The organism is Mesorhizobium sp. B2-4-15, assembly GCF_006658505.1.
Classification (GTDB): domain Bacteria; phylum Pseudomonadota; class Alphaproteobacteria; order Rhizobiales; family Rhizobiaceae; genus Mesorhizobium.
This window is the reverse complement of record NZ_VFUZ01000033.1, coordinates 1-56,791: the sequence shown is the minus strand read 5'-3', so window position 1 is coordinate 56,791 and position 56,791 is coordinate 1. Positions and strand designations below refer to the sequence as shown.

Below are 56,791 nucleotides of genomic sequence, written 5' to 3'. Positions count from 1 at the left end.
TCGCCAGCGAGGCGCTAAGACGGATCGCCGAGCTCTACAAGATCGAAGACGCCATCCGCGGCCTATCGGCCGACAAGCGCCGTGCGATGCGTCAGGAGAGGAGCGCTTCACTTATTGCCGACCTCGAACCTTGGTTGCGCGAAAAGCTCGGCCTGATCAGCCAGAAGACAAAGCTCGCCGAGGCGATCCGCTACACGCTCTCGCGCTGGGAAGGCCTCTCGCGCTTCCTCGACGACGGACGCATCGAGATCGACAGCAACACGGTCGAACGTTCAATCCGTCCGATCGCGCTCAACCGCAAGAACGCGCTCTTCGCCGGCTCGGATGGCGGCGCCGAGCATTGGGCCGTCATCGCCTCGCTGATCGAAACCTGCAAGCTCAACGACGTCGAGCCCCTCGGCTACCTCGCCGAGATCCTCACTAGGATCGTCAACGGCCACCCAAACAGCCAGATCGACGATCTCCTGCCCTGGGCTTACATCCGCGCCTCTGAACTCAGGGCCGTGGCCTGAGAACATCGCTTACCATAGAGCTTCGAGACCACGTGGAAGAGCAACTGTCCGCCAGCCTGAGCGAAGGGCAGATACGGGCAGCAGAGCCTGGAGGTTTGACAGCTTCTTCTCGTAAACCATGACATATGGCTGGTCGAGCTTCACACGCATCTTGTCCTGATTGGTGATGGAATAGGGCGAGAGATAGCCGCGATCGAACTGCATGCCTTCGACGACCTCAAGCTCGAGTGTCCGTGATCCGATTCCCTGGGGCCGCAGCAAACGCAACCAGGTTCCAAGCGTGCGCCGCTGTCCAGGCCAGTCAGTTTTCGACTTCATCGAGCATGACTGTGGGTGCGCCTAACATGGCTCGACTGGTATGCCGTCAATGCGCCTTGGCAATGTGGCGGCCGATCCGAGTGACGGGCCTCGATGTTCAGAACTTGTAGGCTTTGCTGAACGGGCGTATTGTCTTATTTGAATTGCTATACATCAGAGAAGAGTAAAATAAGAATTTAGTAAATTTAGAAGGAAAGTCATTGGCCGGGGCGGGGGACAACCGAGCAGTATCGGTTGGCGTGAACTCGAAGTCTTGGAGGCCGGCGATGGCGAAGACGATCAACAACGGCTCGGGCGCTGGCCAGGCGGCGCCAGGACAGCCTTTCCTTGACACCACCGTCTACGGGTCGGGGCCGGACGACTCTGTTTCGGACGCGACCGAGAACGCCGCCATCACCCATCATGTGGCCACGCTGAACGGGATTTCCATTCCCTACACTGCCAAGGCCGGTCATCTCGTTTCGGTCGATCCGTCGAGTTCGAAGCCCGCGGGCAAGGTCTTCTACGTCGCCTTCACGGCTGACGGGGCGGACGCGACCACTCGCCCGGTGACCTTCTTCTACAATGGCGGTCCTGGCTCGTCGTCGGTCTTCCTGCTCCTCGGTTCCTTCGCGCCCAGACGTATTAAAACCAGCATGCCGGGCTTCACGCCGCCTCCGCCCTACGCCATGGAGGACAATCCCGACAGCCTGATCGACCGCAGTGACCTGGTCTACATAAACCCGGTGGGCACCGGCTATTCCGCGGCGATCGCGCCCTTCAAGAACCGCGACTTCTGGGGAGTCGATCAGGACGCCGTCTCGATCAAGCAGTTCATCAAGCGCTATCTCGGCGCATTCAACCGCTGGAACTCGCCGCGCTTCCTGCTCGGTGAATCCTACGGCACGGCACGCAGTTGCGTGCTGGCCTGGCTGCTGCACGAGGACGGCATCGACCTCAACGGCATCACGCTGCAGTCCAGCGTGCTCGACTATCCCGCCAACTTCTCCAACGCGGTCGGTCTGATGCCGACCTTTGCCGCGGATGCATGGTTTCACAAAAAGACCGGCATCGAGCCGCTGCCGGCGGACCTCGCTTCATACATGGGGACCGTCACTCAGTTCGCGCAGGGCCCCTATGCCGCAGCACTGAAGGCTTTCCCGAAGGCAGACCCCGCGGCGGTGGAGACGCTGAGCCGCTACCTCGGCCTTTCCGTCGGCGAACTCGGAGGCTGGCGGCTGAACGTGGAGGCTGCCGACCGGCTCGGCCATGCCGCTTTCCTGGTCGAGCTTCTGCAGGACCAAGGGCTGGCGCTGGGCGCCTATGACGGGCGCGTGACCGGCATCGACACGGGCATCTCCGCCATTGTCTCGCCCGATGGCGGCATGAACGACCCGACAATGGCGGCCGTGGGTGGCGTCTACACCACAATGTGGAACAGCTATCTCAACAACGACCTAAAATTCGCGGCAACCTCGAACTTCATCGACCTCAATGACCAGGCCTTCCAGTTTTGGGACTTCAGTCACACCGACCCGGCGGGCACGATGCAGAAACCGGACAGCCAGGGCAACCCGACGCTGTATACGGCTGGCGATCTCGCCGCCACGATGGCGGCCAATCCAGACCTGCTCGTGCTCTCGGCCAACGGCTACTACGATTCAGTGACGCCTTTCTTCCAGACCAGGCTGACGCTGGAGGCCATGCCGCTGAACGATGCCAGGGTCCGCGGCAATCTGACGATCAGGAACTACCCCTCGGGGCATATGATCTATCTCGACGGCGCTTCGCGAACGGCCATGAAAGCCGACCTCGCGGCCATGTACGACCGGGCCGTCGGCACGCGCCGCGCCCGCCTGCACGCCAGGGCGGCGTTGTCGCGCGCGGTGCCCAATATGATCCGGCCCTATTTCAAGCTCCCCGACATCGGCGACGTCGCTTTTCGTCCCGCCGTGGCCGGCGCCGAGCCTTGGAATGTGCCGGATCTGTGTCGAGCCTATTCCTGGCCAAGTGGCCTCGCCGGCGGCGGCACGATTGCGATTATCGAGTTCAGCGGGGGCTGGGTGCAGAAGGATATCGATGCTTATTTCCGCTCGACGGGCCTACCGGTACCGACCATCGTGGACGTGTCGATCGGGGCCGGCCGCAACGATCCGAACAAGCGCTCAGGCAGCCCAGCCACCGACCCTGACCGCGAGGTCGCGCTCGACATCGAAGTCGCCGCCGCGGCTTATTCCGCGGCCACGGGCGAGGCGGCAGGCATCCGTATCTACTGGGCGGACGCCAGTTACTGGGGCGCGATGGCGACTGCGATCACCGCAGCTGCTGCCGACGGCTGCGACGTCTGCTCGGTTTCCTGGGGCTCCGACGAGGCCAACTGGAAGGCGGCGGCTGCAATGGCAGGCATCGACTATCCCGGCAGGCTGAACAAGGCGGCGGAGGCCGCCAGCAGGGCCGGTATGATCGTGTTCGCCGCCTCTGGCGACAACAATTCGTCGGATGGAGGGGCGGACCCCGCCAATGTCGACTTGCCGTCGTCCAGCCCGTTCGTCGTTGGCTGCGGCGGCACCATGAAGCCCACGGCGCCAATGCGGAAGAGACTGTCTGGAACGACGACCCCGGCAACCCGAACGGCTCGGGGACGGGCGGGGGCTTCTCGGAACTGTTCCGCCCCATGCCGGCATGGCAGGCGGGGGCGCCGCACGGGCCGGGCCGCATGGTGCCCGATATCTCCGCCAATGCCGACCCCTATACCGGCTACAATGTCTTCGTGCACGGCCGGCAGGAAGTGATCGGGGGAACCAGCGCCGTGGCGCCGCTCTATGCCGGGCTATTTGCCGCATTCGGGCGCAAGCTCGGACTGGTGACGCCGCGACTCTGGCTCAACCAGACCTGCTTCAACGACATAACCAGCGGCGACAATGGCTATTTCCGCGCGCGCATCGGCCCCGACCCGTGCACCGGCATCGGCACTCCCATCGCGGACAAGTTGGGCACGCTGTTCGATGCACTTGGCAAGTCTCCGGCCGGAACGGTACCGCCAGCGCGTGGACGACGGCGGAATGCGAAGGCTGTTTGATCTGCAAGCATTCCCGATTGAATGGAGCGATGCGGGGCAATTCAGCTGCGTTACGGATCTTGCCGAGCACCGTCGCTTCCGTCAAATTGAAATCTGCCCTGATGACCGTCCTTGTCGATATCGGTAGTCCAGCGCTAGTCTAGATCAGTTTTACGCCCGCCGAACGATCGACATGCTACTGATCTCCGCGCCGAGCGATCTGGCTGGCCTATGTCGGCCGTAGGCAGACCGGCAAGCCCGCTCAGGTCAGATATTGGAGGCAGTGACCTATTCGCAGCGGATGATTTGAGCTCGATATGAACGACCGGTCGATAAGCGATGGACTTTAATGCGATCGGTACGACCCGCGGCCGTCGCGCAACATTTGCTGGCGGCCAGAGGGGTGGAGAGACCCAATCGACCATCACTGGGCACCAGACGGCTGCTACGTGCCACTAGGCAATCCTTGCTCGACTCGGCCGGCGAGAGCCCCCTCTCATTGGTCCTTGATCGGCCATGAGGCGTTCACCGGGCCCGTTCCGTTCGATTCAGGCGACACGTCAAGCCGATAGGGCGCTCTTGCCGGAACTGTCAGCCGTCACGACCGTTTTCACTCATATGCGGGCCAGGCTTGGAAAGCTAAAGAGAGGAGGATGAAAATTGACTGTCATTCTCATCGGTGCGCTACTCATCGTTGCTGGCATTGTCTACATGGCAGGCGCGGCACTCTCATACGGTCGGCTCAGCAATTTGGCACCGCTCGGCACTCCAGCCGACCGGTCGGCCTCAAGGCTGGCAACGCCTGGCCCAACTCTCGAGCCGCGACGGCGTGGGTTCGGGTTTCTCGGCTTCTCGCGCAACTGGCCAGGCCTGCTAATGATAGCGGTCGGCATCGTTCTGATGTTGACGAGCGCAGTGCCTTAGGCGCGGGTGCTAGGCGGCGCGACGGTCGCTTTCGTTACAAGTCCGAAACCCTAGCTGCTTCGCCCATAGGTTCGCCGGACCATACGAGGTCATACGAAGGATATGGGTTGGCTGACATCCGCTAAGCCATCGATTTTCCTTGATAGTCTCACACCCTCCGGGCCACCAAAATGCTTGGCCATCGCTCCCAATCAAGAGGCCGGTGACCTTACCGCCATCCCGGCGTTTGAAGAGAAAGTGCGAGGATCTTTGCCATCGCTAAGTTGGCGGTGAGTTGACGCATCGAGTTCGATGCCTCTCAGCATGGGCTCACGCTGATCGCAAATCCTGCAAAGGTCCGTCACTGGCCGGTTGGGACGTGCCGGTATAGGTTCGAGGCAGGTTAATCGATCCAGGCGTGGTCAAACCTTTGCATCATACTCCTTTGCCAAAGCCCGGACACGTTCAGCGGATTTGGCGAGCGCTTCACGTGAGATGTCACCGGTTTCAGCTGCTCGCGAGATCGCGTTTGCCACTTCATCCAGTTGGTTTCCTGTATCGGCAAGCAACAGAAAGTCACAACCGGCATTCAGGGCATCAAGAGCAACCTGGCAGACGCTGTCGCCTCGCATCGTGGCATGCGAGTCGAGATCGTCAGCCATCACAACACCCTTGAAACCGAGCGCTTCCTTCAACATTCCGACGATTTTACGGGACCGAAGGGCCGCGACCTTGTCGTCGATTGCGGATACGATGGCAGGGCCGACCATCATAATCTCGACCCCGGCTTCGATCGCCGCGCGGAAGGGCGGCAGGCCTGCCTCGATTTCGCCGCGCTGAAGCGAATTCACTGCCTGGTCGTCGATGGCAGGATCGCCAGAGACATCGCTGAAGCCAGGAAAGTGCTTGCCGGTGGCCGCAACCCGCCCGCGCTGGGCCCCGCGAATATATGCGGCGGACAACCGGCCGATCAAAGCCGGATCGGTAGACCATGTGCGTCCGCTCAGCCACGGGTTCCGCCCCTTCACGACGTCGAGAACAGGCGACAGAAAGCAGTTCACACCCAAGGAAGAAGCAATGAGGGCGACCTGGTAGGCGACGGCCTCGATGTCCTGCTCGGAGGCAAAGGGCAGGAGGTCCGGTGAAGGAAAGCTCGGCACCAGATCGTGCAGCCTGCATATGCCGGCCATCTCCTGGTCGACAGCCGCCAGCAGGAGACCGGAGCACTTTTTTGCATCCGCGGTGACCAGGCGAAAGGTTTCAGCCGACTCCGCGGCGCGGCGTTCCATGCTCATGCCGCGGGCAACATATTCGGCACGGCTTTCGCCAAGCAGGATTGACACCCCGCCTTCGTCAAGAAACCGCCGCGTCGTGTCGCTGAGTGCCGTTGCGTCGAATGCTGGCAAGAGGACCGCCTTTGCGTCTTGTGCGGGTGAAAAAGCCATGACCATCGAACCTTTCGCGCAATCCGTTAAGACGGTGTTTGATGATGCACGATTATGCACGTTTAAGCGGAGTGTCAAGCATTCTTAGCTAGCCGCGACCCTGCAGCCTCTCATCTCGTTGCTCCAGGCCTGCCGGTCTCCGTGAATTATCTTGCGCGTATTGGAAATAGTGCATAAACGTGCATGATTGCCTGCGAGAATGTCGGAGCAAGGTCCATGTATGAAGATCTGTTGTTGAAGGAGCGGTGGACGCTGATCCAGGAGCGGCTCAACAGCGAGGGGCGAATTATTGCGGCGGATCTGGCGCGCGAACTGGAGCTTTCGGAGGACACGATCCGCCGTGATCTGCGTGGTCTCGCGGCCCAGGGGCTCTGCGTCAAAGTCTATGGGGGCGCCCTGAAGGTTTCTCCGGCTTCGGGCAGCCTCACAGAGCGGACTGCCTCGGTACCGCACCGGAAGGCAGCACTGGCGCAAGCTGCTGTGGGGCTGGTTTCCGACGGCAGCACCATTTTCATCGATGGCGGTTCAACCAACCAGCTTGTCGCAAGGTTTCTGCCCGAGGCGATGAATCTTCGGGTCGTTACCAACGCGCCGGCAATCGCCATTGAACTTGGCAGCCGAACCAACATCGATATCATTCTTCTCGGAGGACGGTTTGACCCGCACACCGGGTCTTGCCTGGGCAGCAGGGCCGTGCACGAACTGGGGTTGTTGCGCCCCGATCTCACCTTTCTTGGGGCGTGCGGGTTGGACGCGGCCGCGGGCGTGACGGCGTTCAGCTTTGACGAGGCCGACTTCAAGCGCGGCCTCTGCCAGGTCAGCCGTGCGATCGTTGTTGCGGCGACGAGCGAAAAACTGGGAACGGCGGCACCGTTTGTCATCACCCAAGCGTCAGCACTTGCGGCGATTGTTGTCGAGGGCAGCGCCAGGCATGACCAGATTGCTCCCTACACCGATCTTGGGATCAGAATCTTGCGTGCTGGCAAAGATCAGCCATGACGATTGAGCGCATGTCGAGCGACTTGCTAACATCGGCATATGGCGTCCTGTTGCCGGTTACCAACGAAATTCAACCGAATGACGCGTTGCTCGCTTTTCTAGACCATGGTGGCAAGGCAATTTTGTTTGGCGAATATCCAGACGAATATGCAAGTGGCCAGATGCGACCCTCGCGGATTGTCGCCGAAACCGGCGAAGCCTGGCTCTCCTGCGTTGAAAACCTTCGATCTCGGTCCGGCGATCTGTTGATTGCGGCGGACGGCGACATTTCGGCGGTAAACCGGATGCACGTCCTTGCGCCACCACTGCCGACCTTGACGCGGGCACAACAAATGCCGATTCTGGAATTGGAGGACATCATCGCGGAATACGGCGTCGCGGTGTCGCGCCTTGGCGTAAACATGCTGCTCTCCCCGACCGCGGACGTCATCGCCGGACGCAATGATTGGCTTCGCGGCCGCGTTTTGGGCGAGGAGGTCGACACAGTGGACCGGCTTGTCGGCGCTTACGTCCGAGGTGCGAAGAGGGCGGGAATTCAGACGGCGCTGAAGCATTTCCCCGGAAACCCGACACTTACAGGCATCCCGGCACTGGAGGCGGCCATGGTGCTGGAAGATCTGGCCAGTCTGCGCATCTTGATGAAGCCTTTTTGGACCGGCATGGATGCCGGGGCTGAAGGCATGATGATGAGCCCGGCCATATTCGGCGCACTGACCCCGCCGGTAGCCGGCTCAATTTCGCCAACACTCATCGGGCTCCTTCGTGACGAGCTTGGGTTTCGCGGTCTCGTGATGACGTGTGATCTTGATCACAAGGCCACGCAACGTAATGCGACGATCGAAGAGACCTGTCTGCAGGCCTTGCTGGCCGGGGCGGATCTGCTTTTGTTGTCAGCCAGTGCTGCCCTGTCGATTCCGTCCATCGTTCTTGCAATCGTGACGGCGGTTGATTCTGGGCGGCTGCCGAAGGAGCGGCTTGAAGCGGCCGCCAGATCCACACGTGCGGCCGCGGCTAGGGGCCGCTCGTGAGCTTCTTCTTTATGTGGGGATCTGGCTCGCTGGAGAAGATGACCCGTGCCGGTTGGTGGAGACCATATTCACACGCTCACGGTATTCCCGGCATGAAAGGTGCGTCAGTTTGCTTCGGCCGACAGACCGTTGCGAAGTTGCCTTCAACGTCGCGTTGATGTCGCTTGCGCAGTGGCCGCCAGTGCTTTCGACCTTCCCAACAAAGCCATAGGTCGTGATCGACGGGTCAATCTCCGACCGCCTGGCCAGAACCCGCCGACAAGGATGGATGATGACCGACAGAGCTTCAGGAATTTCGGTTGGCGCACGCGATGGCCGTTTCAATTGCAGCCTTTTCTTCGTCGCCGCCGGCATCGGTATCGGATCCTGGGCGGCTTGTCTGCCTGTACTCAGCGCCCACAACCGCCTGGAGAAAGGTGAACTCGGGCTTGTGCTTCTTTGCTTCGCGCTAGGCGCCATCGCGACCATGATGAATGTCGGACGGCTTACGACGCGCTACAGTTGCAGCACGCTTAGCCTATGCGGGTCCCTGACGTTTGGCACCGCATTGCTCGTTGTTCCCCATGTGTCAGGCCCCGGATGGTTGGCATTTGCCGTTCTCGTCGCGGGGGCAGGCTTTGGAACGCTGGATGTATCGATGAACACGGAGGCCTCGGCGATTGAACGCCGCGCGGGGCGGCATTTGATGTCGTCGTTCCACGCGGTATTCAGCTTTGGCAATCTGGCTGGCGCCCTTGCGGTAGGCCAGATCCTCTCGCATGGCGGCGCTCTGGAGATCTGTCTGGCCGCAACGGGTCTCACAGTGGCGGCCCTCGCGATCACCGCCAGCCTTGGCGCGTCCAGAGCCGCCGAACGCGATGATCCACTTCAGACAGGGCTGACCTCCGGCAATGCGCTCGAGCGCACGCAGAAAGTATACATAGTCCTGCTTGGCATGATCGCCTTCCTCGCCTTGCTGGGCGAAGGCGGAATGATGGATTGGAGCGCCATCTACATCGTGACTGCCTTCGGAAAAACGGACAGTATCGGCGCTTATGGCTTCGCTGTCCTTGCAAGCACAATGGCGCTGGGGCGGCTGTTCGGTGACGCGATTGCCGCTCGTATCGGCTCTACGCGGCTAATGCTTTCCTGCGCTTTGGCTTGCGCGGCTTCGGTTGGACTATTGATCGTGGCGAGCAATCTCGGCCTTGTTTTTCTGTCCCTGGCAACGTGCGGCCTCGGTGTAGCCAATATCGTTCCCGCGGTATTCGCGGCTGCCGGTCGCGCCGGCGGTGCAGCCGCGGGCCGCGCCATGTCAATTGTAACGACAATGGGATATGCGGGCTTGCTTGTTGGCCCCGCCTTGCTCGGTTTCGTGGCTCAGCTCTCTTCGCTCGCTGTCAGCTTTGGTCTCATTGCGGTCGCCTTTGCGCTGATCGCGGTTTCAACGCGTTCGCTTCGCAAGGAATAGTATTGCGATTGCGGGGCCTTGGTGCCGGATATTATGAGTTGATGAGCGCCAATGCCGCCTGATGCAGATGCAGGCTCGCCGAAGCCAGGATGGCACCGCCGTTTTCGGCTGGTTCGCCGTCGAGATTGGTGACCACGCCTCCCGCCATTTCAATGATCGGAATGAGGGCGGCGATATCGTAGGGTTGCATGCTTTCTTCCAGGCAAAGGTCGATCTGCCCGGCGGCCAGCATGGCGAATGCGTAGCACTCGCCGCCATAGCGGATCATCTGCACGGCATTCCTAAGTCGAGCGAAGTTGATGCTGGGGAAATCCGGAAAGCGGTCCGGCGAATTGGTATGAAGTATCGCGGTCGCCAATGAACTCGCCGGCCTTGTCCGCAGTCGGCGGGAGCCCGATGGCGTGCTGGTCCAAGCCTCAGCCTCCGCCGCCCAGAACCGTTCACCTGTATAGGGCTGGCTCATCATACCCATGCGGGCCTTGCCTTCCACCGTCAGTCCGATGAGAGTACCCCAGACGGGAATGCCGCAGATGAATGGCCGCGTTCCGTCAATTGGATCGATGATCCACTTGATCGGTCCGTCGCCGCTTTCTCCAAATTCCTCGCCAAGCACCGCGTGATCCGGGTACTGTGCGGCTATCAGCTCGCGAATGACCTCCTCCGCTTTCTTGTCGGCGATCGTCACTGGGTCAAAGCGATAGCCGGGTTTCACCTTCTCCTCGACCTCGATCGGCTTGCGATAGTAGGACAGAGCGACTTCGGCGGCTGCGTCGGCGAGCCGATGAAAGAAGGAGATGTCCGGTAGGTCGGGCATGGCGTTCCATTCGTCGCTGTAGCGTCTGGCGGGAGGATACGAGCCTCAGGCGCCGACGAGGTCCTGCATGAGCGCCTTGAGGCCGCGCGCCACGTCGTAGCTGTTTTCCTGGTGTTGGCGCCGGCAGAACAGCTCGCAGCTCCACCAGCCATCATAGCCGGTCGCCTTTACAGCATCGACCCATTCCTTGAGGTTCAGAACACCGCCTCCTGTTGGCACATTGCGCAGCACGCTCTCATCGGGAACGCCGCCGGCGAAGGCAAGGGAATCGCAAATGTGAACACCGTAGAGAAGATTCTTGTCCAGTCGGGCAATCTGCTCCGGGTTGTCGCCCGACGTATAGCAATGCCAGAAGTCGATCACGAGCCGGATATTGTCACGATTGGCCGCCTCGATCATACGAACCTGCTTGGCGATCGTATTGAGTGGGGTCCAGGACAGGGCTTCCAGATAGATCAGCAGGCCATGCGCGGATGCAAGGTCGGCGATCGAGGCAAGGTTCGCTGCCGTGAGTTCAATCTGGGTCTTCAGTGGCAGCCCGACGACGCCACGATAAAGCCCAGGCATCGCGGCCGCGGAAGCGTCGTCCAGGGCCTGCAGGCTCAAGGGGCCGGTGATGACCTGGACCGCTTTCACGCCGGACGCAGCCGCAAGCTCGAACATGCTGGCGGCCTCTCGCATCAGTGCGTCCTTGGCTTTGCCCTGCCGTTCAACGTCGATAAGGAACCCCATCCCGGGCAAATAGATGCCGTCAACGATCTTTCTCAGATCTTCGGTCGAAAAGCCGGCATCCAGAAACGCCTGCATCTTGGCGGCTGAGACCTCCAGCCCGTCGAATCCAATCTCACGCACGATATCGAGATCGATCGCCAGCGTGGCATGTCGGGCAGCCAATGAATGAAAGAGAATAGGGTTCGGTTTTGTCATGGAGTTCCGCCGCGTCCTTAATCTTGGAGCCTGAAACAAGGTGTTCGGAAAAAGCATCAGCCATTGATGGGGACCGCTCGCCGCCTTTTGGCTGAAATCATCATTGCCTCAACCACCAGCAAGGCAGTCACGCTGTCAGAGCCCCCCGAAAGCCAGGATGCTTCCCGGCTACGCGTGTTCACGAAGTCCTTAACCGTCGACACCTGGAAGTCGTGTTCCCGGACGGGAACGAGTTCACTCTTGCCGTCCGTTCTCCGAAGCAGCGTTCCCGACGCACGCCCGTTCATCGTACCCTGAGCAATCAAGGCTCCCCTGTCGCCTGCAACCATCACCATGCTCTCGATGTCGGCGGTACTGAAGCTCTCATAGGCCTGAAAGAGGCACCCGTTGCTTAGTCTGACCGTGTAAGCCAGCTGGCTTGGAGCCGCATCAAACGGCGCGCTTGTTGCGGTCACCTCAAGCGGCTCGGCTGCGGTCAGGAAACGCGCCAGATCGATGTCTTCGACCGACACGTCGAGATAGATTCCACCACCTTCGTCGGCATCTCGAGCTCTGCGGGTGAGCGGGCCATGATAGGGACCTCCGCGCAGCAAGACAATCGACCGAACCGTTCCAATGTCGCCATCGGAGATCAGTCGCCGCATGGTCTGGTGTATTGTCGATGCCCTCAACGGTTGGTTCACCGCCAGCGACGCCCCGGCCTGATTGCAAAGCGTCACCAGAGTTTTCGCCGATCTGCTGTTGTCGGAAATCGGCCCGTCGCACAAAATGTGCTTGCGTGCGCCCGCGGCGGCGGAAATGTAGTGCGGTCGGCGTTTTAGCCGGGCGCTGATATAGGCGAACCCGACAGATGGATCCTGCAGCGCGCGATCAACGTCGGTCGTCGAGTGCGGGATGCCAAGATCTTGCGCAAAATTGGCGGCATCGATCTTGTTTTGGCTGACCACCCACAGAGGCGAATGGCCTATGGCCCGGATAGCCTCAACCATGAGCTCAGTGGCAATGGTGCCTGCCCCCACGAACGACCAACCGGCCTTGGCACTTGCTGGCACTGGAACACTCCTCCGCGCGTTGACCGTCCGGACTATGGTGTCCGACTCTGTCGACATCAATTTCGCATATCGTTGAAGTCCTTCTCACTTTGGCGTAACCTTAGCGCCAGGTTGCGTCATCTGGGAGACTTCCTGTCGTGAACTTCGTGGGCGAAGACACTGGCGCACTGGCGGCGAATCTCAGGACACTGTGCGATCAGCACGGTTCGGTGGCCGCGGTCTGCCGCAAGATCAACGTCAATCGTCAGCAGTTCAACAAATATCTCTCCGGCGCTCATGTTCCCTCAGCCTCTAATCTACGCATAATCGCCAATTATTTTGGGTTAAGCGTACCGATCCTTTTTTCCGATGCCGATGAATTTCGGACGCTGGTGGACGGTAATTTCTTTCATGCGATGGCGACCGCGCGGCAATTGCCCGAGTTTTCGCGCTTCATTTCCAACATGATTGTCGAGAACAATTCGCAGGATAATGAAATAGCTGGCATCTATGACCGCTATCAATTCTCCTCAATCTATAAGGGATTTGTTCTTAAATCTGCATTCTGCATCTATCGGAATCGAGAATTTTTACAGCATTACTACGTTGAGCGTTTTCCCAGTTTCGATAATCCGCGAAAAATTGAATACATATTCAAATATTATGGCTTCTGTTTTCCTCTTGCCGACCGGCTCTTCACCGCGGATTTCGAGGGTATTCAGTGCAATGAGCTCACATTCGGTGTCTATGCGCAGGTAAAGCGTAACGCCAAACGGTTCATGTTCGGGATTTCCAGCGGCATCGCCGCGAATGTATTCCGCCAGCCCTATTCGACCAAAGTGGCCCTGCATTACCGTGGACCCGGCCTGCTGCGCCGGCAGCACCTCCAGGAGTTGACGGTCATGGATCGCACTGATCCGGCAATTCCCCGCGAGGCCCTGCAGTATCTGGGGGATGGATCGGACATGATCCAGATGTGAGAATCTTGGAAGGCACCCGCTTTCTGGGTCCGGCATGTGAAGGTGACAGACGCTCCTGAAGGCCACTCAGGGGTGGAGTTCGATGGCAAGCCAGACCGAGTCGGTGTCGGCGTAATAGCGGTGCCAGGGGTAGGTCCATTCATTCTTCTGGGTTACACGGCAGAAGGGGTCATGCGAGTAGCCGATCGGCATGAGCACGTCCTCGTAGATGGTCGACGCGTCACGATGCTCGAATTTCTGCATGCGTCCCCTGCCATGGATCTGGGTGTGGGTTTCCAGGAACCGATGGTCGTTGTGGATGAAGCAATCCGTATCTCCCGGCGCCCACCACAGATTGAGTTTCAGCGTAAATGTCTGTGGCGCTAACGGCGTGCTGCGTTCGTTGGTGAAGACGTAAGGGTCGGTCGTCAAAGTGCCGATTTCGTCCTGGGATGAAATAAAAAGTGGCGTGTCGCGCGGAAAACTCTTGATGCGATTGCCGAGCCACTCCCATCCGCGGAACATGCAGCCGCCAAGGTTGACGGGATTGGTGACCTTGACGATGGCGGCACGCCCGGCCGACTTTATCCGGCCTCCCTTGAGCCAGGTGGATTTCCAGGCGGGGACAACGGCCGGATGCTTGTCGCCCGTGAGCATCGGCGAGGGTCCGATGTTGATCACGACGGCGTCCTCGACGTCATAGTCGACGACGTCTTCGATAAGCTTGGCGAAAATGAAATCGTCGGCAAAAGACAGGTCTCTCGTGCGGTTTGTCATAGCTCTGCCTGACGCAAGAAATTCATTGAATGCCAACAAGCCACAGGGACACGGCTGGCGATAGTGCGCGGCATGATGAATTTGGTCGCGAATTGACGCCTTTTGTGCGTCATATAGCGTCGAATCTTTATCCTGCTCTCGCAGCCCGTTCTGACAGGGGCAGCGCGTCACATTGGCGGGGACGGGTCTGGGGCGGCGATCGGTCCGGTCTCGGGGTGGGTTTCCAGATATTGGCCAGGCAGGGTTAGGCCGACCGGAAACGAGACGACGCACTTTTTCTCGATCTCTGCTTCATCTTGCGTCAGCGAAACGTGTGCTGCGCACTTGCCACATGCCATCGACTGCCTGCTTACTGAAGGCATAACGAGGGCTGGCTGTTGCCATCTCTCCGTGAGCAACAGGTTGCTCACGTCATAAAATCACAGTTAGAGGGTCGAACAGATGAACCTGACAGGCGGACAAGTCGTCGCGAGGGCACTCAAGCAATATGGTATTGAGTATGTGGCAGGCGTGCCCGGCCACGGTATCTGGTCCCTTTTCGACGCCTTCCTTGAAGAAGGTTCGAACCTGCCGTTCATCCAGGTGATGCACGAGCAGAGCGCTGTGCACATGGCCGACGGCTTCTTCCGGGCCAGCGGTCGGCCAATGGCCTGCTCGACCTCGATCGGCCCTGGCGCAACCAACACGATCATCGGCCTCGCAACCTGTTACGCCGACTCGATTCCGGCCTTCTACGTCTCTGGCGGCCCCGCGACGCACATGAAGGGGCATGGCGTAATGCAGGAGATCGAACGACAGAACGAGAACGCCTTCCCGCGCATCACCGAACAGGTCACCAAGCGCTCATACAAGGCCGGCCGCGTCGATGAACTGCCTTTCATCATGCACCGCGCGTTCAACACGATGCTCAGCGGCCGTCCCGGACCGGTGCACGTCGAGGTTCCGATGGATATTCAAGTGGAGGCCGCCGATGTCGAGATACATCCTCTCGACCTGCGGATGGCGCGCGGCGTCTCCTACCCCGATCCGCGGGCGGTAGAGCAGGCCTTGAAGCTCCTGCTTTCGGCCGATCGGCCGGTAATCGTCGCCGGTGGCGGCGCGATCTCAGCGAATACGTCGAGCGAGTTGACCCGGCTGGCCGAGAAACTGGGCGCCGCCGTTTCCATCACCTGGAACGGCAAAGGGGCCATTTCGGAAGACCACGCGCTCTTTATTGGCGCCGTCGGGCAGACAGGCACCACTTGCGGCAATAACATCACCGCATCCGCCGACGTGGTGATGTCGGTCGGGTGCCGCTTTACCGACTGGTCCGCCTCCTCCTATGCCAAGGGCGTCAGCTTCTCGATCCCGCCCGGCAAGCTCATTCACATCGATCTCGACCATCATGAGATCGGCAAGAATTATCCAACCGAAGTCGGCATCGTCGCCGATGCCAAGGCGACGCTGGAAGCCATGCTGGCGATGATCTCGGACGCCGATTCCAGGAAGGCGATCGCGCGACGGGAGAAATTCCTCGCCGATGTTCAGAAAGCAAAAGCGGACTGGGAAACCATGCTCGCCCCGCGCCGGGACAGCCGCGAAACACCGTTCACGTCGCAACGGCCGCTTGGGGCACTGCGCAAGGTGATGAACCGCGACGGCATTGTCGTCGTCGGGTCTGGCAATACACAGGGCGCTGTCAAGCAGACTTTTCCCGTCTACCAGCCGCGGACGCATCTTACATCCGGGTCATTCTCGCCGATGGGCTGGGCTGTACCTGCCGCCATGGGCGCGAAGCTGGCGATGCCTGACCGTCAGGTCGTCTCGATCACGGGCGACGGCGACTTCATGATGTCGCTGCCCGAACTTGGCACGGCGGTGATGAACAACATTCCGGTCGTGTTCCTAGTCCAGAACAACCAGGGTTACATGTCGATCCGTGGCGGGCAGCGCAAGTTCATGGGTCGTCACATCGCCTCCGAGTTCAACCATCACAAAGGCAATGGCGAGCCCTACAGCGCCGATATCGCAGCAGTCGCCAAGAATTTTGGCGTGGAGAGCTGGAAGGTCACCTCCGACGCGGATCTGGAGAAATCGCTCAAGGCCGCGCTTGATTGTGGCGGTCCCGCGCTGGTCGAGGTCATAACCTCGCGTGATGCGGCCGGCCCTTTCGCCACCGGCTGGTGGGATTTCCCGTCGCCGGCCTACTACGAAAAGGAACAGGCGGCTTACGCCGAGAAGCGGGCGCTCGAACAGCACCTTTAGTGGCGCAAGGCGAGCCTCCTGCTCGCCGATCCATTCAGTCGATCTCCACCAGGCCATGCGGGGCGTCAGTCCTGCAAATGAAGAGTTATTATCATGATACGAACCATCAAGTCCGCGCGAGGCAACGTTGGCAATGGCGACGACGCTGCCGTGACCAAGGCGGTCCAGTCGCTGCTGGCTCAGGTGGAGCAGGGAGGCGACAAGGCGGTACGTGAACTTTCGATGCGTTTCGACGGCTTCGATCGAGACTCCTACCTTCTGACGAAGAACGAGATCGACGGCTGCGTCAATTCGCTGACGAAGCTTGAACGCGAAGACCTCGATTTCGCCCAGGACCAGATCCGCAATTTCGCGGAAGCCCAGAAGGCGACATTGCTCGATCTCGAAGTCGAGACCCTGCCAGGCGTTGTCCTGGGCCATCGCCATTTGCCGATTCAGAACGTCGGCTGCTACGTGCCGGGCGGCAAATACCCGCTGCTGGCGTCAGCGCACATGACGGTACTCACCGCGCGGGTGGCTGGATGCGAGCGCGTTATCACCTGCGCACCGCCTTTCCAGGGCAGGATCGCGCGGAAGATCGTGGCCGCCCAGGCCCTGGCGGGCGCTGACGAGATTTACTGCCTTGGCGGGGTCCAGGCGATCGCGGCGATGGCCTATGGAACCGAGACGATAGCTCCAGTCGACATGGTGGCGGGGCCGGGCAACGCTTATGTCGCCGAAGCCAAGCGCCTGTTGTTCGGCAAGGTTGGAATTGATCTCTTCGCCGGTCCAACGGAGACACTGATCATTGCTGACGAGACCGTCGACGGCGAGTTGGTTGCCACCGACTTGCTCGGCCAGGCCGAGCATGGTGTGAATTCGCCGGCGGTGCTCGTCACCACTTCGGCAAAGCTGGCGACGAGCACGCTGGCCGAAATCGAACGGCTTTTGGAAATCCTTCCGACGGCCGCGGTCGCCGGCAAGGCATGGAACGATTTCGGTGAGATCATTCTGTGCGACACGATCGACGAAATGCTGGCGGAAAGCGACCGCATCGCTTCCGAGCATGTCCAGGTGTTGACCCGCGATACGGATTATTTCCTCAACAACATGAAGAACTATGGCGCGTTGTTCCTGGGCGCTCGAACAAACGTCTCGTTCGGCGACAAGGTCATAGGCACCAACCATACACTGCCGACCAACAAGGCCGCGCGTTACACCGGTGGGCTCTGGGTCGGCAAGTTCCTCAAGACCTGCACCTACCAGCGCATAGAAACGGACGAGGCTTCTGCCCTGATCGGCCAATACGGCTCGCGGCTCTCCCTCATGGAAGGCTTCGTTGGGCACGCTGAACAGGCCAACATCCGCGTCCGCCGCTACGGGAAAAGAAATGTCGGCTACGCCATGCCGGTTGATCCCGTCTGGCCGGTCGATCCCATCTGACTTCGCCCGCCCGATAACAGCGAAAATGCGACCGGGCATTTCAACTTCAACAATGGGGAACAACCATGAATAGACCTAAGAACATCTTGTTGGCCACAGCTCTGGCACTGACTTTCGCCGGCCAGGCCATGGCTCAAACGACGATCGAAGGCCTGCACGTATGGACGTCGGCAAGTGAAGTCGGCGCGCTGAAGGTCCTCACCGACAAACTCGCGACCATGGGCTTCGTGTGGCAGGACAGCGCGGTTGGTGGTGCCAACGGCGCAAATGCTCAACAGGCACTGCGCACCCGGGTGGCCGCCGGCAACCCGCCCGCCGTTATGCAGTTTCTGGGCTTTGAAGGGCTCGGTTGGGCAAAAGAGGGTGCGCTGCGTTCGCTGAATGATCTGTACAACAAGAATGGATGGCAGGCGGACCTGCCGCCGGTGATGTTACAGTTCCTGAAACAGGGCGACGACTTCTTCGCGACCCCGATCAACATGCATCGGCAGAACTGGGTCTGGGCGAACAAGGCGGTGTTCGACAAAGCCGGCATCACACCCCCCAAAAGCTGGGAAGAGCTGATTGCCGATGGCGACAAGCTGAAGGCAATCGGGGTCACCCCGATCGCCATGAGCGACGAGGGCTGGCAGATCGAGGAACTCTTTGAATCGATCGTCACCGACGTCAACGGCCCGGATTTCTACAAGAAGGCAATCATCGATCTTGATGACGAGGCGCTTTCCGGCCCGGAGATGGTCAAGGCGTTCGATCTCCTGGGCAAGGTGCGCGGACTGCACGACGCCGGTTACACCGGCCGCGATTGGGCAGCGGCAAGTGCCATGGTCGCGAATGGCCAGGCTGGCATGCAGATCATGGGCGATTGGGCGAAGGGCGAATTCCTTGCCAAGGGAATGAAGCCCGGCATCGATTTCCTCTGCTTCCCGACGCCGACAGCCACCCCTAACTATAAATTCGTGTTCGATACCTTCGGTGGTTTCAAGATCAACAATCCCAAAATCAATTCAGGGCAGGACGCGGTCGCGGAAGCTATGATGGACCCTGAAGTCGAGAAGAACTTCAACTTGATCAAGGGGTCGATTCCGGCGCGCACGGACGTTTCGATGGATGCATTTGACGACTGCGCCAAGCGCAGCTTCGCGGATCGGGCGGAGGCCATCAAGAACAATGCCATGTGGGGTTCCGTCACTGACGGTTTCGCCGTGGAGCCGCGGTTCTCTGGCGTCTTTCTCGACGTGGTCGGCAAGTTCTTCGTCAGCGACATGACTTCACAAGACGCTGCAAAAGCCCTGGTTGACGGCATCAACAACGCCCGCTGAGGCGCGCGTGCCAAGCCGCCGGGACAATGGAGCGTCCCGGCGGCCCACCTTCTCGTTCGGCCAGGATGGTCAAAAACGCGGGACAACGTGATGAAAAGATCTATCCGATTTTCTGACCGTTTGGCCAACTGGCTGCCACGGCTGGTTTTGACCCCCAGCCTGCTGGTTGTCCTGGTCGCGGTGTACCTCTTCATCGCCTGGACAGGCTGGATTTCGCTGTCTTCTTCGAACATCGTGCCGAGATACGACTTCGTCGGACTAGAGCAATATGTTCGTCTGTGGTCGACGCCGCGCTGGCACACGGCGGTGGCCAATCTGTTCATATTCTCATCGCTGTTCCTGGGCCTGACCACCGGGCTCGGCTTGTTGATGGCGATCCTGCTGGATCAACGCATTCGGGCCGAGGGCGCCTTGCGGGCGATTTTCCTCTATCCGATGGCGTTGTCCTTCATCGTCACGGGCACTGCCTGGAAGTGGATCCTCAACCCAGCGCTGGGTGTCCAGAAAGTGGTGAACGACGCGGGTTGGACCAGTTTTGTTTTTGACTGGATTTCCCAACCCCGCTTCGCGATCTACTGCGTGGTGATTGCCGCTGTATGGCAATCGACCGGCTTCGCGATGGCGATCTTTCTGGCCGGTTTGCGCGGTATCGACAATTCGGTCATCAAGGCGGCGCAGATCGAGGGCGCGGGCCTGCCCCTGATATACCGTACCATCATCGTCCCGATGTTGCGGCCGGCGTTCCTGAGCGTGATCGTACTGCTCAGCTATGTGGCAATCAAAAGCTTCGACCTCATCCTCGCATTGACCAATACGGGGCCTGGCTCGGCCACCGAAATGCCCTCGACATTCATGTACGCAGCCACATTTCGGCGCGACCAGATGGGGGTGGGGGCGGCCAGCGCAATGATGATGCTGATGACAGTCGCCGCCATCATTGTGCCCTATCTCTACTCGGAGCTGAAGGAGACCCGTGATGGCTGCTAATGTCAGGTCTCGGCATCGGCAGCACGCCACCGGCCGCGCGCTCATATATGGCGGCTTGCTGTGTCTGGCCGCGTTCTATCTCATGCCGCTCTGGGTCATCATCACGACTTCGGTAAAGCACCTGGACGAAATCTATGCCGGCTCTTTCATCGGGCTGCCGAAGGAAATCACCTTCGACGCCTGGCGAAGCGCCTGGTCAGAAGCCTGCAATGGGACCGCCTGCAAGGGCTTGAAACCCTATTTCATCAACTCTCTGATCATGGTGGTTCCTGCCGTCATCCTGTCGACCGGAATAGGTGCCATCAACGGCTACGTGATCACCAAATGGAGATTTCCAGGTTCCAACTTCATTTTCGGAATCTTGCTGTTTGGCTGCTTCCTGCCGTTCCAGGCCGTGATCCTGCCAATGGCACAAACCTTGGGCTTCCTTGGCCTCGCCGGCACACTTGCCGGGCTGGTGCTGGTCCACACTGTCTACGGCATCGCATTCACGACCCTGTTTTTCCGAAACTATTTCGTTGGTGTGCCGGATGAGCTTGTGAAGGCGGCGCAGATCGACGGGGCGGGTTTCATGCGGATCTTCGTGTCCATCATGTTGCCGACCGCCCTGCCGATCATCGTTGTGTCCTGCATCTGGCAGTTCACCCAAATCTGGAACGACTACCTTTTCGGAGTCTCGTTCACGGCCGGCGAAAATGCTCCCATCACCGTGGCGCTCAACAATGTCGTCAACGTCTCAATGGGACGCAAGGAATACAATGTCGACATGGCCGCCGCCATGATCGCCGGTCTTCCCACACTCATCGTTTACATCGTCGCGGGCCGCTACTTCGTGCGGGGCCTGACAGCCGGCGCAGTGAAAGGGTAACCTCGATGGCAACTCTCGAAATCGATCGCGTTCGAAAATCCTTCGGCTCTGTTGAAGTTTTGAAGGGGGTCAGTATTTCGATCGCCGATGGAGACTTTCTCGTTCTTCTCGGACCCTCCGGATGCGGTAAGTCAACGCTCCTCAGTATGATCGCCGGGCTGGAAAGCGTCACCTCGGGCGAAATCCGGATTGCAAACGACGTTGTCAACGATCTGCCGCCAAAGGATCGCGACATCGCCATGGTGTTCCAATCCTATGCGCTCTATCCGACCATGACGGTGCGCCAGAACATCGAGTTCGGAATGAAGATCCGCGGCGTACAGCCGGCTGAACGGGCGAAGGCAACGCTTGCCGCGGCTGAGATGCTGCAGATGAAACATTTACTGGACCGCCGTCCGAGCCAGCTTTCCGGTGGCCAGCGCCAGCGCGTAGCCATGGGGCGTGCCGTTGTGCGTGACCCGAAGCTGTTTCTGTTCGACGAGCCGCTGTCAAACCTTGATGCCAAACTGCGCGTTGATATGCGAACCGAGATTAAACGGCTCCATCAGCGCCTGGGCACGACAATAGTCTATGTAACCCATGACCAGATCGAGGCCATGACGCTGGCAACCCGGGTTGCCGTGATGAAGGATGGAGTTGTCCAGCAACTGGACGATCCGCAGGTGGTCTACGACCGACCGGCCAATACCTACGTCGCCAAGTTTGTCGGCTCACCCTCGATGAGTTTGATTCCAGCAAGGCTGGCGGTCGATGGCGCGGGTGCCGTCGCGGTTTTCGACATTCCAAATGAAAAGCCCGCGCGCATTTCCGGAATTCCAATCGCGAAGGAAAACGCCACGAAATTCAATGGCCAAAACGTTCTTGTCGGTATCCGGCCGGAACTGTTCACGGTTTCCGACGGAAAACCAGGCAGGACAATTTCGGTCCACATCGATGTCGTCGAGCCGACCGGTCCAGACACACTGGCGCTCTTCCAGATTGGCGGTGTCGAAGTCACGGCACGTGTTCCGCCGAAGACGGTAGAGGCGCGAAAATCAGCGACCCTGACGGTCGACACGACCAAGATCGTCCTGTTCGATGCTGTCACCGAAGACCGAATTGACTGAGGGGCCCATGGAACACCAGGCGGATATAGTCATTGTCGGTTCGGGCATCGGCGGCAGCTCGCTTGCGTATAGCCTTGCTGAAACCGGAAGGCGCATCGTCATCCTCGAGCGAGGTGAACACCTTAAGGACACGCCCGAGGCGCGCGACGACGTCGCCATCTTCCAGAAAGGTTTCTACAAGTCTGGCGAGGAATGGGCAGGAACGGATGGGGAGACATTTCTGCCCGGCAACTACTACTTTGTCGGCGGCAATTCCAAGTTCTTCGGCGCCGTTCTGTACCGCTACAGGCAGGAAGATTTCACCCCGCGAGATCATATGGGAGGGCGCTCGCCCGGTTGGCCCATCGCCTATGCCGAGCTTGAGCCCTGGTACGAGCGCGCCGAGACGATCTTCAGGGTACGCGGCGATGCCGGGCAGGATCCCACGGAGCCTCCACACACCCGCCCGTACGGCTTTCCTCCCGTTCCCGACGAGCCGTCCGTCGCAGCGCTGCGCAAACGCCTTCGTAAAGCCGGCATCCACCCGTCGAGTCTGCCTCTTGCCGTGGATATCGAGCAATGGCTACGCCGGGCACAGACGGGCTGGGATGCCTTTCCGAACACTGGAGCCGGCAAGATCGACGCGGAAGTCGGCCCGCTCGCCCACGCGTTGGCTCATCCCAACGTCACCCTCATCACGGGAGCGAATGTTCAGCGGCTGGAAACGGACGAATCCGGGCGGAAGGTGACGGCTGCGTTCTTTATCAAGGACGGTGTCGAGCACAATATACGCGCCGACATTTTTGCCGTGGCCGCCGGCGCTGTCCAAAGCGCGGCACTGTTGCTGCGTTCGTCAAATGCGTCACATCCCAACGGGCTCGCAAACAGTTCCGACCAACTCGGCCGCAACTTCATGAACCACAACACGACGGCGATGCTGGCCATCGACCCATTTCGGGCAAACACCGCCGTCTATCAGAAGACCCTGGGGTTCAATGATTTCTACAACAGGGATCCTCAAGGCAGCTTTCCGCTGGGCAATGTGCAACTGCTTGGCCACATCACCGGTAATATCCTCAAGGCCAACGCACCGATGCTCCCGCGCCTTCTGGCCGGCCTTATCGCGCGCAACTGCTACGGCTGGTTCCTGACCAGCGAGGATTTGCCCAACCCTGAAAGTCGAGTGACCGTTCGTGACGGGCGGATCGTCATGAACTGGGTTCGCAGCAATATGCAGGCGCATGAGACGCTGATCCTGAGAACCCGGGCAGTGATGCGCAAGGCTGGGTTCCCGGTAGTCCTTTCCCGAACTTTCGGCCGCAAGACGACATCGCATCAGTGTGGTACCGCAAGGCTCGGCAACGACCCAAAAACATCGGTCGTGTCACCCATCTGCCGGTCGCACGACGTTGCGAACCTTTACGTGACGGACGCATCCGTGCTGCCGACATCGGCGGCGGTGAACCCAGCATTGACCGTGGCGGCTCTGGCTCTGAAAGCCGGAGCGGCAATCGGGACGTTGTGAACCATGACGGTGTTTGGCTCCGCACGGTGGGGAATCCTCCCGCAATCTCAAACGGTCGTCGGCACGTGCGACTACATCGTAATAGGCGGCGGCTCAACGGGTTGCGTCGTCGCCTCCCGGATGTCCGAGGATGCCGACGTATCGGTCGTTCTGCTGGAAGAGGGGCCGAATGACGTCAATCCGTATATCCATATACCTGGAGCATACTACAAGACGGCCCAAGGGCCCCTGCTGAAGCGAATGGCTTGGGAGCCAACCGTCGATCAGTCGCGCGATCCGGCGCCCACGATGGTCCAGGCAAGGGTGCTGGGCGGCGGGAGTTCAGTGAACGCCATGATCTACATTCGCGGCGTGCCCGCGGATTATGCCGGGTGGGAAGAGCTTGGTGCAAAGGGCTGGGCCTATGACGATGTGCTGCCCTACTTCCTGCGCTCGGAGGACAACAACCGATTTTGCAACGAGGTACACGGTGTCGGAGGCCCTCTCGGGGTTTCCGATATCGATCAGATTCATCCGCTGACGCGCGCATGGCTGCATGCCTGCCAGCAAGCGGGACTGCCCTACAATCAGGATTTCAATTCCGGTGATCAGGCCGGATGCGGCCTCTACCAGATCACGGCCAGAAACGGCCGACGCAGCAGTGCGGCGACGGCCTTCCTCAAACCCGCCCGCCATCGTCCGAACCTGCGTGTCCAGACGCGTGCCTGTGTCAGCCGGATTATCGTCGAGCAGGGTAGGGCGACCGGGGTCGAGTATGTCGTAAACGGGCGCAAGTGGATTCTGCGCGCCGAACGCGAGGTCATCTTGTCGGCGGGCGCAATCGCCTCGCCGAAACTCTTGATGCTGTCAGGTATAGGTCCGGCGGATGCGCTGCGCGAACATGGCATCCAGGTCGAGGCGGATCTGCCAGGCGTAGGGCAGAATCTGCAGGACCATATCGAGATGTCGTTGGTCTATCAGCTGAACGGACCGCACAGCTACGACAAATACAAGAAAGCGCGTTGGAAGGCCGCGGCGGGGCTGAACTACCTTTTGTTTCGGGGCGGGCCGGCTTCCTCGAACCTGATCGAAGGTGGCGCCTTCTGGTGGGGCAACCGGAATGAAACCATCCCCGATGTCCAGTTCTTCATGGTCGTGGGGGCCGGTATCGAGGAGGGCGTGGATACCGTGCCTGGCGGCAATGGCTGCACCGTCAACCTCGGGCAGATACGACCTCGCTCGCGCGGTGAAGTCACGCTCAAGAGTGCGAACCCCGCGGACGATCCGCGTGTAGCACCCCGTTATTTTTCCGATCCCTACGATCTCGATGCGGTGACCGAAGGCACCATGGCCGCGCTGGACATCATGGAGAAGCCTGCGATCCAGCGCTATATTGCAGCCCGGCGAACGCCATCCGCGACGATGAAGACACGCGCGGACATCAGAAATTTCTGTATGCGGACCGCGCATGCGGCCCTTCATCCAGCTGGCACGTGCCGCATCGGTCAAGACACAATGGCGGTTGTCGATCCGGCCCTTCGCGTACACGGTATCAACGGACTCCGTGTGGCCGACGCATCGATCATGCCGACACTGATCTCGGGAAATCCCAACGCCGTATGCATCATGATTGGCGAGAGGGCCGCGGGGTTTCTAAAGGAGTCGCCGTAGCGCATTCGCGGTCCAAGCCTTTCTAGGCGTCGACAAGCAGGTCGGTCCTGGGGACTGCCTGGCAGGCAAGACAGGAGTCTGTCGCGGAACGGCCGATCTCCGTGCGATAGGAGATCGCGCCGTCCAGGATACGCACTTCACAGCTTTCACATTGGCCGGCGCGGCATCCGCTGGTGATCCTCACGCCTTCGGCTTCGGCCAGGTCGAGAAGCGAACCGCGGGATCGTTCCCAGATCACCGTCTTGCCGGACCGCACGAAGGTAACGGAGCAAGGGCCTGTCGGCAGCGCATCCTGGTCGATGCTGATGGCGGCAAAAGCCTCTTCGAACGTCAGGCTATCCGGATGGCCGGCTCGAACCAGGTCTACCCTGAGCGATGCCACCATGCCGGGCGGACCGCAGAAATAGATCGCCGGCGCTGTATCGAACGTCGCGAGCCGCAGATGCCGAATGGCGAGGCGTCCGTTGTGAACATCGGCTGGGATTTCTTTCCCGGCACGGCTCCAGCAGCGATCGATCGTCAACTCTGGCATCACCGCCGCAAGTGATGACAGCCGGTCGGCAAACGCTTCCGTTGCAGCGAGACTGTTGGCATACGCAAGATGGACTCTCGGGCGTTTATCTTGTCGAGCCAGCGTCTCGAGATAGGAAAGGAATGGGGTAATGCCGATGCCGCCGGCGACAAGTACAACGGGGCGCTCGCTGGCAAGCGGGGGCGTGAAGCGTCCGGATGGCGCCCGCACGTCAATCTCGTCGCCCGCGGCCAAAACATCGTTTATGGCCGTCGACATCCGGCCGGGCGGCACGTCGTCAATTCCAGCCGGCGCCGCCACCTTGCGCACCGCGATCGTATAGGCACTGCGTTGCCGCTCTACGGCCGGTCCGGTCAGCGAGTAGCAGCGGATGAGGTCGTCTCTGTCGTCCCGGCGCCGCAACACGATGTGCTGGCCGGGCTCGAAATCCGGCAGAAGGCCGCCGTCGATGTTCTCCAGCGTGACTGCCGTCACTCCCTCGGCGATCCTGTCGACCGCTGCCACCCGCATCGTGCGATAGCCGCGCCAGCCAGTCCTTCGCGCGCCGATCGGGACGATATTGCAGGATTTCGATCGATGAGCCGCGGCGCCGCTGACGGGATCAAGTTGGTCGCTACCGACAAGCATATTGTAGTTCGCGCCGCTGTTGGAGAATGCATCGTAGCCGGGAAGGTCAAGTGCGGTATTTGACTGCCACCAGCCATAGGAGGCGCGGACGACCCGCTGGTCCAGGCTGTTGTCCAGCTTGACTTTCATGCGGGCTTGGCCGTGACGGGTGCTTATCTGTGCCCAATCGCCGGCTTCCAAGCCAAGCTTTTCGGCGGCTTCAGGCGCGAGGTTCACGGTCGGCTCGGGTTCCCGCTTGCGCAGCGACGGCACCTGCCGATGCTGCGAATGGCAGTAATATCCTGTCTTCGCCGTGGTCAGTGCAAATGGGTAGGTTTCATTTCCAGGAAGGTCGTCCGGATCGAAGGTCGGGACCGCTGGCTGCCCATGGCGATGCAACAGGGCCGAATAGAGTTCGACCTGACCGGTCTCGGTGGCAAAGCCACTCACCCCTTGTTGGGTCGGCTCGGCATATTTTCGATAACGCTGTACCAGCGGATAGCGGATGCCTTCCGGGCAATTCCTCAACTGATCGAGCGTGATCCCGCTCGGTTCGAGAATATAGGAACGAGCGGCCTCGATGCTGCCGCCGAAGAACTGATCGCCTAGCCCGAGTTGTTCGGCGAGGGCAAAAGCTATCTCCGCATCGGATCGGGAGTCCCCCGCCGAGGGCACAACCTGTTGCCGCAATTGCACATGCTCCTGAGCGGCCAGTCCTGAGCCGAAGCCTACTCTCAGCGCGTCACGCTCCCAGGGTGTGTTTACTGGCAACAGAAAGTCGGCGGAGCGCGCGCTTGGGTTCTCGAACACGTCACAATGAACGTAGAATTCCAGCGCATCCAGCGCGTCTCGTCCGCGCAACGGATTGGCATGAGCGACGGCAAGGTTCGAACCGAAGCCGATCAAGCCGCGAACCTTGTAGGGGTGCCCTTCGAGCACCGCCGTATAGAAGTCGTGCGCGGTGATGCGACCCTGGTCCGGCGGCCCAAGCGGCTTGTCGGCGATCCCGATTGTCTTGGCTTTCTGCGCCGGATCCAGGAAGCGGGGGCCGCTGACGGCATTGCGCGGTACTCCCGGCAGCACGACATTGCCGCCCGCCACGTCGTAGCATCCTTTGAGGGACATCAGCGTGGCCAGCGCGCGGTCGATTTGCGTGGATTGCGCGTGTTGGCCAAGGCCAGTCCAGGTGTAGTAGGCGACCGAGCGAGCGACGCCTATCATTCGTGCGGCCGAGCGGATTTCTTCCTCGGGCACCCAAGTCAGTGTGGCCACCTCGCTCAATTCTTGGCGATTGGCGGCGGCGGAAAGTTGATCGAAGGCGGTGGTGCACCGTACGGAGCCGTTTGCTGTGTCGACCGTGACGTCGCCGGAACGCATCGCTTGCGCAAGCACCATATGGGTCTCCCGGCCATTGCGCTGCACGAAGACCGGCTGGCCATTCGCGCCGAGCACGGCGAATGCCTCCGGATCCTCCGCGGCGGCGGTCAGATCACCGGCGCGCAGGAACTCGCCATTGTCCTCACGAACGAGAAAGCAAGCGTTGGTCCATTGCATGAGAAACGATTGATCGAAGGAGCCATCTTCGATCAACAGGCGCATGATGCCGAGTGCCAGGATACCGTCCGAGCCTGGGCGAACGCGCAGCCATTGATCGGCACCAATGGCGAATCCGAAGCGCCGCGGATCGATCACGAGGATCTTGCAGCCGCGAGCCCGGGCCGCGGCGACCTGGGTCGCCTGGTCGAGCCAGACGGAACTGGGATTGAAGCCCCACAGCACGATCAATTCTGTCTGGCCGTAATCAGGATAGGGCAGGCCGGTGCCGAAAGTGAATGCGTGCGCGAAATCCTTGTGCCAGTTGCAGATCTCGGTGGTGCTGACCCAATTCGGCGTACCGCTTGTCTGGATCAGCCGTTCGACCCATTCCTCGCCGTCGCTCAATGCGGTGCCGCTCGGCGTAGTTGTCGATACGGCGATGCTTTCCATCCCATGATTGTCACGCAGATCACGCAGACGCCCACCGATCTCGGACAATGCCTCATGCCAGGAGACGGGCACCCAACCGGGGTCATTGTCTCCCTTCGGATTGGTCCGTTTCAGCGGCGTCTTCAACCTGTCGGGGTGGTAGAGGATCTCAGGGGCCGCTTTGCCTTTGACGCAAAGCGACTTTCCTGTCGGATGAGCGGGGGCCGGCGCGGCACCGGTCAGACGTCCATCCTCGACGATGAATGTAGCGCCGCATCTGGATTTGCAGAGTGCGCAAAAGCCGGGCTTTTCCAATCGCATGGCGGACTTGAGCTTTCTTGGATCGATCCAGTCAGAAGTTGCGGCTACCAGTTGCATTTCGCGATGTTCAGCCGGGTTTCGAGATCCACGAAACGGGCGGCAAATGGATGCCAACGCGCCTCAGAGGCGCACGGACTTGCCGGTCTTGGCGGCTTCCCGTGCGGCCAGGGCAAATTTCAAGGATTTCAAGCCATCGTGGCCTGTCGCGCTCGGAGAGCCATGCCCGCCGATAGCGGCGTTAAAGTCGCCAACGGCCTTGTCATAGGCGTTGATATGCTCGATGCGCTCTTCGACCTGCTCGCCACTCCTGCGAACAAATATCCGGCCGCCGCCGCGCTGCAGGAGCACGTCATCGGCGAACACGGAAGCCTTGGTCCCGAAAATCTCGACCGTCGTGTTGGCATGATCGATGGCGAAACTTTCAGTGATCTGGACGATTGTTCCGGTCTTCATCCTCGCGACAATCGCCACGGTATCTTCGATCTCCCGCGAGGTTATTGCGTTGTTCGCGGTCATGGCGACAACCTCCTGCGCTTCCGTGTCCAGGATGTAGTGCAGGAGATCCGCATCATGGACGGTCAGGTCGAAAAACACTCCGGCGCCGGCTGCGACTGAATCGGTCCTCCAGCCGCGGTTGGCGGCCGGCAGCAGCACGCCGAACGTCATACGGGCCGCAACGATCGAGCCCAACTCGCCGCTCTTCACCAGTTCGTGCAATCTGATATGGGTGGCCATATTGCGCAGGTGGTGATTGATGCCCAGGACGCGCTTGTTGGTTTCGGCGGCCGAAATCATGTCCTCCGCGTCGGCGACCGTGAGCGCCATCGGTTTTTCCCCCAGCACGTGCTTGCCGGCCCGAAGTGCGGCGATCGCATGCGGGGCATGCTTCTCATTCGTGTTGCTGACATAGACGGCGTCGATGTCGGCGCGAAGGAAAGCATCGAGCGTCTCGTAGGCGTCAGGGATGTGATTGCGGGCGGCGTAGGCGCGGCCGCGATGGGCATCAGAGGCAAAGACGGCGGTGACTTCGCTATCGGGAGCGCTGTTGATCGCCGGTACCACCCACTCTTCGGCGATCCGGCTCGCTCCAATCAATCCCCACTTATAACGCTTGCTCATCGGTTGCTTCCTGCTCAGTGTCATTGCGATGGTGGATTCGGCTTGGCCCGGTGCAGCCGCGACCACCGGTCAGCCGGATTGTCCGCGAAATCGAAAACGCGGATGCCGGTTCAATTCAGCCGATCCGGTTTCCGGATTGCTTGATGAAAGCGATCAGTTTCGTCGTGGTCAGGCGCAGCCGGTTCTTTCCCAGACTTGTTATGGAACCGGCCCGCAGGCGCGCCGTCATCTCGTTCCCCCCGAATTTGAAGATGATGACGTCATCGGATCCGGTGGGCTCGATGAGTTCGACGATGACGTCGATATCGATATCATTGTCCCCAACACCTCCAGCGCCGCCAACCGCGAAGTTTTCCGGTCGGATGCCAAAGGTGCAGACCGGGTTGGCATGCATGAGATGAGGCACCAGTGCCGCCGGCAGAGGGATCACGTCTTCCGCGTTGCCGAATCTTGCGGTCAAGCCACTGGCCGTCCTCACCACGGCGCCATCGACCAGATTGATGCGCGGCGCGCCGATAAATGTCGCAACGAAAGTATTGGCCGGCTTGTCGTAGACTTCGTTGGGCGTGCCGACCTGCTGGAGTGTGCCTTTGTCCAGGATCGCAATGCGTGTTGCCAGCGTCATCGCTTCGATCTGGTCATGGGTCACGTAGACGGTCGTCTTGCCCATCCGCTGGTGGAGTTTCTTGAGTTCCGTTCTCATCTCCACCCGCAGAAGGGCGTCGAGGTTTGAAAGGGGTTCGTCGAAGAGAAAGATGCTGGGTTCGCGGACAAGAGCGCGGCCGATGGCGACGCGCTGACGCTGGCCTCCGGAAAGCTGGGAAGGTTTCCGGTCCAGCAGATGTTCGATTTGAAGAAGCTTGGCCACGCCTTGCACACCCGCGACCTGCTTCTCGCGCGAAACCTTGCGCATCTGCAGCGGAAAAGCGATGTTCTGGCTGACCGTCATCGACGGATAGAGCGCATAGGATTGAAACACCATCGCGATGTCTCGGTGCTGGCAAGGCAAATCATTGATTACCTTTCCATCCAGCCTGATCTCGCCCGAGGTCACGCCGTGAAGACCGGCTATCGCGTGCAGCAACGTAGACTTGCCGCAGCCGGATGGTCCCAACAGGACGAGAAATTCGCCTGATTCTATATGGAGGTTGATGTCTTTCAGCACCGCGAGGTTCGGGCCGTAGTTCTTGTTGATCTGGTTGAGGGCTAGTGATGACATCGACAAACCTTATGGGACGGCCAATTGGAAAAAGACTGGAGAACAGATGGGCCCGTGCTCTGCTTGCTCACAGCTCTATGACTCGCCCTCGGCTGGACCAGGGTTCGACGCAACGGAAGGGAGTCGCGGCAAGAACTCAGCCATCGGATCCGCTCATCTTGTTGATCAATACGGTAGGTCCAGCCCGCTTCCAGTCGAGAACCGCGTCGAAGCCCAGTAACCGACGCCTGGAAAGCGTCAAATGATCAAACATCGCGGCATAGGCCAGCAGAGGATCCTGGACGGCAATTGCCTCGACGATCAACGAGTGTTCCTGGCGCACGACCTCCAACCGTGTCTGTGACGCGGCGGTTGCGAACTGACCGGTCAAACGCATCCCGAAGACAATCTGGCGGTGGAGCATCGACATCGTGCTGGCATACATGGAGTTTTGAGATGCCTGAGCGACCGAGATGTGAAAATTCAGGTCGAGGTCGCCAAAAGCCTCGTCGCTTATGCCTTCCTCGAAGGCATTGTGGGCGGTGACGATTGCCTCCATGGCTTCGTCGCCGCGCCTGAGCGCCGCGACGGCCGCCGCGTCGCATTCAATGGTGAGGCGGAATTCGAACGCTTGGATCAGGTCGGCAACGTTCTCGATCGGGCGAAACCCCTTTGTTGGAGCCTCGGAGCCATTCAAGACATAGCTGCCCGAGCCACGTTTTGATTTGATGATGCCGTCGTTCCGCAACCGTATGAGGGCCTCGCGCACAACCGGCCGTGAGACGCCATGCTGTTCCGCAAGCTCCATCTCGGTGGGGATGCGGGTTCCCTCGGACCACTCCCCGCTTTCGACGAGTTGCCTCATCGTTTCATAGAGCCTTTCTGAAAGTTTCGTTTTCTGGGCGTAAGCCATTTGGGCCTCATTACATATTTGTAAAATTGCACGGAGATTGTCAGATTTCAAGCTTGATTTAGGCCAAAAAGTCGGACACTGTCACTTTGTTTGATGCTTGAGGTCAAGGAGAAGCCTCCCATTCCCGAAAGCCCTGCAGCAAACCGCCCACCGGGACGCATTGCTAGAGATCTTGCACGGTGAATCCGCGTTTAGCACAGCATTGTCTGGGCGGCCGGAGCGGCTGGATCACTCGGCCGGAAGCCGGAAGCAAGTGGCTGCAGTGCCCCGGTGGGCGCGTGCTGACCGGTGCGAACATGGCATCTCGGTTTCAAGTTGTATTGCGGCCAATCGGCGGATCTCCAACATGACGAAGCTTCTCTGGTCACTGTATGAAGCGCTATTCGGCACGACCGCGCACTGGAACTATCACGCGTGGCTGATGTTCACGATCTGGATTGTGCTGGTTCCAGCCTCGCTCCTGTTGACGCGATTTGGCAAGCCCGCGCCATCGCTGACCGGCATAGCACAAGGCAGTCCCAAACTCGGGCGCAAGCTGTTCTGGTTCACGATACATCGGGTGGGTCTTTCGGTGCTCGTCCTGGTCAGCGTGATCGGTGGTTTGATCGCTGTTGTCGCGAGCAGCGGAGTGAGCGGCACGCTCCATGCTCTTTTTGGCATGGCGACCGTATCCCTTGGGGTGATTCAGATCGTCAGCGCCTGGTTGCGCGGCTCGCACGGCGTCCGCGACGCCGCTCGATCCGTTGCCGAAAAACCGGTCCAGCATGGCGATCACTATGACATGACGGCCCGGCGGCGCTGGTTCGAAGCGTATCACAAGACCGTTGGCTGGCTTACGGTAGCCTCCGCGCTGGGCGCCGTCGCCACGGGGCTTTCGCAATACTGGATGCCGGAAATAGGGATAGCTTTGGCGGTTCTTGCGCTGCTATTTCCCTGCTTGGCGGTCGTCCTTGAGGCGACGGGCTTTCGGCATGATACCTATCTGTCGAACTTCGGCACCGGGGCGCATCACCCGTACAACAGGAAGAGAATCGAGGAGATGTCGCGGCAATAGCCGGCAGCGCGTCATGACGGGCGCACCAGGTCGGTTTCTATTGACCGTGCGCCGGCCGGGTTCTCGGGGTGAGCGAACGGACTGGCTTTAACCGTCAAGCTGGTTGTCGCGATCGGTTTCGATTCTGCCGGGCTCGCGCTCTTCGACAGGTCCGTAGCCGCCGCCGCCAGGCGTCTGGACGACCAGCGTGTCGCCGGCCGGCACCAGCTGTTTGCCCTTGCCGCGCAGCCTGGTTCCAGATTTCAGGCCGACATAGCCGGCGATGCCGTCCTGGCCACCAAATCGACCCCGGGCCGGATGCTCGATACGATCAAGCGCCGCATAGATGTAGAAGGGATGGTTGTCGCGGTGTCCGATCTCGATCGTCTGGCCGAGCCCACCTCTGAACCTGCCGTGGCCCCCGCTTCCCGACCGCAGTTCCTTGCGCCAGAAGATAAGCGGCGTCATGGTTTCGAGAATCTCGATCGGCACGCCCGAAACGCCGCTTGGGAAAGCAGTGGCGCTTAGGCCATCTTCGTTTGAGCGGGCACCGGTGCCGCCGGTCTGGACGGAAAGTGCCGAGAACCGGGCGGTTTGTCCAATGCCTTGGGTCAGACAAGCATCATATGCATCCTCGAGGATAAGGTTCCACAGCGCGGATGCACCTTCCGCCAGCACCCTGTCGGCGACGACTTGGGCCAGGCAGCCATAAACGACGTCTGGGAGCATCTGTCCGATAATATGCCGTGAAGAAACAGGAGCCGGCCGCTGCGCATTGACGATCGTGTCCTGCGGGGCGGTGACCTCGACCACCGACAGCGATCCGGAATTGTTCGGAACCCCAGGAAACAGCGCGCAGGCAATCGCGTAAGTGGAATAGGCCTGGGCATAGCTTAGCGGAACATTGATGCCGCGCGCCGAGAGGCCGGACGTGCCGGTGAAGTCGACGCTGATCAAGTCCTTGGAGATCGTCGTTGTGGCAACCAATGTGACGGGCTTGTCGTAGCCATCGATCACCATCTCCCCCCTGGTCACACCCTGTGGCAGCCCGGCTATGGCCGCCAGGGCCGCTTCGCGGGAGCGGCCGACGATCTGGTCGCAAAGCAGGGTGAGATCACCGAGTTCGAATTCGCGCAGCATTTCCCGCAAGCGGTCGACACCGATTGCATTGCAGGCCGCGAGCGACATGAGGTCGCCTTCCATTTCGGCGGGATAGCGCGAATTGCTGCGGGCGAGGATCATCAATGTCGCATCAAGCATGCCTTCGGCGATCATCTTCATCGGAGGAACGTAGAAACCCTCTTCGAAAACATCTCGTCCATCGGGGCCGAAGCCTATTCCTCCCACATCCATGAAATGGCAGGTCGACGCGAAAAGTCCCACCATCACATCCCCCAGGAAGGCCGGGGTAACGGCGACGAAGTCGTGAAGATGGCCTGTACCGAGCCATGGGTCGTTGGTGATATAGACATCGCCGTCTTTCATCGACGTGGCTGGGTACCGTGCGAGGAAATGGCGAACCGACGCGGCCATTGTATTGACGTGGCCCGGCGTGCCGGTCACTGCCTGCGCGATCATGCGCCCGTCAGGGTGGAAGAAGCCAGCCGAAAGATCTCCGGATTCACGCACGATGGGACTGAACGCGGTGCGTCGCAGCACCTGCGCCTGCTCCTCCACGACGGCGATCAAGCGGTTCCACATGATCTGGAATTCAATTTCGTCGATGGCTGGCATTGACCGAACGGTCTGCATCATGGACATCCTCATTACTCCGCGGCTGCCGCGATGCCGACAGCGGTGTTGGTCAATTCGAGATGGCCCAAGCGGTCGACCCTCGCTTCAAATCGTGCCGGAACCACCGTGTTGGTCTCCGCCTCCGTGATGATGGCGGGCCCAGGGATCGAATGCCCTGTCCCCAGGTCGGATCGCAGATAAACCGGTGCCTTGACCGAGGTGCCGTCGAAGTCAACAAAGTCGGTCCAGCCACTGGGCTTCGGCTTTGCGCGGGCCGATGGCGCTGCCTTGACGGTCCCCGCCGATAACTGCCGGGCAGTCGCGGTCACTGCCCAGGTCAGAATCTCTATGGCGTGACTTTGCAGGAAGCGGCCGAAGACGGCGCTGTAACGCTCTTCGAAATGTCGGCGCAACCGCGCCGAATTGATGTTGGTCGAAGCGTCGAGCGGAAAATCGACTTCCAGTTCGTGGCCTTGACCGACATAACGGAGAAATGCCGAAGTCCGCAGCTGGATGGGACGACCGTTCGCTGCCGGCTCGACCACCGATACGGCTTCAGCCTGCATTCGCGAGATCAGATCACGCACGCCGCTGTCGTTGACATCGGCAAGGCGGCTGTGACGGCTGCGGACAACCTCATAAGCGAGCGGCGCTTCAAGAAATCCTATGGCCGAGCCGACGCCTGCGCCTATCGGCACGATAACCTTCCCGAGGCCAAGCTTGCGGGCAAGCTGCGCCGCATGCATGGGCGCGGCGCCACCAAAGGCGATCATGGCGCGCCTGCGAAGATCCTTGCCATGTTCGGCGGCGTGGACACGGCTGGCGTTCGACATATTCTCTTCCACGATGGCCGCCACCGCCGAGGCCGCAACGACGCAAGCGAGAGCGAGCCGGCCACCGACATGCTCGTCAAGCGCCTTTTCTGCGAGGTCGCGACGCAGGCCGACCTTGCCGCCGGCAAAGTTCGTCGGATCGATGCGGCCAAGAACCAAATCCGCATCCGTGACGGTCGGACGGTCTCCACCGCGATTGTAGCTGGCGGGGCCGGGTTCCGAGGACGCGCTTTCCGGGCCGACCGTCAAACGGCCGAGGCTGTCAACCTGGGCGATGGAGCCGCCGCCGGCGCCGATCTCGACCATCTCGATCACGGGAATTCGCACGGGCAGGCCGCTGCCTTTCAGGAAGCGTTCGGTTCGGTCGACCTCGAAGCTGCGCGACTTCAACGGAGTACCGTTGTCGATCAGGCAGAGCTTCGCGGTGGTGCCCCCCATGTCGAAGGACACGATTTCATTCAGGCCGCAATCCATCGCGATCTTGGACGCGAGAATGGCTCCCCCGGCTGGACCCGATTCGACAAGTCGGATCGGGAAGGCGGCGGCTTGTTCGACGGTCGTCAGGCCGCCGCCGGAAGTCATGAGGAGCAATGGCGCCCGCAATCCGCGTCGGGCAAGTTCTGTCTTCAGGCGACCGAGGTAGCCAGCCATGATCGGGCGAATATATGCATTCGCCACCGTGGTCGAGGCACGTTCGTATTCACGGACTTCCGGGCACACCTCGCAGGATAGCGAGAAGGACATGTCCGGAATGATGTCGGATAGAATTTCCCGGACCCTGATCTCATGCGCGGGGTTTGCATAGGCATGGATGAACGAGATGGCCACACTCTCGATGCACGCGGCCTTGAGGGTTTTGCCCAGCTCGGCCACTCTGTCCTCTGGCAGTGATTTCAGCACCGAACCGTCGGCGGCGACCCGCTCCTCAAAGACGAACCGATGTCTTCTGCGGACCAGCGGTTGCGGTTTCTTGATGAAGATGTCGTATTGGTCATGACGGCTTTCCGAGCCGATCTCGATCGTGTCGCGAAAGCCGTCGGTGGTGATCAGCGCGGTCATCGCGCCGCGTCGCTCGATGATGGCGTTCGTTGCCAGCGTCGTGCCATGCAGGAAGAGATCGAGGTCGGCGAACGAGAGCGACTTCTCCCTGAGAAGGCTCTCCACGCCTTCGAGCACCGCCTCTTCGGGCTCCCGTTTTGTCGTCAAGACCTTTGTCGAGGAACGTTCGCCAGCTATTTCCAGCACGACGTCTGTAAAAGTGCCGCCGATGTCGACCGACACGCGGTTCGTTTGCTCGTTCATGGTTTGCCCTGGAAATGGAATTAATGACACTTTGTCTGACTAATATCGGCTTGTCAATCCGGTATGGCGATGAGGGCGAGCCGCGGTACCGCATACGCTGGAATTGGTCTTTTAGGCAGGTAAGATGCTGCAAAAATTACAGATTTTACAAAAAATCGCGCAATTGACCGGCGCGATCCGGGCGCATACATGGTCAGACCGAAACGGCATTTTATGTTACAAACACAATTGCAATTGACAAACATGTAAAATATCGCCACGGTCGACAGCAACCAGCCGAAGGTTCGCGTTGCTTGGAAGGCTGGATTGACGGAGCGGGTGTTTCGACCGTGACCTTGACTTGAAAAGCGAGTGCGCGGCGTGCCGAGGCTTGGGGTCGCTTGGAACGGTTGCTGGCGCTCGATCGCGACGTCGCGTGGCTTATCGACATGAGGGGCGCGCGGCAACCGCAACCTGGAATATTGAGACTTCACCGAATTTGGGATTGTTCCGGAAATTGGCATGATAGTGGCGACTGCAAGAGATTTCAGAAATTGGATCGACGGCGCTTGGCGCGAGGCCTTGGGGCGGCAGATAGAACGCCGCAATCCGGGCAACGGTGCCCTGGTTTCTCGCTTTCGCGACTCAACAGCAGCGGATGTGAACGTTGCGGTCGCGACCGCGAAGACCGCCTTCAGGACCAAATGGTCCGGTGCTACCGGGGCAGAGCGGTCCGCCGTTCTGGCAAGAGCGGCTGACGCCATTCGCCGCCGCGCGGGAGAACTTGCCTTCTTTGAAATGGCCGAGAGCGGCAAGCCCGCAAGGCAGGCCCGTCTCGAAATAGAGCGCTCATCCATGCTTTGGGACTATGCGGCCACACAGGCCCGCTCCCTCACCGGAGACAGCTTTGGTCAGCTCGGCGCCACCTACTTCGCCGCGACCATACGCGAGCCGCTGGGCGTGGCCGCGATTATCACACCCTGGAATTTCCCGTTTCTGATCATCAGTCAGAAGCTTCCCTTCGCGCTGGCGGCCGGTTGCGCCGCCGTGGTCAAGCCAAGCGAATTGACCAGCGCGACGACCTTGCTGCTCGGCGAGATCCTGAAGCAGGCGGGCTTGCCGGACGGCGTTGTCAATATCGTCGCCGGATCGGGTGCGACTTGCGGTGATCTGCTGCTGCGTCACCCCGGCATCGACATGATTTCCTTCACCGGTTCCACCAAGGTCGGCAAGCATGCCATGCGCGTAGGCGCGGACGGCATGAAGAAGGTGTCGCTCGAACTGGGCGGCAAGAACGCACAGATCGTGATGGCGGACGCTGATCTGGACAGCGCGCTCGATGCCGCGCTGCATGGAGCATTTCTGAATGCTGGACAATCTTGCAATCAAGGGAGCAGGCTTCTGCTTCAGTCTTCGATCGCGGCCGCGTTCACGAGGAAATTCGTCGATCATGCCGCGCAGCTGAAGGTGGGCGACACGCAGGCGGACGGCGTTCTGCTCGGTCCCATCATCAACAAGGAGCAGTACGAGAAGATCATACAGTACATCGCCATCGGCCAGGATGAAGGAGCCACTCTGATGCTGGGCGGCACATACCGGGAAGAGAATGGAGGTCGCTTCATCGATCCGACGGTCTTTGCCGGCGTCAAACCGCATATGCGGATCGCGCGGGAGGAAATTTTCGGGCCTATCGTGTCGATCCTCGAGTTCGATACGCTGGATGAGGCGATCTCCCTGGCGAACGATTCAATCTACGGCCTTTCGGCGGGCATCTGGACTGGCAATGTATCCGCCGCGATGACGGCTGTTCGGTCTCTGAATGCCGGCACGGTCTGGATCAATACCTATCTCGACGGCCCTGCCGAGCTTCCCTTCGGGGGCGTGGGCGAAAGCGGGATCGGCCGCGAAGTCGGCAAGCTCGGGGTCGAGGAATTCACGGATATCAAGACTGTCCAGATTCGCAGTGGCGGATATTCCCCGCGCTGGATCGGCAGTGAGATTGGACGCACGGATGCCTGACGCAGCGATCAAGCAAGAATATGACTATATCGTCGTCGGTGGTGGCTCGGCCGGATGTGTCGTCGCCTCCCGCCTGAGCGAGAATCCGGATGTGAAGGTCCTGTTGCTGGAAGCCGGCGCCAGGAACGATTCCCCACTCGTCCGCTGGCCGGCGGGCTATTCCCGCCTTCAGGGCGATAAGGTGCGCTGGGAGTGGTCGACAGTGCCACAGAAGCATCTCAACAATCGAAAACTACTGTTTCCGCAGGGCAAGCTCCTCGGCGGCGGTAGTTCGGTCAATTCCATGGTCTATATCCGCGGCAACCGGAAGGATTATGATTCCTGGCGCGAGCAGGGGAACGAAGGTTGGGGCTATGACGACCTGCTACCCTATTTCCGTAGGTCGGAAGACAATGAGCGCTTTGCCGACGCATTTCACGGCACCGATGGGCCTATGGGCGTTTCCGACCAGCGCTTGCCGATCGATCTGACCCGGAAGTTCGTTCGCGCGGCCCAGGAAGCGGGGTTTGCCCATAATCCGGACTTCAATGGAAGCGATCAGTTTGGCGTCGGCTACTATCAAGTCACCCAGCGCGGGGTTCGCCGCAGCAGCACGGCGGCCGCATTCATCTATCCGAATGAGACACGATCAAACCTGACCATCGTGACGAAGGCACGCGTGAGCGGGATCGGCATGGAGAATGGCAGAGCGCGGTCGGTGAGCTATCTGACTTCGGGATCGAATCGCGCCGCTATCGTGCGGGCCGGTACGGAGATCATCGTTTCCGCTGGTGCGATCAATTCGCCGAAACTGCTTTTGCTGTCCGGCATAGGACCAGCTTCCGAGCTTCGGCGGAAGGGCGTGGAGGCGGTTGTCGATCTTCCCGGAGTGGGCAAGAATCTCCAGGACCATATGGATGTCTATTGCTGCGTGAGCCTGAAGGAACGCGTATCCTACAACGGACATGACCGGGGCCCGATGGCGGCCTGGCACTGCCTGCAGTTCCTGCTGTTCGGAACGGGTCCACTCACCAGCAATGTTTGTGAAGGCGGCGCTTTCGTCAGCACGACCGGCGCCAATGATTGGCCCGACATACAGATGCATTTCCTGCCAGCCTATGTCATCGATCACGGTCGCGTGCGCGTGGCAGGACACGGAATGACGCTCAACACGGCGTATCTTCGTCCGGAAAGCCGAGGCGAGGTCTCTCTGGCGTCGGCCGACCCGATGGCAGATCCGCTCATCGACCCTGACTTTCTTTCCAATCCGAATGACTTGCGCCACAGTATCGACGGCTTCAGGCTTGCACGCGAAATCCTGTCCCAGCCCAGTTTCGCCAAGCTGTACAAGGCCGAGCATCTGCCTGGCCGCGATGTGCGCACCGACCAGGAAATTACAGACTATATCCGGCAGTGGTCCAAGACCGATTTCCATCCCGCGGGGACGTGCAAGATGGGCACCGATGACATGGCCGTGGTCGATACGGATCTCAAGGTGCGAGGTGTGGACGGACTGCGCATCATCGACGCCTCCATCATGCCGACGCTGGTCAGCGGCAACACCAACGCACCCTCGATTATGATCGGAGAGCGCGGCGTGGACGCAATCCTTGGAAAGCGGGCGCCCAAATCGGCGTTGGGCACGAAGGAATTAGAATCGGTAGCCTAGGCTTCGGCGGCACGAACGTCCGCGAAGCAGTCTTGACCTGAAGAGAATGAATGTGATTCAAAAACCGCCGTTGATCCTTCATATGTTCCATACCGCGCCTGCCCTTGTTGCCGTTTTCGACGAACTGGCCAACGAGATCGCGCCCGGCTTGGTGCTGTTCCATACGGTGCGTGAAGACCTGCTGCGGAAAGCGGTCGAACTCGGCGGCGCCACCTCCGACGTGATCGAGGCGGCCGCCGAAGCGATGCGCGCGGAACTGCGGCCAGGTGTCGATGCTGTGATCTGCACCTGCTCCACCATTGGTGCCGCGGCCGATATAGCCAACAGCGGATCGCATCAGCCCGTTCTGCGCATCGATCGACCCATGGCACGGGAGAGCGTCAGGAGCGCCGACCGGATCCTGGTCCTGGCAACGGTCGTAACAACAATAGCTCCTTCCGTGGCCCTGCTTGAGGCGGAAGCCAGAAAGGCTGGCCAAAATCCGGTCATCGAAAGCATCGTATTGGATAAGGCGAGAGCACTTTTCCTGACGGGTGCGACCGAGGATTATCTCGACGCGGTGGCGGAAGGCATTTCCGCGGCTGCTCTCAATGCCGATGTGGTCGTGCTGGCTCAAGCCTCCATGGCGGCGGCTTTGCCGCGCGTGGGCAAGACGGGTGCGCGGGTACTGACGAGTCCGCGCATCGGGTTCATCGGCGCGCTCGAGATACTGGCTCCAGGAGTCTCCTGGGAAACCCGAGGCGAAAACGTGACGAGCCCATCGGAATGATAGACCTCCGCAGCGACACGATCACAATCCCGACCGCGGAGATGATCGAGGCGATGTCGCGCGCCGAACTTGGCGACGACTTCTTCCGTGACGATCCAACCGTCCTCGACTTCGAGGCACAGGTTGCCGATCTGTTGGGCACGGAAGCGGCGATGCTGGTGATCAGCGGCACGATGGGAAACATTGTGTCTGCCATGGCGCTGGCGCCACGCGGCACGTCCATCATCGTCGAGGCGAGTGCACATATTCATATCAACGAAAGCGGATGGCCCTCGACGATCGCTGGACTGACTCCGCGCCCCATTCAGGGTACGGCCGGCATGATTTCCGTGCCCGCGCTGACGGAGGCCATCGCGGCGGGCCAATCGCGGCTGAGTACGCCGCCAAGTCTGCTTTGCCTCGAGAATACACACAATGCGGCGGGCGGCAGGGTCATGGCCTCTTCCGATCTCGCAGCTCTTGCCGACATCGCCCATTCGAACGGGCTTAAGGTGCATCTTGACGGTGCGCGTATATTCAATGCCGCTGTCGCGCTCGGCCGGCCTGTCACGGAATTCGCCAGGCATGTCGATACAATCACGTTCTGCCTGTGCAAGGGCTTGAGTTGCCCGCTTGGCGCGGTTGTCGCGGGAAGCAGCGAAATTATCCAGAGGGCTCGGCGCTGGAGGCAGGTCCTCGGCGGCGGCATGCGGCAAGCCGGCGTGATAGCGGCGGCAGGGCGTATTGCGCTGCGTTCGATGATCGCGCGCCTTGAAGAGGATCATCAGAACGCGAAACTGATGGCGACACGCTTGAGGGACGCCGGTCTCGACGTGGACCCCTGCGTCGTGGATACCAACATCGTTTTCGTCACTCTGCCTTCGAACAACTTCGACCCGACGTTCCTGCAGGCTGAATTGTCGAAGAACGGCGTGCGAATATCGCCACCGAAGGCGGGCCGGATGCGTCTGGTCACTCATCGGCAAATCTCCCAGGCGGACGCTTTGTCGTCTTGCGACCTTATCGTGCGGGCATGCGAAATGGCAGTTGGGCGTCAGCCATCCTCGGAAAAGAACCATGTCGGCGGGGAAGCGGTCTACTAGAGCAATTCCAGGAAGGCACGCAGCGGCTTCCGTCACGAATTGCACAAAAACAAAGGCTTAGAGCGAGTCAACGATCCCCTCAAACACTGAATCGCCCTAAGCGCGCCACCCATTTTACCCCTCCCGCGGGCGTGTCGAAGCATTGATGCCCGCGACGGAGACTATTTTAGGCTCTCGAGGACAACATGCTTTTAGGCGTCATAGCAGACGATTTTACCGGCGGGAGTGACATCGCCAATACGATCGCCAAGGGTCTTCCAGGACAGGGTGGGCTGAGAACGGCGCAGTTTGTGCGCGTTCCCACGCGAGATGCGGCGCCCGATATACAAGCAGGGGTGATTTCACTGAAGACACGCTCCATCCCGGCGAATGAGGCCATTCGGCAATCGCTGGCAGCGCTTGCCTGGCTGCGGGCTCAAGGTTGCGAGCAGTTTGTCTTCAAATATTGTTCCACCTTCGACTCGACGGCGGAAGGCAACATCGGACAGGTCGCTGAAGCGATTGCGAAAGCGCTCTCCGTCGAGGGCGTTGTTGTCTGTCCGGCGTTTCCAACGATGGGAAGGACCATCTATCAGGGCCATCTCTTTGTCAGGGATCAGCTGCTCAACGAATCGGGAATGCAGCATCATCCGTTGACCCCGATGACTGATCCCGACATCCGGCGCTGGCTACAGCGTCAGTGTGACGGTGTCATCGGTCACGTACCCTGGCTAGCCGTCAAGGCTGGCTCCGGCACGATCGCCAGTGCCCTGCGGGAGGCAGCGGTTCAGGGTCGCAGCCTGGTAGTCGTTGACGCCATCGATGATGCGGATCTCCTGGCGATCGGGGAAGCCGCAGAGGACAGCAGGTTCCTCACGGGCGGATCGGGCATCGCCATGGGGCTTCCAAGGAATTTCATTTCGCGGGGAAAGGCGGGTGGCGCGTCGCCGGCCACCGTAAGCATGGACGGCTCCGAAGCCATCATCGCCGGGAGCTGCTCCAGCGCGACGCGTGACCAGATCGAATTTCACATGCAATCGCACCCCGGCCTCGCGGTCGGCGTAGACCAGGTCATGGCCGGCTCGATAACGGAAGACGATATTATCAGCTTCGCCATGGCGAACGCGGGGCGGGCTCCCGTTGTATATTCCTCCGCCACGCCGGCGGAGGTGGAGGCGGCGCAGGTCCGATATGGAAGGGAAGCGGTTGCCGGCAGGCTTGATCGCCTGTTTGCAATCTCCGCGCGTCAACTGGTGGCCAATGGTGTCAAACGGCTGGTTGTCGCGGGCGGCGAAACATCGGGCGCGGTCGTCTCCGCACTGGATGTCGACAGCCTCGTCGTCGGAATGGAGATCGATCCTGGCGTTCCGCTGCTTTCGGTCACGGCGCCGGTTCCGATCGCCCTAGCTCTCAAATCCGGCAATTTCGGATCCAGGGATTTCTTCTCAAAGGCGCTACAGCGGATGGCAGGACGATGAAAACCGAAGAGCAGGCCCGCGCCGATATCGTGCGACTGTCGAAGTCTCTTTTCGACCGCGGGTTTTCCGTGGGATCGGCGGGAAACATTTCTTGCGCGGTGGAGGACGGCATTCTCATGACGCCGACCAATTCCTCGCTCGGTTCTTTGGATGCGGACCGGATTTCGAAGATCACCCGCGACGGCCGGCATATATCAGGCGACAAACCTTCGAAGGAAGTGTTCCTGCATCGCGCGTTCTACGAAAGCCGGGCTTCGACCGGTGCTGTGGTCCATCTTCATTCAACGTATTGCACTGCGCTCTCCTGCATGTCGGATGTCGATCCGCAAGACTGCATTCCCCCGCTTACGCCTTATGTGGTCATGAGGGTCGGGCGCGTTCGGCTGCTGCCCTATGTCAGGCCAGGCGATGCCAGGGCTGGCGAGATGATCAGGGGCCTGGATGGACAATACGCGGCCGTCCTTCTGGCCAACCATGGGCCCGTGGTCGCGGGCAAGGATCTCGAATCGGCGGTATTCGCGGCCGAGGAGCTTGAAGAGACGGCCAAGCTGTTGATCTCGCTCCAGTCGGTGAAATTGCGCTACCTGACCGACGCCCAGGTTGAGGAACTGGTCAAGACCTACGGGTCGCCGTAGGCAAGCCCCACATACGCGCACCTGGGCTCGCGCCATTGTCAGCGCCGCAATATGGCGTCCACACCCTTCTGCGCGAACTCGATGTCTTCGTCAGTGGACAGGCCGCTGACCGCGACAGCGCCGAGAACCCTGCCATCCAGGATCACGGGAATGCCGCCGCCAAAGCCAGTGTAGCGGGCATCGCCATAAGAACCCATGTCGAAGCCCCTCCCAATTGCCCTTGCCGCCTGGCCGATGTGCATCGAGGGTGTTCGCTCGCGGGCGGCGGTCCACGCCTTGTTGGCGGCGATCAGGATGGACGGGTAGGGCGCACCGTCGAGACGAGACAGGGCGATAAGTTCGCCTTGCTGGTCCGCCACGGCAATCACCGCGTTCTTGCCTTCGGCCGCGATGGCGTCGCCGATCGCCTTCACAGCCTTTGCGGCGTCCGTGTGGCCGAGTGTTGGTATCGTCAGCATCTTTTCAGTTCCAGTCTCTTTAGGTCGGCTCTATGGAGATCGTCTGCCCGGTCGCCGCGGATTGGGCAACGGCCCTGGCCAGCTTGAGGCTCCAGACGCCATCCTCGCCTGATGACGATGGCTTGCCCCTGTTCTGGATCGCCGCGATGAAGTCTGCGACGCCGCGTTCATAGGTTACGTTCATTTCGAGGGGGATGACCTCGTCTCCTTCCTTCGTCCGCAGAATCACGCTGCCGCCTGGTGCCTGGGACATGACGTCGATCCCAAGGATCGTGCCCGCGGAGCCATGCACCTCAACGCCTCTCGGGCCATATCCGACGACGAAGCTGTCGTGGCATTGCACGAGGATATCGCCCGGGAATTCCCAGATCGACATCACGCTGTCCTCGATGTGTCTCGGCCCCGATCCCGACGTTGCGGCTATGGCTGAGATCTTGGTTGGATTGGCGCCGAGATAAAAGCGCAGAAGATCGCCATTGTGCACGGTGATATCATAGATGACGCCGGCGCCGGCGGCCTTGTCGTGCAGTCGCCAGGTCTTCAGGCTTTCCGGAAGCTCACCGGCGTGGAACAGGCGAATGGAATTCACCTTGCCGACCGCACCTTGGTCAATCAGCCGTTTGATGGCGCGATGGCTATCCATGTTCCGGAGGTGATGGTTGGTTGCGAGAACCACGCCCTTGTTGCTGGCCATGTCCACCAGGGTCTGTGCTTCTGACGCTTCAAGTGCCAGGGGCTTCTCGCACAGGACGTGTTTTCCAGCCTTGATCGCGGCCAATGCGTCCGGCAGATGCCGGTCGTTGGTCGTGCTGATGTAGACGGCCGTGATCTCGGGATCAGCCAGCATCTCGGCGACCGAGTCGTAAGCGTTGGGAATCCCCTTCTGCTGCGCAAATGAGGTTGCCCGTTCCAGATCCGCGCTCACGATCGACCTGACGGCCCCGGACGGGTGCTTGCGGATGGCGTCCACCATCCATTCGCGCGCGATCGTGCTGGCACCGATCAGGCCCCAGGTCACAGTTTCATGCATGCTCTTTATCCTTCTGCATCGAGCGGTCGCCGCGAGGCGCATCGCCTGGACACCGCGCCAACGGCTCCGCCGCGTGCCGACGTACAAATTTGTCTGACAATCATTATATTTGTCAACAATCGAAATGACAAAAAATTACGCTCCGAGATTGCGTCGGTTTGAATTTTTTGCCATTTGCGGGCGGAATCCTGCTGAAATGGCTGGTGCGCTCGTTCCGATCGCTACCGAATCGCTGACTATTTGCTGCGAAACAAGATTGACAGACATGTAAATAAATTGGAGGATAGTCAGACACCGATCGGCGCTGAGAAAGCGCAGCCAGACAATCGGTAGAGGGCGCCCTTTGCAGCGAATGCCTCTGGAGCGGATTGCCCCAGGCGTGTCGTCGGTATGGAGGCACTTCACTCGTTCTCTCTCTGCGGCTCTCGGCGAACGCCGGTGCAGGCTGAGCCTTGAAAAAATGCAAACCAAAAAAGGGGAATTCGGATGATTACGCGTAGTCTTGTCATTGCGTCTCTCATGCTGTCGGCATCCATGTCGGTGTCGATCGCAGCGGACGAAAGCGTTGAGGTGATGCACTATTGGACCAGCGGCAGCGAAGCAGCCGGTCTCAATGTTTTGAAGCAGCTGCTGGAAAAGCGTGGCGTTACGTGGTCGGATTCGCCGGTTGCCGGCGGCACCGGCATGAACATGGTCCAGGTGCTTCGTGCGCGAATTGCATCCGATACCGCGCCGTCGGCGGCCCAGATGCATGCCCAGCAGGTTCAGGCGTGGGGGGCCGAGGGCGTTCTGACGGATCTCAGCGATCTCGCGAAGAAACAGGGCTGGGACAAGATCATCGCTCCGGAACTGCTGCCGCTGATTTCCTATGATGGCAAGATCGTCGCCGTGCCGGTCAATGTTCATCGCTCCAATTGGCTTTGGTACAACAAGAAGGTGTTCGACAAGGTGGGCGTTCAGCCTCCGGCCACCTGGGAGGAGTTCAACCAGGTTTCCGAGAAGTTGCTGGCGGCTGGCATTACTCCGCTGGCTCTTGGTGGTCAGCCCTGGCAGGAAGCAGATCTTTTCGAGAACGTCGTTCTGGGTATCGGCGGCGCCGATTTTTATCGCAAGGTAATGGTCGAGCAGGATGAAGCTTCGATCAAAAGCGAAACGATGACCAAGGTCTTCGATCAGCTTCGGATCATGAACAAATTTGTCGACGCCAATTATCCCGGCCGGGACTGGAATCTGGCGACCCAAATGTTGATCAAGGGCGAAGCCGGAATGCAGATCATGGGCGATTGGGCCAAGGGGGAACTGTCCCTGGCCAAGATGGAACCCAATGTGGATTACGGCTGTTCGCCCGCTCCCGGCACCAAGGGCGACTACGTCTGGCTGACCGACAATTTCGGTTTTTTCACCACCAAGGACGCCAACCGTGAAAAGGGTCAAATGGAGATGGCTTCGGCGATCCTCGACAAGGATTTCCAGCAAGCATTCAACATCAAGAAGGGCTCTATTCCGTCGCGCGTGGACGTGTCGATGGACAAGTTCGACTACTGTGGCAAGGCGGCATACGCCGACCGCGCCGAAGCCCAGAAGACCAACACGTCGTTGCCCTCCCTGGCACACAATGCAGCATCCAACGCCGCCAAAACGGGGGTCTTTCTGGATGTGGTCTCGACCTTCTTCGAAACCAAGGACATGACTCCGCAGCAGGCCATTGATCAACTTGTGGCGGGATTGAAGTCAGCCGGCCAGTAGTTCCGCCCGACCCAGTCGGCGTCCCCGATCAGTTGTTCGAGGGCGCCGGCGGCATTGCTGCAGCTGTTGCCGCTCACGCTGCGGCGGCCCAGCAAGCACTGCAATCCGCAACAGCCATAGAGGCCCAGCCGTGTCGACGACTCTTTCCGAATATAGAGGTGTTTCAGGCAGGCACGGTGAGAACAGCGCCGGGCTGAGGCTATGGCTTGGCCAGAATGCGTCGCAACTTGCCCTGGCTCCCTCGGTCGTCGTCGTGCTTGTCGTTGTCTATGGCTTCATGGTGTGGACGGGTGTGATTTCGCTCACCGCCTCCAAGATGCTGCCCACTTACCAGTTCGTTGGCTTCGAACAGTATGAACGCCTCTGGAGCAATCCGATTTGGCATATTGCCGTATCGAACATATTCATATTCGGCTTTCTGTTTATCGGGTTTTCGACGGCCTTCGGCCTCGCTCTGGCGATCCTGATCGATCAGAAGGTCCGTGCCGAGGGATTTCTCAGAACCATCTATCTCTACCCAATGGCGCTGTCTTTCATCGTCACGGGAACGGCATGGAAATGGATTCTCAACCCAGGTCTCGGACTGGAGCGCATGGTTCACATGTGGGGCTGGGAAAGCTTCAAGTTTGACTGGCTGGTCAACACGCAATACGCGATCTACACCCTCGTCATCGCCGGCGTATGGCAGTCGTCGGGCTTCGTGATGGCGCTTTTTCTCGCAGCGTTGAGGGGCATTGACGATGACCTCATCAAGGCTGCCAGGTTGGACGGCGCAGGGACGGTCCAAATCTATCGGCGGATCATCATACCCCAAATGGGCCCGACGTTCATGACTGTCGGCGTCATTTTGATGCAACAAGCCGTCAAGAGCTTCGATCTAGTCGTTGCCCTGACATCGGGCGGCCCGGGAAACAGTACCAACCTGCCCGCGACCTTCATGTACACGCAAACTTTTGGGCGCGATCAAATGGCGGTGGGCGCCGCCAGTGCGATCATGATCTTCATGACAGTAACCGCGATCATCGTGCCTTACCTGTATGTCGACATCAGGAACAACCGCAATGAAGGCTGATGGGATCATTCTGCAGCGGGGGCCGTCGCATCATGTCGCACGCGTCTTTATCTATGCGTGCCTGGCGGTGATGGCGGTCGTTTATCTCCTGCCTCTCATTGTGGTCGTGTTGACATCCCTCAAGGATCTCGACGACATCCGGAACGGATCGATACTGTCGGTTCCACAACGATGGACGGTTGAACCATGGCGGCAGGCATGGTCGGAGGCGTGCATTGGTTTGCGGTGTGCCGGTATCAAGAGCTTCTTCGTCAACTCGATTGCGATGATCGTGCCTGCCGTGGTGATGTCCACGGCCATTGGAGCCCTCAATGGCTACGCGCTGACCCAATGGAAATTCCGGGGCGCTGATCTGATATTTGCAATGTTACTGTTCGGGGTGTTCATTCCCTTCCAGATTATCCTGATCCCGATGGCGCGAACCCTGGGCGCCATCGGGATTGCAAATACAATGGTTGGCCTGATCGCCGTGCACGTCGTCTACGGCATTCCGTTCACGACCCTGTTTTTTCGCAATTACTTTCTTTCGCTACCGTCCGATCTTGTAAAAGCGGCGAGGGTCGACGGCGCCGGTTTTTATCAGACACTCTGGCGGGTCATCCTGCCGATATCAATCCCGTGTTTTGTCGTCTCGATCATCTGGCAATTCACGAACATATGGAACGATTTTATCTTCGGCACCACGTTCACTTCAGGCGACAATGTCCCGGTGACCGTAGCCCTCAACAACGTGGTGAACACGACGACCGGCGTGAAGGCCTACAATGTCGACATGGCATCGGTGGTAATGACCGCGCTACCTACGCTCGCAATATATGTCTTCGCCGGTCGATACTTCCTGCGCGGCCTCATGGCGGGATCGATCAAGGGGTAATCACATGTCCAAGTTGTGGCGGCCAGCGGATGCAAATCAATCAAGTAATTCCTGGATCCTGAAGGCCATCCTGACCGTCGTGGCAGGCGCTCTCATCCTAGCATTCTGGCCTAGGATTTTCATAGCTTTCCAAGATGAAAGCAGAAACCGAGAAATTTCTGCATCCGCGCAGGCGTTTGTCTTCTCCAGAATTCTTGGCAAGCATTCATAGGCGCTGGCACCACAGTGTACGTGACGAGTGATCCGGGATGATTGTGATGGGCAGTCGTTTCAAATGAAATTTTATCCGAACACCGGAAAGCTGAAACTCTGCCTGTCGTATGACATGAAAGTGCATACGATAGCGGTTCGCTTAGTGGACAAGTACGGATTCGCGAAAGCCCAAGCACGCGCACGATTGGTTGCACACCGTTCCAGAGGCAGGCGCGCCTGTATTGCCAATGGCATCGCGCGAGCTATTGCTGAATGCAACAGGTTGGACATTTACTACCATTAGAGGCGAGCGATTAGCCAAAGCGCGGCGAAATAAGGCCGAGCGCCGGACTTCCCTTGAACTTCGACGGCTTGGCCGGACCTGCGACTAGTCTAATCCTCGTCCTGGTCCGTAGGTTCGCCAGCATACGAGATCATACGGAGCATACGGGTTGGCTAACCATCCCCTTAAACCATTGATTTTCTTTGGGAGTCTTACACCCTCCGGAACTAACGTAATCGTATAATTCAATAGCTTGCGAACCGGTTCGCCAAAGTCGAATCAAGTAGCCAGTCCGCCACTCGCCGATCGCACCATCTTCTCAGGGATGGCAGCTTTGCGCCCCATCTCGGCCGTTTAGATCAGCTTTGCTGTTTCCTGAAAGCTGACTTCGCAGGCAACCGCGCTGGAAGTTGCGGCAGCGCCACGAGCAGACGATCCGCTCGGCGCCAACAGCCGCCCACATTCAACAAGTCGAAAGTCTGCGCCCCTCCGCAAATTGCTTATGTAGGGTGAAGGTCCTGCACTTCATAGGTCCAGACCCGAAACCCTTTGAGAACATGCGGGCCGAAGGAGTTGATGAGCGGAATGTCGGCCGCATCGCGGCCCCGGGCGAGGACGATCCTGCCAATCCTGGGCGTGTTGTTTCGCGGATCAAAAGTATGCCAAGCACCGTCCAGGAAGACCTCGATCCAGGCGCTGAAGTCCATGGGGTCGACGACCGGGACTCCGATGTCGCCGAGATGCCCGTTGACATAGCGTGCAGGAATATTGAGGCAGCGGCACAAAGTCAGCGCGAGATGGGCGAAGTCGCGGCAGACGCCTATGCGTTCCTGGTACGCCTCGAACGCCGTTCGCGTCGATCTGGCCTGCATGTAGTCGAATTGAATATGACCGTGGACGAAGTCGCAGATTGCTTGCACGCGGCCCCAACCTGGGGCAGTGGCGCCAAACATGTCCCATGCCGTCTGGCTGAGACGATCGGTTTCGCAATAGCGGCTGCCCATCAGGTAGACAAGGCAGCCGTCCGGCAAATCCCACACGGCTACTTCCCGGGCAGCTGGCAGCAGCCTATCTGTCTTGCCGTCGTCCTCGATCGTTGCATCGCCCCACATAGTCAGGTCGCCCGCGGGGGCAACAAAGCGCCGGCACCTGTTGCCAAAGAGATCATGGTAGGTCGATGTCGGAACATCGGGCGTGGTCAAGATCGCTTCAGGGATCCTGATGTCCGCCGCGCGGTCGTCGTGGACCGATAGCAGGCATACCAATGCGGTCGGTTGCTGGCAGGTCAGCGTGATCTCATAGCCGTAGCGGATCAGCATGTAGATCTTGCCCACCTCGTAGCGTCCGATCGACTAAGGTCGGTCATGGCATCACCCATCCTTGTGTGCCGGACTTCCACTGACACGTGGAAATCGGTGCAGGAACGATCAACTGCGACTCGACGGCCATCTGATGTTCAAAAGAATCGAGCCCAGACGCGCCGCCCTCATTTTCCCAGACTGCAAGCGCGGCGAAGTTGCGGTCCGAAAGCTTTCGTTGTTATGGCCCCTCATGATGTTGGCCGTTCCTCGTTGATCACCGCCCCGATGAGAACGCCGGAATAGAGCTTTGCACCTTTCGCATCGGCGATCATCATGGCGTCTGGCCTCTGCGGCATGTTTAGGGTTTGTGCCAAACGCCGCGCGATTTCGATCGCATCATCGAGGTCGGCCGCTTCCGCCGCTTCGCGGCCGATCAGGGCATGCGCGTCGTCGGCGGCTCGGGTGCGATAAAACTCGACCACGATCTTCATCGTCATCCCTGCCTGTCCCGCGTCCTCAACCCTTGGCCTTGCTACGCGCGGCACGGGCAGCAAGTTTGACCTGGCTGCCGAAGGCGCTTTCAGGGCTGGGCGTTACCTTTCCTGCTTCGGCTTCTTGATCTCCCGGCTCGAGCGTTTCTGTCCCTTTGACACGTTCAAACGTCCTTTCGATGAGCGTTATGCTGTCACCCGGCGATGTGTCGACCGGTTCGAGACTGTCTTGCGTCGCCACCCGTTCATGAAGTTCGCTGTCGTTGCGGATGCGGTATTGCGGCGAATCTCCCCTCGGCGGGAGTTTGGCTGTGATACGGTAGATTTCCGAAGTCTTTGGGACTGTGCCGAAGCCGCCCTTCAGCCGGACAGCCTGTCCGACGGCAAATAGATGCGTTGCGGCTTCGCGGCGGACCGGGCGTGCGTTGCGTTGCATCAGGGTTGTGGTTCTCATGATTGTCTCTGGTCCTGCTCCAGTGCGGCTCGGAGCCATGCCGGTTCGATTGGCACCATCTGCTGCGTAGCTCCGCTTGCGGAGATCGCCGGCAGGTGAATGAAAGTGGTCATGCGGCGCCATGCGATCCGGGATGGCCCTTCCAGGGACTCCTCGTCATGATCGACGCGATATTCTCCGGGTGGTTGCGGTGCATCAAAGCCGGGCAGCGAAAACGCCGACTTGAAGCGAACGACAGTTGGTGTGGTGCGGCTGGTCATTTGTTGCGGCTTTCAGCGGAAACGCGCGCCTGCGCATTCCGTATCATTCCCACTCGAACCGCCGGAATGATGCCCGACGCTGCCAGTCCATCCGTGGTCAGCGTCGATGTCATTCCAGGGGTTCGAACGGAACGAAATGTGCGCCGGACCGGCGCATGCACTCGTTTTCGAGAATTCAGTTGTGAAGAGTGGGGCTCTGACACAAAGCCAACTCGACCAAATCAACGAAATTTACATATGCGCCTCAATTGAGTTCCAAACAAGATCGCGACGCCTTTTATTCACCCCTTTTGGAATAACACATAGGCGTCCGTGAAATTCAACGCGGCAGAAGTTTTTCATTCAATACGAAATGAGTTTCTGTGATCTCGAATTATTTTGCTCGATTTCTTGGATATTCGCGAGAATTAATTCTGGCACTCCTATCTATCGAGTGCCAATGCGCCTATAGGCAGGGTAAGGTCGCCATCAATGACGGCCCCAGAAAGAGTCCCCAATGAAATTCCGGCCACTCCACGACCGCGTCATCATCCGGCGCGCCGAAAGCGACACCAAATCCAAAGGCGGCATCATCATTCCCGACAATGCCAAGGAAAAGCCGCAGGAAGGCGAAGTCATCGCTGTCGGCCCAGGTGCGCGCGAAAAAAATGGCGCGCTGATCGCGCTCGACGTCAAGGCGGGCGACTTCATCCTGTTTGGCAAATGGTCGGGCACGGAAGTCAAGATCGACGGCGAAGACCTCCTGATCATGAAGGAAGCCGACATCATGGGCATCATCGACAAGACCGAGATGGTCAGCACCGACAAAGCCGGAGCGGTCAAGAAGGCCGCCTGATCTCGCTGTTCCCAAAACCCGAACTGGATAAGAAAATGTCTGCCAAGGAAATCAAATTTTCCACCGATGCGCGTGACCGCATGCTGCGCGGCGTCGAGATCCTCAACAACGCCGTCAAGGTGACGCTGGGCCCCAAGGGCCGCAATGTCATCATCAACAAGGCTTATGGCGCGCCGCGCATCACCAAGGACGGCGTCACCGTCGCCAAGGAAATCGAGCTTGCTGACAAGTTCGAGAACATGGGCGCGCAGATGGTGCGTGAAGTCGCCTCCAAGACCAACGACCTCGCAGGTGACGGCACCACGACAGCCACGGTGCTGGCCGCCTCGATCTTGCGCGAAGGCGCCAAGCTGGTCGCCGCCGGCATGAACCCGATGGACCTCAAGCGCGGCATCGATCAGGCGGTCGCAGCCGTCGTCGGGGAAATCAAGGCGAAGGCCAAAAAGGTCAAGTCGTCGGCCGAGATCGCCCAGGTCGGCACTATCGCGGCCAATGGCGACGCCTCTGTCGGCGAGATGATCGCCAAGGCGATGGACAAGGTCGGCAATGACGGCGTCATTACCGTCGAGGAAGCCAAGACCGCCGACACCGAACTCGACGTCGTCGAAGGCATGCAGTTCGATCGCGGCTATCTCTCGCCCTATTTCGTCACCAATGCCGAGAAGATGCGCGCCGAGCTGGAGGATCCCTATGTCCTTATCCACGAGAAGAAGCTCGGTAACCTACAGGCTATGCTGCCAATCCTCGAAGCGGTCGTGCAAAGCGGCAAGCCGCTGCTGATCATCTCCGAGGACGTCGAAGGCGAAGCGCTGGCCACACTGGTCGTCAACAAGCTGCGCGGCGGCCTCAAGGTAGCGGCCGTCAAGGCGCCGGGCTTCGGCGATCGCCGCAAGGCGATGCTAGAAGACATTGCCGTGCTCACATCAGGCCAGATGATTTCCGGGGATCTCGGCATCAAGCTCGAGAACATCACCATCGACATGCTCGGTCGCGCCAAGCGCGTGCTCATCGAGAAGGACGCGACGACGATCATCGACGGCGCCGGCCCGAAGGCCACCATCCAGGCGCGTGTCGCCCAAATCAGGGCGCAGATCGAGGAGACGACCTCCGACTACGACAAGGAGAAGCTGCAGGAGCGGCTGGCGAAGCTCGCCGGCGGCGTTGCCGTCATCCGCGTCGGCGGGGCCACCGAATCGGAAGTCAAGGAAAAGAAGGACCGCATCGACGATGCGCTGAATGCCACGCGCGCCGCTGTCGAGGAAGGCATTGTTCCGGGCGGCGGTGTGGCGCTGCTGCGGGCCAGGTCGGCGCTCAATGGGCTGACCGGCGCCAATGCCGATGTGACGGCCGGCATCTCGATCGTGCTGCGGGCGCTCGAGGCGCCGATCCGCCAGATTGTCGAGAATTCCGGCGTCGAGGGTTCGATCGTGGTCGGTAAGCTCTCCGACAGCAAGGATCACAATCAGGGTTTCGATGCCCAGAATGAGGTCTATGTCGACATGATCAAGGCCGGCATCGTCGACCCGGCCAAGGTGGTGCGCACGGCGCTGCAGGATGCCGGCTCGATCGCGGCGCTGCTGATCACGGCCGAGGCGATGATCAGCGACATTCCAGCCAAGGAAGCCGCGCCTCCACCCGGCGGCGGCATGGGCGGGATGGGATACTGAGACCTCGGGGTCAAGAGAAGTCCGTGCGTGAACCGACACTGCTTCCGGTATTCGGCAGGCTTGGGGTCAAGCCGCCGGTCGCCGTTGCCGCGATGTCGACCAGATCCAGGAGCATGAAGAACGTGGGGGCTAGCGTGAGGAAAGGTCTCTCGTCACCCAGGGGCCTGTTTTGGAAGCCGGGCGTGGTGCTATGGACGGTCGTTGCCTTGGCGGCAGTGTTTTTCATTATGCAGGCCTGAACCGACCGACATTCAACGGTCCGGGCGAAAATGAAAGGGACGCGATATGGCAAATCGCTACGCGCTTCGCATGGACCATCCGGACAGCTGGACCGTTTTCGACGTCTTCACCGGCCAGCCCGCCGAGTCTGATAAGAGGGTCATGGTCGGCTTCAATGCCGATGATGCGGACAGAATGGCCGATCGGCTGAACAGCCAAGACGCCCGGCGGCGGGAAGAGGCCGGCCGCTGACTTAAGCTGATGAACCAACGGGGGGCAAATCTGCCGAATGATTCGCCAACCCCCTGACCGGGGCGTACAGTCCCATTGTCGCCGGCCAGCCGGTCGTAACCGTGGCGACCCCCGCTTATCTCGAGGCTCACGGCGAGCCGGCAATACCGGCCGAACTGGAACAGCATTCCTGTATCATATACGCGCCGCAGGGTTCGCCCCGCGTATGGGGGTTCCGGGATCGCTTTGGTCCCGTCATGCATAATCCCAAGTGCGCCTTCCGCACCAACGATGCGGAACAAATACGAGCCGCCGTCCTGTCCGGCAGCGGAATCGCTCATGCTCCCGGTTGGTTATTTGGAGCAGAGATTGCGTCAGGTGCAGTGCGCGACATCCTGACGGACTATGCGCCGAGGCCATTAGCAATCACGGCCGTGCGGCCAGCGGGCCGCTTCCTCGCTAGCAAAGTCCGGGTCTTCGCCGATTTCCTCGCCGAACTCTTCGCCCAGGAGCCCAGCCTTGCGCTCAATCGTGCCGGCACGGAGGGTCTGTCCGACCAAACGGGTTGACGTCTGGTCCCGCCCGTCGATTCCGAATGTCGGCTGAGGGCCAATCCGAGACCTCGGTCCCTTCGAGTTGTACGTCCGTTCTTTGGGTTTCGGAGCTCAAAGCTGCCGATCCGCTGTCGGCCCCCGAGCAGTGGGATCGCGGCGCCGTTTCTCCGCTGGCCAATCAAGGCCGAGGAGAACTCACATGGGCCATTCTCAATACGATGACGCTGGGCGCGAGCGCGCCGCTTGGAGCGCCGGCAAGAAGCTCGGAACAAAGCGTCCGCTTACGCAGAAGCATATCTGGGCGGTTCGCTTCTTCCTCGATCACGAGAGACGCGTTCGCGACCGTGCGCTGTTCGATTTGGCAATCGACAGCAAGCTCCGCGGCTGCGACCTGATTAAGATCAGGATTCGCGACCTGGTTGTGGGACTGGAGATCCGAACTCGCGCCATCGTCGTTCAGCAGAAGACGGGACGCCCGGTCCAGGCACAGGCGGGCATCCTTGTCGTTTTCGAGAGGCGGATGGCGCGGCCCTTAGGCTGCGCTCGCGACCCTGGCCGCAAAGTCGCGATAGGTGTGCAGGGGGCGGCCCAAAATACTGGTCAGCCGCACAACATCATCGGCCTGCGGGATCATGCCGTCGCTGACATAGCGCTCGGCCATTAGGCGCATCTCGTAGGC

At 59.9% G+C, this 56,791-nt stretch carries 45 protein-coding genes and 4 pseudogenes; 30 read left to right on the top strand and 19 right to left on the bottom strand.

From position 1 onward, the window contains the following. On the top strand, positions 1–512 hold a 512-nt coding region (locus FJ930_RS27005), incomplete at its 5' end, for a transposase (protein ID WP_141840805.1). Between the two features lie 54 nt (positions 513–566). Here the strand turns inward: FJ930_RS27005 and groEL are convergent. Further along, a pseudogene (gene groEL, locus FJ930_RS27000) lies at positions 567–737 on the bottom strand (chaperonin GroEL); the annotation flags it as partial. A 359-nt stretch (positions 738–1,096) separates the two neighbouring features. On the opposite strand from groEL, the gene FJ930_RS26995 reads away from it, so the two are divergent. Together FJ930_RS26995 and FJ930_RS26990 are read left to right on the top strand one after the other, a co-directional pair. Continuing rightward, a complete protein-coding gene (locus FJ930_RS26995; protein WP_141840804.1) occupies positions 1,097–3,601 on the top strand; it encodes a S8 family serine peptidase in 2,505 nt (834 codons plus the stop codon). Beyond that, positions 3,526–3,888: a hypothetical protein gene (locus FJ930_RS26990; RefSeq protein ID WP_141840803.1), complete on the top strand. Its 363-nt coding sequence runs from the start codon at positions 3,526–3,528 to the stop codon at positions 3,886–3,888. The genes FJ930_RS26995 and FJ930_RS26990 overlap by 76 nt, the downstream gene beginning before the upstream one ends. A 1,304-nt stretch (positions 3,889–5,192) precedes the next feature. Here the strand turns inward: FJ930_RS26990 and FJ930_RS26980 are convergent. Then, a complete protein-coding gene (locus FJ930_RS26980) occupies positions 5,193–6,221 on the bottom strand; it encodes a glycoside hydrolase family 3 N-terminal domain-containing protein (protein WP_141840801.1) in 1,029 nt (342 codons plus the stop codon). Between the two features lie 210 nt (positions 6,222–6,431). On the opposite strand from FJ930_RS26980, the gene FJ930_RS26975 reads away from it, so the two are divergent. The 3 genes from FJ930_RS26975 to FJ930_RS26965 all read left to right on the top strand — a co-directional run bounded on the left by FJ930_RS26975 (position 6,432) and on the right by FJ930_RS26965 (position 9,692). Further along, positions 6,432–7,214: a DeoR/GlpR family DNA-binding transcription regulator gene (locus FJ930_RS26975; protein ID WP_141840800.1), complete on the top strand. Its 783-nt coding sequence runs from the start codon at positions 6,432–6,434 to the stop codon at positions 7,212–7,214. After that, the gene (locus FJ930_RS26970; RefSeq protein ID WP_210245384.1) at positions 7,211–8,242 is read left to right on the top strand and encodes a glycoside hydrolase family 3 N-terminal domain-containing protein; all 1,032 of its coding nucleotides are present in this window, start codon (positions 7,211–7,213) and stop codon (positions 8,240–8,242) included. The genes FJ930_RS26975 and FJ930_RS26970 overlap by 4 nt, the downstream gene beginning before the upstream one ends. A 268-nt stretch (positions 8,243–8,510) precedes the next feature. Next, positions 8,511–9,692 carry an MFS transporter gene (locus tag FJ930_RS26965; RefSeq protein ID WP_246677042.1) on the top strand — a complete coding sequence of 394 codons (1,182 nt, stop codon included), beginning with the start codon at positions 8,511–8,513 and terminating at the stop codon, positions 9,690–9,692. 31 nt (positions 9,693–9,723) lie between these two features. On the opposite strand, the gene hisN is transcribed toward FJ930_RS26965, so the two are convergent. The 3 genes from hisN to FJ930_RS26950 are packed head-to-tail and all read right to left on the bottom strand — an operon-like array spanning position 9,724 to position 12,485. Beyond that, positions 9,724–10,506 (bottom strand): histidinol-phosphatase, encoded by a 783-nt coding sequence (hisN, locus tag FJ930_RS26960; RefSeq protein ID WP_141840799.1) that lies wholly within the window; start codon positions 10,504–10,506, stop codon positions 9,724–9,726. Between the two features lie 45 nt (positions 10,507–10,551). Continuing rightward, complete coding sequence (locus FJ930_RS26955) at positions 10,552–11,490, bottom strand: sugar phosphate isomerase/epimerase family protein (RefSeq protein ID WP_246677041.1); 939 nt, start codon at positions 11,488–11,490, stop codon at positions 10,552–10,554. After that, complete coding sequence (locus FJ930_RS26950; RefSeq protein ID WP_246677040.1) at positions 11,490–12,485, bottom strand: Gfo/Idh/MocA family oxidoreductase; 996 nt, start codon at positions 12,483–12,485, stop codon at positions 11,490–11,492. Before FJ930_RS26950 ends, FJ930_RS26955 begins: the two co-directional genes overlap by 1 nt. A 137-nt stretch (positions 12,486–12,622) precedes the next feature. Here FJ930_RS26950 and FJ930_RS26945 point away from each other — a divergent pair, with 137 nt between their 5' ends. Then, on the top strand, positions 12,623–13,444 hold the full coding sequence (locus tag FJ930_RS26945; RefSeq protein WP_141840797.1) for a helix-turn-helix transcriptional regulator: 822 nt from the start codon (positions 12,623–12,625) through the stop codon (positions 13,442–13,444). Between the two features lie 66 nt (positions 13,445–13,510). Here the strand turns inward: FJ930_RS26945 and FJ930_RS26940 are convergent, their stop codons facing one another. After that, complete coding sequence (locus FJ930_RS26940) at positions 13,511–14,200, bottom strand: hypothetical protein (protein WP_141840796.1); 690 nt, start codon at positions 14,198–14,200, stop codon at positions 13,511–13,513. Positions 14,201–14,641: 441 nt separating this feature from the next. On the opposite strand from FJ930_RS26940, the gene FJ930_RS26935 reads away from it, so the two are divergent. The 8 genes from FJ930_RS26935 (at position 14,642) to FJ930_RS26900 (ending at position 25,300) form a co-directional block, all read left to right on the top strand. After that, entirely contained in the window at positions 14,642–16,444 is a 1,803-nt protein-coding gene (locus FJ930_RS26935; protein WP_141840795.1) for a thiamine pyrophosphate-binding protein, read from the top strand. A gap of 93 nt (positions 16,445–16,537) precedes the next feature. Beyond that, positions 16,538–17,866 (top strand): histidinol dehydrogenase, encoded by a 1,329-nt coding sequence (gene hisD / locus FJ930_RS26930; protein ID WP_141840794.1) that lies wholly within the window; start codon positions 16,538–16,540, stop codon positions 17,864–17,866. 65 nt (positions 17,867–17,931) lie between these two features. Beyond that, positions 17,932–19,185 carry an ABC transporter substrate-binding protein gene (locus tag FJ930_RS26925; protein WP_141840793.1) on the top strand — a complete coding sequence of 418 codons (1,254 nt, stop codon included), beginning with the start codon at positions 17,932–17,934 and terminating at the stop codon, positions 19,183–19,185. Positions 19,186–19,275: 90 nt separating this feature from the next. Beyond that, the gene (locus tag FJ930_RS26920) at positions 19,276–20,172 is read left to right on the top strand and encodes a sugar ABC transporter permease (protein WP_141840792.1); all 897 of its coding nucleotides are present in this window, start codon (positions 19,276–19,278) and stop codon (positions 20,170–20,172) included. Continuing rightward, the gene (locus FJ930_RS26915) at positions 20,162–21,040 is read left to right on the top strand and encodes a carbohydrate ABC transporter permease (protein WP_141840791.1); all 879 of its coding nucleotides are present in this window, start codon (positions 20,162–20,164) and stop codon (positions 21,038–21,040) included. The genes FJ930_RS26920 and FJ930_RS26915 overlap by 11 nt, the downstream gene beginning before the upstream one ends. A gap of 5 nt (positions 21,041–21,045) precedes the next feature. Continuing rightward, a complete protein-coding gene (ugpC, locus tag FJ930_RS26910) occupies positions 21,046–22,146 on the top strand; it encodes a sn-glycerol-3-phosphate ABC transporter ATP-binding protein UgpC (RefSeq protein WP_141840790.1) in 1,101 nt (366 codons plus the stop codon). A gap of 7 nt (positions 22,147–22,153) precedes the next feature. After that, a complete protein-coding gene (locus tag FJ930_RS26905) occupies positions 22,154–23,650 on the top strand; it encodes a GMC family oxidoreductase (protein ID WP_141840789.1) in 1,497 nt (498 codons plus the stop codon). A 3-nt stretch (positions 23,651–23,653) separates the two neighbouring features. After that, the gene (locus FJ930_RS26900; RefSeq protein ID WP_141840788.1) at positions 23,654–25,300 is read left to right on the top strand and encodes a GMC family oxidoreductase N-terminal domain-containing protein; all 1,647 of its coding nucleotides are present in this window, start codon (positions 23,654–23,656) and stop codon (positions 25,298–25,300) included. A 22-nt stretch (positions 25,301–25,322) separates the two neighbouring features. On the opposite strand, the gene FJ930_RS26895 is transcribed toward FJ930_RS26900, so the two are convergent. The 4 genes from FJ930_RS26895 to FJ930_RS26880 all read right to left on the bottom strand — a co-directional run bounded on the left by FJ930_RS26895 (position 25,323) and on the right by FJ930_RS26880 (position 31,954). Continuing rightward, complete coding sequence (locus FJ930_RS26895) at positions 25,323–28,718, bottom strand: molybdopterin-dependent oxidoreductase (protein ID WP_246677039.1); 3,396 nt, start codon at positions 28,716–28,718, stop codon at positions 25,323–25,325. 126 nt (positions 28,719–28,844) lie between these two features. Continuing rightward, complete coding sequence (locus FJ930_RS26890) at positions 28,845–29,909, bottom strand: Gfo/Idh/MocA family oxidoreductase (RefSeq protein WP_141840787.1); 1,065 nt, start codon at positions 29,907–29,909, stop codon at positions 28,845–28,847. Between the two features lie 49 nt (positions 29,910–29,958). Next, complete coding sequence (locus tag FJ930_RS26885) at positions 29,959–31,008, bottom strand: ABC transporter ATP-binding protein (RefSeq protein ID WP_210245383.1); 1,050 nt, start codon at positions 31,006–31,008, stop codon at positions 29,959–29,961. Between the two features lie 190 nt (positions 31,009–31,198). Next, entirely contained in the window at positions 31,199–31,954 is a 756-nt protein-coding gene (locus FJ930_RS26880) for a FadR/GntR family transcriptional regulator (protein WP_141840785.1), read from the bottom strand. A gap of 346 nt (positions 31,955–32,300) precedes the next feature. Between FJ930_RS26880 and FJ930_RS26875 the strand changes: the two genes are divergently transcribed. Beyond that, positions 32,301–33,008 carry a cytochrome b561 domain-containing protein gene (locus FJ930_RS26875; RefSeq protein ID WP_141840784.1) on the top strand — a complete coding sequence of 236 codons (708 nt, stop codon included), beginning with the start codon at positions 32,301–32,303 and terminating at the stop codon, positions 33,006–33,008. Positions 33,009–33,095: 87 nt separating this feature from the next. Here the strand turns inward: FJ930_RS26875 and FJ930_RS26870 are convergent, their stop codons facing one another. Together FJ930_RS26870 and FJ930_RS26865 are read right to left on the bottom strand one after the other, a co-directional pair. After that, positions 33,096–34,742, bottom strand: a complete 1,647-nt coding sequence (locus FJ930_RS26870; RefSeq protein WP_141840783.1) for a hydantoinase B/oxoprolinase family protein — start codon at positions 34,740–34,742, stop codon at positions 33,096–33,098. A gap of 11 nt (positions 34,743–34,753) precedes the next feature. Next, the gene (locus tag FJ930_RS26865; RefSeq protein ID WP_141840782.1) at positions 34,754–36,856 is read right to left on the bottom strand and encodes a hydantoinase/oxoprolinase family protein; all 2,103 of its coding nucleotides are present in this window, start codon (positions 36,854–36,856) and stop codon (positions 34,754–34,756) included. A gap of 501 nt (positions 36,857–37,357) precedes the next feature. Between FJ930_RS26865 and FJ930_RS26860 the strand changes: the two genes are divergently transcribed. The 6 genes from FJ930_RS26860 (at position 37,358) to otnC (ending at position 44,445) form a co-directional block, all read left to right on the top strand. Beyond that, complete coding sequence (locus tag FJ930_RS26860; protein WP_141840781.1) at positions 37,358–38,854, top strand: aldehyde dehydrogenase family protein; 1,497 nt, start codon at positions 37,358–37,360, stop codon at positions 38,852–38,854. Beyond that, positions 38,847–40,502 carry a GMC family oxidoreductase N-terminal domain-containing protein gene (locus FJ930_RS26855; RefSeq protein ID WP_141840780.1) on the top strand — a complete coding sequence of 552 codons (1,656 nt, stop codon included), beginning with the start codon at positions 38,847–38,849 and terminating at the stop codon, positions 40,500–40,502. The genes FJ930_RS26860 and FJ930_RS26855 overlap by 8 nt, the downstream gene beginning before the upstream one ends. Before the next feature lie 151 nt (positions 40,503–40,653). Further along, a complete protein-coding gene (locus FJ930_RS26850) occupies positions 40,654–41,271 on the top strand; it encodes an aspartate/glutamate racemase family protein (RefSeq protein WP_246677045.1) in 618 nt (205 codons plus the stop codon). Next, the gene (locus FJ930_RS26845) at positions 41,268–42,353 is read left to right on the top strand and encodes a GntG family PLP-dependent aldolase (RefSeq protein WP_141840778.1); all 1,086 of its coding nucleotides are present in this window, start codon (positions 41,268–41,270) and stop codon (positions 42,351–42,353) included. The genes FJ930_RS26850 and FJ930_RS26845 overlap by 4 nt, the downstream gene beginning before the upstream one ends. 185 nt (positions 42,354–42,538) lie before the next feature. Continuing rightward, positions 42,539–43,810: a 3-oxo-tetronate kinase gene (gene otnK / locus FJ930_RS26840; RefSeq protein WP_141840777.1), complete on the top strand. Its 1,272-nt coding sequence runs from the start codon at positions 42,539–42,541 to the stop codon at positions 43,808–43,810. Continuing rightward, a complete protein-coding gene (otnC, locus tag FJ930_RS26835; RefSeq protein ID WP_141840776.1) occupies positions 43,807–44,445 on the top strand; it encodes a 3-oxo-tetronate 4-phosphate decarboxylase in 639 nt (212 codons plus the stop codon). The genes otnK and otnC overlap by 4 nt, the downstream gene beginning before the upstream one ends. A gap of 38 nt (positions 44,446–44,483) precedes the next feature. On the opposite strand, the gene FJ930_RS26830 is transcribed toward otnC, so the two are convergent. Together FJ930_RS26830 and FJ930_RS26825 are read right to left on the bottom strand one after the other, a co-directional pair. Continuing rightward, entirely contained in the window at positions 44,484–44,903 is a 420-nt protein-coding gene (locus tag FJ930_RS26830; protein WP_141840775.1) for a heme-binding protein, read from the bottom strand. A 19-nt stretch (positions 44,904–44,922) separates the two neighbouring features. Continuing rightward, entirely contained in the window at positions 44,923–45,975 is a 1,053-nt protein-coding gene (locus FJ930_RS26825) for a Gfo/Idh/MocA family oxidoreductase (RefSeq protein ID WP_246677038.1), read from the bottom strand. A 444-nt stretch (positions 45,976–46,419) separates the two neighbouring features. Between FJ930_RS26825 and FJ930_RS26820 the strand changes: the two genes are divergently transcribed. The 3 genes from FJ930_RS26820 (at position 46,420) to FJ930_RS26810 (ending at position 49,625) form a co-directional block, all read left to right on the top strand. Continuing rightward, positions 46,420–47,679 carry an ABC transporter substrate-binding protein gene (locus FJ930_RS26820; RefSeq protein ID WP_141840774.1) on the top strand — a complete coding sequence of 420 codons (1,260 nt, stop codon included), beginning with the start codon at positions 46,420–46,422 and terminating at the stop codon, positions 47,677–47,679. 193 nt (positions 47,680–47,872) lie between these two features. Further along, positions 47,873–48,751, top strand: coding sequence for a sugar ABC transporter permease (locus tag FJ930_RS26815; protein WP_246677043.1), 879 nt, complete (start codon positions 47,873–47,875; stop codon positions 48,749–48,751). Next, entirely contained in the window at positions 48,741–49,625 is an 885-nt protein-coding gene (locus FJ930_RS26810) for a carbohydrate ABC transporter permease (RefSeq protein ID WP_141840773.1), read from the top strand. Before FJ930_RS26815 ends, FJ930_RS26810 begins: the two co-directional genes overlap by 11 nt. A gap of 975 nt (positions 49,626–50,600) precedes the next feature. Here FJ930_RS26810 and FJ930_RS26805 read toward each other — a convergent pair. The 4 genes and pseudogenes from FJ930_RS26805 to FJ930_RS26790 all read right to left on the bottom strand — a co-directional run bounded on the left by FJ930_RS26805 (position 50,601) and on the right by FJ930_RS26790 (position 52,606). Beyond that, positions 50,601–51,419: a transglutaminase family protein gene (locus FJ930_RS26805; protein ID WP_141840806.1), complete on the bottom strand. Its 819-nt coding sequence runs from the start codon at positions 51,417–51,419 to the stop codon at positions 50,601–50,603. 230 nt (positions 51,420–51,649) lie between these two features. Then, positions 51,650–51,892: a hypothetical protein gene (locus tag FJ930_RS26800; protein WP_140748951.1), complete on the bottom strand. Its 243-nt coding sequence runs from the start codon at positions 51,890–51,892 to the stop codon at positions 51,650–51,652. Positions 51,893–52,043: 151 nt separating this feature from the next. Further along, positions 52,044–52,346 (bottom strand): annotated as a pseudogene (locus FJ930_RS26795) (hypothetical protein); the annotation flags it as partial. Beyond that, positions 52,343–52,606 (bottom strand): hypothetical protein, encoded by a 264-nt coding sequence (locus tag FJ930_RS26790; RefSeq protein WP_141840772.1) that lies wholly within the window; start codon positions 52,604–52,606, stop codon positions 52,343–52,345. The pseudogene FJ930_RS26795 and the gene FJ930_RS26790, both read right to left, overlap by 4 nt. 496 nt (positions 52,607–53,102) lie before the next feature. On the opposite strand from FJ930_RS26790, the gene FJ930_RS26785 reads away from it, so the two are divergent. From FJ930_RS26785 to FJ930_RS30605, 5 genes and pseudogenes are all read left to right on the top strand, one after another. Then, a complete protein-coding gene (locus tag FJ930_RS26785; protein WP_141840771.1) occupies positions 53,103–53,441 on the top strand; it encodes a co-chaperone GroES in 339 nt (112 codons plus the stop codon). A 35-nt stretch (positions 53,442–53,476) separates the two neighbouring features. Beyond that, the gene (gene groL / locus FJ930_RS26780; protein WP_141840770.1) at positions 53,477–55,108 is read left to right on the top strand and encodes a chaperonin GroEL; all 1,632 of its coding nucleotides are present in this window, start codon (positions 53,477–53,479) and stop codon (positions 55,106–55,108) included. 309 nt (positions 55,109–55,417) lie between these two features. After that, positions 55,418–55,579, top strand: a complete 162-nt coding sequence (locus FJ930_RS26770; RefSeq protein WP_348642753.1) for a hypothetical protein — start codon at positions 55,418–55,420, stop codon at positions 55,577–55,579. A gap of 53 nt (positions 55,580–55,632) precedes the next feature. Continuing rightward, complete coding sequence (locus tag FJ930_RS26765; protein WP_141840769.1) at positions 55,633–56,127, top strand: substrate binding domain-containing protein; 495 nt, start codon at positions 55,633–55,635, stop codon at positions 56,125–56,127. Between the two features lie 184 nt (positions 56,128–56,311). After that, positions 56,312–56,596: pseudogene (locus FJ930_RS30605) on the top strand (integrase); the annotation flags it as partial. 48 nt (positions 56,597–56,644) lie between these two features. Here FJ930_RS30605 and FJ930_RS30600 read toward each other — a convergent pair. Beyond that, positions 56,645–56,791, bottom strand: a pseudogene (locus FJ930_RS30600) (NmrA/HSCARG family protein); the annotation flags it as partial.

Coding starts and splice junctions, on each gene's coding strand:
- FJ930_RS26995 (WP_141840804.1), top strand. CDS start 1,097: ATGGCGAAGACGATCAACAACGGCTCGGGCGCTGGCCAGGCGGCGCCA.
- FJ930_RS26990 (WP_141840803.1), top strand. CDS start 3,526: ATGGTGCCCGATATCTCCGCCAATGCCGACCCCTATACCGGCTACAAT.
- FJ930_RS26980 (WP_141840801.1), bottom strand. CDS start 6,221: ATGGTCATGGCTTTTTCACCCGCACAAGACGCAAAGGCGGTCCTCTTG.
- FJ930_RS26975 (WP_141840800.1), top strand. CDS start 6,432: ATGTATGAAGATCTGTTGTTGAAGGAGCGGTGGACGCTGATCCAGGAG.
- FJ930_RS26970 (WP_210245384.1), top strand. CDS start 7,211: ATGACGATTGAGCGCATGTCGAGCGACTTGCTAACATCGGCATATGGC.
- FJ930_RS26965 (WP_246677042.1), top strand. CDS start 8,511: ATGATGACCGACAGAGCTTCAGGAATTTCGGTTGGCGCACGCGATGGC.
- hisN (WP_141840799.1), bottom strand. CDS start 10,506: ATGCCCGACCTACCGGACATCTCCTTCTTTCATCGGCTCGCCGACGCA.
- FJ930_RS26955 (WP_246677041.1), bottom strand. CDS start 11,490: ATGCTTTTTCCGAACACCTTGTTTCAGGCTCCAAGATTAAGGACGCGG.
- FJ930_RS26940 (WP_141840796.1), bottom strand. CDS start 14,200: ATGACAAACCGCACGAGAGACCTGTCTTTTGCCGACGATTTCATTTTC.
- FJ930_RS26935 (WP_141840795.1), top strand. CDS start 14,642: ATGAACCTGACAGGCGGACAAGTCGTCGCGAGGGCACTCAAGCAATAT.
- hisD (WP_141840794.1), top strand. CDS start 16,538: ATGATACGAACCATCAAGTCCGCGCGAGGCAACGTTGGCAATGGCGAC.
- FJ930_RS26925 (WP_141840793.1), top strand. CDS start 17,932: ATGAATAGACCTAAGAACATCTTGTTGGCCACAGCTCTGGCACTGACT.
- FJ930_RS26920 (WP_141840792.1), top strand. CDS start 19,276: ATGAAAAGATCTATCCGATTTTCTGACCGTTTGGCCAACTGGCTGCCA.
- FJ930_RS26915 (WP_141840791.1), top strand. CDS start 20,162: ATGGCTGCTAATGTCAGGTCTCGGCATCGGCAGCACGCCACCGGCCGC.
- ugpC (WP_141840790.1), top strand. CDS start 21,046: ATGGCAACTCTCGAAATCGATCGCGTTCGAAAATCCTTCGGCTCTGTT.
- FJ930_RS26905 (WP_141840789.1), top strand. CDS start 22,154: ATGGAACACCAGGCGGATATAGTCATTGTCGGTTCGGGCATCGGCGGC.
- FJ930_RS26900 (WP_141840788.1), top strand. CDS start 23,654: ATGACGGTGTTTGGCTCCGCACGGTGGGGAATCCTCCCGCAATCTCAA.
- FJ930_RS26880 (WP_141840785.1), bottom strand. CDS start 31,954: ATGGCTTACGCCCAGAAAACGAAACTTTCAGAAAGGCTCTATGAAACG.
- FJ930_RS26875 (WP_141840784.1), top strand. CDS start 32,301: ATGACGAAGCTTCTCTGGTCACTGTATGAAGCGCTATTCGGCACGACC.
- FJ930_RS26870 (WP_141840783.1), bottom strand. CDS start 34,742: ATGATGCAGACCGTTCGGTCAATGCCAGCCATCGACGAAATTGAATTC.
- FJ930_RS26865 (WP_141840782.1), bottom strand. CDS start 36,856: ATGAACGAGCAAACGAACCGCGTGTCGGTCGACATCGGCGGCACTTTT.
- FJ930_RS26860 (WP_141840781.1), top strand. CDS start 37,358: ATGATAGTGGCGACTGCAAGAGATTTCAGAAATTGGATCGACGGCGCT.
- FJ930_RS26855 (WP_141840780.1), top strand. CDS start 38,847: ATGCCTGACGCAGCGATCAAGCAAGAATATGACTATATCGTCGTCGGT.
- FJ930_RS26845 (WP_141840778.1), top strand. CDS start 41,268: ATGATAGACCTCCGCAGCGACACGATCACAATCCCGACCGCGGAGATG.
- otnK (WP_141840777.1), top strand. CDS start 42,539: ATGCTTTTAGGCGTCATAGCAGACGATTTTACCGGCGGGAGTGACATC.
- otnC (WP_141840776.1), top strand. CDS start 43,807: ATGAAAACCGAAGAGCAGGCCCGCGCCGATATCGTGCGACTGTCGAAG.
- FJ930_RS26830 (WP_141840775.1), bottom strand. CDS start 44,903: ATGCTGACGATACCAACACTCGGCCACACGGACGCCGCAAAGGCTGTG.
- FJ930_RS26825 (WP_246677038.1), bottom strand. CDS start 45,975: ATGCGCCTCGCGGCGACCGCTCGATGCAGAAGGATAAAGAGCATGCAT.
- FJ930_RS26820 (WP_141840774.1), top strand. CDS start 46,420: ATGATTACGCGTAGTCTTGTCATTGCGTCTCTCATGCTGTCGGCATCC.
- FJ930_RS26810 (WP_141840773.1), top strand. CDS start 48,741: ATGAAGGCTGATGGGATCATTCTGCAGCGGGGGCCGTCGCATCATGTC.
- FJ930_RS26805 (WP_141840806.1), bottom strand. CDS start 51,419: ATGCTGATCCGCTACGGCTATGAGATCACGCTGACCTGCCAGCAACCG.
- FJ930_RS26800 (WP_140748951.1), bottom strand. CDS start 51,892: ATGAAGATCGTGGTCGAGTTTTATCGCACCCGAGCCGCCGACGACGCG.
- FJ930_RS26790 (WP_141840772.1), bottom strand. CDS start 52,606: ATGACCAGCCGCACCACACCAACTGTCGTTCGCTTCAAGTCGGCGTTT.
- FJ930_RS26785 (WP_141840771.1), top strand. CDS start 53,103: ATGAAATTCCGGCCACTCCACGACCGCGTCATCATCCGGCGCGCCGAA.
- groL (WP_141840770.1), top strand. CDS start 53,477: ATGTCTGCCAAGGAAATCAAATTTTCCACCGATGCGCGTGACCGCATG.
- FJ930_RS26770 (WP_348642753.1), top strand. CDS start 55,418: ATGGACCATCCGGACAGCTGGACCGTTTTCGACGTCTTCACCGGCCAG.